The organism is Escherichia sp. B1147, from assembly GCF_001660175.1.
Lineage (GTDB): Bacteria > Pseudomonadota > Gammaproteobacteria > Enterobacterales > Enterobacteriaceae > Escherichia > Escherichia whittamii.
On the sequence record NZ_LFHY01000002.1, the window covers coordinates 173,014 to 222,948 of the forward strand.

General features: G+C 51.0%; 47 protein-coding genes (1 of these 47 only partly in view). 18 read left to right on the plus strand and 29 right to left on the minus strand.

Features of this window, described 5'->3' with window-relative positions; all coding sequences use genetic code 11:
- The 3 genes in view from apaH to A9180_RS01015 are tightly spaced (at most 35 nt apart) and all read left to right on the plus strand, a layout consistent with a single transcriptional unit that may run on beyond the window.
- Positions 1-506: the 3' portion of a bis(5'-nucleosyl)-tetraphosphatase (symmetrical) ApaH gene (gene apaH / locus A9180_RS01005; protein WP_064525282.1), read on the plus strand. Its footprint begins 343 nt before the window's first position; only the last 506 of its 849 coding nucleotides appear in the window; the start codon falls outside the window, past its left edge; its stop codon occupies positions 504-506.
- 24 nt (positions 507-530) lie between these two features.
- Positions 531-1,130 (plus strand): DUF4291 domain-containing protein, encoded by a 600-nt coding sequence (locus tag A9180_RS01010; protein ID WP_064525284.1) that lies wholly within the window; start codon positions 531-533, stop codon positions 1,128-1,130.
- A gap of 35 nt (positions 1,131-1,165) precedes the next feature.
- Positions 1,166-1,633: a hypothetical protein gene (locus tag A9180_RS01015; protein ID WP_064525286.1), complete on the plus strand. Its 468-nt coding sequence runs from the start codon at positions 1,166-1,168 to the stop codon at positions 1,631-1,633.
- 98 nt (positions 1,634-1,731) lie between these two features.
- On the opposite strand, the gene A9180_RS01020 is transcribed toward A9180_RS01015, so the two are convergent.
- The 9 genes from A9180_RS01020 to A9180_RS01060 all read right to left on the minus strand — a co-directional run bounded on the left by A9180_RS01020 (position 1,732) and on the right by A9180_RS01060 (position 9,830).
- Positions 1,732-1,911, minus strand: coding sequence for a type II toxin-antitoxin system CcdA family antitoxin (locus A9180_RS01020; RefSeq protein WP_000998543.1), 180 nt, complete (start codon positions 1,909-1,911; stop codon positions 1,732-1,734).
- Positions 1,912-1,931: 20 nt separating this feature from the next.
- A complete protein-coding gene (gene folA / locus A9180_RS01025; RefSeq protein WP_064525288.1) occupies positions 1,932-2,411 on the minus strand; it encodes a type 3 dihydrofolate reductase in 480 nt (159 codons plus the stop codon).
- A gap of 208 nt (positions 2,412-2,619) precedes the next feature.
- Positions 2,620-4,464, minus strand: coding sequence for a glutathione-regulated potassium-efflux system protein KefC (gene kefC, locus A9180_RS01030; protein WP_064525290.1), 1,845 nt, complete (start codon positions 4,462-4,464; stop codon positions 2,620-2,622).
- The gene (gene kefF, locus A9180_RS01035) at positions 4,457-4,987 is read right to left on the minus strand and encodes a glutathione-regulated potassium-efflux system oxidoreductase KefF (protein ID WP_064525298.1); all 531 of its coding nucleotides are present in this window, start codon (positions 4,985-4,987) and stop codon (positions 4,457-4,459) included. The genes kefC and kefF overlap by 8 nt, the downstream gene beginning before the upstream one ends.
- Before the next feature lie 107 nt (positions 4,988-5,094).
- A complete protein-coding gene (locus A9180_RS01040; RefSeq protein WP_064525301.1) occupies positions 5,095-6,426 on the minus strand; it encodes an MFS transporter in 1,332 nt (443 codons plus the stop codon).
- Between the two features lie 56 nt (positions 6,427-6,482).
- Complete coding sequence (gene fixX, locus A9180_RS01045) at positions 6,483-6,770, minus strand: ferredoxin-like protein FixX (RefSeq protein WP_000203747.1); 288 nt, start codon at positions 6,768-6,770, stop codon at positions 6,483-6,485.
- Positions 6,767-8,053 carry an FAD-dependent oxidoreductase gene (locus A9180_RS01050; RefSeq protein ID WP_064525305.1) on the minus strand — a complete coding sequence of 429 codons (1,287 nt, stop codon included), beginning with the start codon at positions 8,051-8,053 and terminating at the stop codon, positions 6,767-6,769. The genes fixX and A9180_RS01050 overlap by 4 nt, the downstream gene beginning before the upstream one ends.
- Positions 8,054-8,103: 50 nt before the next feature.
- Entirely contained in the window at positions 8,104-9,045 is a 942-nt protein-coding gene (locus A9180_RS01055; protein WP_064525308.1) for an electron transfer flavoprotein subunit alpha/FixB family protein, read from the minus strand.
- A gap of 14 nt (positions 9,046-9,059) precedes the next feature.
- Complete coding sequence (locus tag A9180_RS01060) at positions 9,060-9,830, minus strand: electron transfer flavoprotein FixA (protein ID WP_064525310.1); 771 nt, start codon at positions 9,828-9,830, stop codon at positions 9,060-9,062.
- A 472-nt stretch (positions 9,831-10,302) separates the two neighbouring features.
- Between A9180_RS01060 and caiT the strand changes: the two genes are divergently transcribed.
- The 6 genes from caiT to caiE all read left to right on the plus strand — a co-directional run bounded on the left by caiT (position 10,303) and on the right by caiE (position 17,719).
- The gene (gene caiT, locus A9180_RS01065) at positions 10,303-11,817 is read left to right on the plus strand and encodes an L-carnitine/gamma-butyrobetaine antiporter (protein WP_064525315.1); all 1,515 of its coding nucleotides are present in this window, start codon (positions 10,303-10,305) and stop codon (positions 11,815-11,817) included.
- A gap of 30 nt (positions 11,818-11,847) precedes the next feature.
- Entirely contained in the window at positions 11,848-12,990 is a 1,143-nt protein-coding gene (caiA, locus tag A9180_RS01070; RefSeq protein ID WP_000347117.1) for a crotonobetainyl-CoA dehydrogenase, read from the plus strand.
- Between the two features lie 394 nt (positions 12,991-13,384).
- Positions 13,385-14,602: an L-carnitine CoA-transferase gene (gene caiB / locus A9180_RS01075; protein ID WP_064525318.1), complete on the plus strand. Its 1,218-nt coding sequence runs from the start codon at positions 13,385-13,387 to the stop codon at positions 14,600-14,602.
- A 72-nt stretch (positions 14,603-14,674) separates the two neighbouring features.
- On the plus strand, positions 14,675-16,228 hold the full coding sequence (gene caiC, locus A9180_RS01080) for a crotonobetaine/carnitine-CoA ligase (protein WP_064525321.1): 1,554 nt from the start codon (positions 14,675-14,677) through the stop codon (positions 16,226-16,228).
- A 109-nt stretch (positions 16,229-16,337) separates the two neighbouring features.
- Positions 16,338-17,123, plus strand: coding sequence for a crotonobetainyl-CoA hydratase (gene caiD, locus A9180_RS01085; RefSeq protein ID WP_064525324.1), 786 nt, complete (start codon positions 16,338-16,340; stop codon positions 17,121-17,123).
- A gap of 5 nt (positions 17,124-17,128) precedes the next feature.
- A complete protein-coding gene (gene caiE, locus A9180_RS01090; protein ID WP_064525328.1) occupies positions 17,129-17,719 on the plus strand; it encodes a carnitine operon protein CaiE in 591 nt (196 codons plus the stop codon).
- Between the two features lie 117 nt (positions 17,720-17,836).
- Here caiE and caiF read toward each other — a convergent pair whose 3' ends face one another.
- The 5 genes from caiF to A9180_RS01125 form a co-directional block, all read right to left on the minus strand.
- Entirely contained in the window at positions 17,837-18,232 is a 396-nt protein-coding gene (gene caiF / locus A9180_RS01095; protein WP_064525331.1) for a carnitine metabolism transcriptional regulator CaiF, read from the minus strand.
- Between the two features lie 260 nt (positions 18,233-18,492).
- On the minus strand, positions 18,493-21,711 hold the full coding sequence (carB, locus tag A9180_RS01105; RefSeq protein ID WP_064525334.1) for a carbamoyl-phosphate synthase large subunit: 3,219 nt from the start codon (positions 21,709-21,711) through the stop codon (positions 18,493-18,495).
- 17 nt (positions 21,712-21,728) lie between these two features.
- The gene (gene carA / locus A9180_RS01110) at positions 21,729-22,877 is read right to left on the minus strand and encodes a glutamine-hydrolyzing carbamoyl-phosphate synthase small subunit (RefSeq protein WP_064525337.1); all 1,149 of its coding nucleotides are present in this window, start codon (positions 22,875-22,877) and stop codon (positions 21,729-21,731) included.
- A gap of 456 nt (positions 22,878-23,333) precedes the next feature.
- Positions 23,334-24,155: a 4-hydroxy-tetrahydrodipicolinate reductase gene (gene dapB, locus A9180_RS01120; RefSeq protein ID WP_064525342.1), complete on the minus strand. Its 822-nt coding sequence runs from the start codon at positions 24,153-24,155 to the stop codon at positions 23,334-23,336.
- A 131-nt stretch (positions 24,156-24,286) separates the two neighbouring features.
- Positions 24,287-25,294 (minus strand): LacI family DNA-binding transcriptional regulator, encoded by a 1,008-nt coding sequence (locus tag A9180_RS01125; RefSeq protein ID WP_064525345.1) that lies wholly within the window; start codon positions 25,292-25,294, stop codon positions 24,287-24,289.
- Between the two features lie 187 nt (positions 25,295-25,481).
- On the opposite strand from A9180_RS01125, the gene A9180_RS01130 reads away from it, so the two are divergent.
- Genes A9180_RS01130 through A9180_RS01150 form a run of 5 tightly spaced genes read left to right on the plus strand, consistent with a single transcriptional unit; the run spans position 25,482 to position 29,792 of the window.
- Positions 25,482-27,227 (plus strand): class I mannose-6-phosphate isomerase, encoded by a 1,746-nt coding sequence (locus tag A9180_RS01130; RefSeq protein WP_064525348.1) that lies wholly within the window; start codon positions 25,482-25,484, stop codon positions 27,225-27,227.
- Between the two features lie 4 nt (positions 27,228-27,231).
- The gene (locus tag A9180_RS01135) at positions 27,232-27,660 is read left to right on the plus strand and encodes a PTS sugar transporter subunit IIA (protein ID WP_064525351.1); all 429 of its coding nucleotides are present in this window, start codon (positions 27,232-27,234) and stop codon (positions 27,658-27,660) included.
- Between the two features lie 11 nt (positions 27,661-27,671).
- Complete coding sequence (locus A9180_RS01140; RefSeq protein ID WP_064525353.1) at positions 27,672-28,166, plus strand: PTS system mannose/fructose/N-acetylgalactosamine-transporter subunit IIB; 495 nt, start codon at positions 27,672-27,674, stop codon at positions 28,164-28,166.
- A gap of 10 nt (positions 28,167-28,176) precedes the next feature.
- Positions 28,177-28,974 carry a PTS mannose/fructose/sorbose/N-acetylgalactosamine transporter subunit IIC gene (locus A9180_RS01145; protein WP_064525356.1) on the plus strand — a complete coding sequence of 266 codons (798 nt, stop codon included), beginning with the start codon at positions 28,177-28,179 and terminating at the stop codon, positions 28,972-28,974.
- Positions 28,974-29,792 (plus strand): PTS system mannose/fructose/sorbose family transporter subunit IID, encoded by an 819-nt coding sequence (locus tag A9180_RS01150; RefSeq protein ID WP_064525359.1) that lies wholly within the window; start codon positions 28,974-28,976, stop codon positions 29,790-29,792. The genes A9180_RS01145 and A9180_RS01150 overlap by 1 nt, the downstream gene beginning before the upstream one ends.
- 40 nt (positions 29,793-29,832) lie before the next feature.
- Here the strand turns inward: A9180_RS01150 and A9180_RS01155 are convergent, their stop codons facing one another.
- From A9180_RS01155 to A9180_RS01200, 10 genes are all read right to left on the minus strand, one after another.
- Positions 29,833-30,615: a glucose-6-phosphate isomerase family protein gene (locus A9180_RS01155; RefSeq protein WP_064525363.1), complete on the minus strand. Its 783-nt coding sequence runs from the start codon at positions 30,613-30,615 to the stop codon at positions 29,833-29,835.
- The gene (locus tag A9180_RS01160; protein ID WP_064525365.1) at positions 30,608-31,171 is read right to left on the minus strand and encodes a glucose-6-phosphate isomerase family protein; all 564 of its coding nucleotides are present in this window, start codon (positions 31,169-31,171) and stop codon (positions 30,608-30,610) included. The genes A9180_RS01155 and A9180_RS01160 overlap by 8 nt, the downstream gene beginning before the upstream one ends.
- Before the next feature lie 158 nt (positions 31,172-31,329).
- Entirely contained in the window at positions 31,330-31,695 is a 366-nt protein-coding gene (locus tag A9180_RS01165; protein ID WP_064525367.1) for a DUF805 domain-containing protein, read from the minus strand.
- A gap of 22 nt (positions 31,696-31,717) precedes the next feature.
- On the minus strand, positions 31,718-32,632 hold the full coding sequence (gene rihC, locus A9180_RS01170) for a ribonucleoside hydrolase RihC (protein ID WP_064525369.1): 915 nt from the start codon (positions 32,630-32,632) through the stop codon (positions 31,718-31,720).
- 65 nt (positions 32,633-32,697) lie between these two features.
- Positions 32,698-33,648, minus strand: a complete 951-nt coding sequence (gene ispH / locus A9180_RS01175; protein WP_064525371.1) for a 4-hydroxy-3-methylbut-2-enyl diphosphate reductase — start codon at positions 33,646-33,648, stop codon at positions 32,698-32,700.
- Between the two features lies 1 nt (position 33,649).
- Positions 33,650-34,099, minus strand: a complete 450-nt coding sequence (gene fkpB / locus A9180_RS01180) for an FKBP-type peptidyl-prolyl cis-trans isomerase (RefSeq protein WP_000004655.1) — start codon at positions 34,097-34,099, stop codon at positions 33,650-33,652.
- Between the two features lie 87 nt (positions 34,100-34,186).
- On the minus strand, positions 34,187-34,681 hold the full coding sequence (lspA, locus tag A9180_RS01185; RefSeq protein WP_064525374.1) for a signal peptidase II: 495 nt from the start codon (positions 34,679-34,681) through the stop codon (positions 34,187-34,189).
- Positions 34,681-37,497 carry an isoleucine--tRNA ligase gene (gene ileS / locus A9180_RS01190; protein ID WP_064525376.1) on the minus strand — a complete coding sequence of 939 codons (2,817 nt, stop codon included), beginning with the start codon at positions 37,495-37,497 and terminating at the stop codon, positions 34,681-34,683. Before ileS ends, lspA begins: the two co-directional genes overlap by 1 nt.
- 42 nt (positions 37,498-37,539) lie before the next feature.
- Positions 37,540-38,481 carry a bifunctional riboflavin kinase/FAD synthetase gene (gene ribF / locus A9180_RS01195; RefSeq protein WP_064525378.1) on the minus strand — a complete coding sequence of 314 codons (942 nt, stop codon included), beginning with the start codon at positions 38,479-38,481 and terminating at the stop codon, positions 37,540-37,542.
- Positions 38,482-38,488: 7 nt separating this feature from the next.
- Complete coding sequence (locus A9180_RS01200; RefSeq protein WP_064525381.1) at positions 38,489-38,707, minus strand: DUF2575 family protein; 219 nt, start codon at positions 38,705-38,707, stop codon at positions 38,489-38,491.
- 102 nt (positions 38,708-38,809) lie between these two features.
- Between A9180_RS01200 and rpsT the strand changes: the two genes are divergently transcribed.
- The 3 genes from rpsT (at position 38,810) to A9180_RS01215 (ending at position 42,932) form a co-directional block, all read left to right on the plus strand.
- A complete protein-coding gene (gene rpsT, locus A9180_RS01205; RefSeq protein ID WP_001274019.1) occupies positions 38,810-39,073 on the plus strand; it encodes a 30S ribosomal protein S20 in 264 nt (87 codons plus the stop codon).
- A gap of 407 nt (positions 39,074-39,480) precedes the next feature.
- Positions 39,481-40,854, plus strand: a complete 1,374-nt coding sequence (locus A9180_RS01210; protein WP_064525384.1) for an MFS transporter — start codon at positions 39,481-39,483, stop codon at positions 40,852-40,854.
- Between the two features lie 38 nt (positions 40,855-40,892).
- On the plus strand, positions 40,893-42,932 hold the full coding sequence (locus A9180_RS01215; RefSeq protein WP_064525387.1) for a TIM-barrel domain-containing protein: 2,040 nt from the start codon (positions 40,893-40,895) through the stop codon (positions 42,930-42,932).
- A gap of 57 nt (positions 42,933-42,989) precedes the next feature.
- Here the strand turns inward: A9180_RS01215 and nhaR are convergent, their stop codons facing one another.
- The 5 genes from nhaR to A9180_RS01240 form a co-directional block, all read right to left on the minus strand.
- On the minus strand, positions 42,990-43,889 hold the full coding sequence (nhaR, locus tag A9180_RS01220) for a transcriptional activator NhaR (protein WP_064525422.1): 900 nt from the start codon (positions 43,887-43,889) through the stop codon (positions 42,990-42,992).
- A 65-nt stretch (positions 43,890-43,954) separates the two neighbouring features.
- Complete coding sequence (gene nhaA, locus A9180_RS01225; protein WP_064525390.1) at positions 43,955-45,121, minus strand: Na+/H+ antiporter NhaA; 1,167 nt, start codon at positions 45,119-45,121, stop codon at positions 43,955-43,957.
- A gap of 234 nt (positions 45,122-45,355) precedes the next feature.
- Positions 45,356-46,615 (minus strand): hypothetical protein, encoded by a 1,260-nt coding sequence (locus tag A9180_RS01230; protein WP_064525393.1) that lies wholly within the window; start codon positions 46,613-46,615, stop codon positions 45,356-45,358.
- A 128-nt stretch (positions 46,616-46,743) separates the two neighbouring features.
- Entirely contained in the window at positions 46,744-48,237 is a 1,494-nt protein-coding gene (locus A9180_RS01235) for a sulfatase (protein WP_064525398.1), read from the minus strand.
- A gap of 20 nt (positions 48,238-48,257) precedes the next feature.
- Complete coding sequence (locus A9180_RS01240; protein WP_064525401.1) at positions 48,258-49,019, minus strand: outer membrane protein OmpK; 762 nt, start codon at positions 49,017-49,019, stop codon at positions 48,258-48,260.
- Between the two features lie 614 nt (positions 49,020-49,633).
- Between A9180_RS01240 and mokC the strand changes: the two genes are divergently transcribed.
- Complete coding sequence (gene mokC, locus A9180_RS01245) at positions 49,634-49,786, plus strand: type I toxin-antitoxin system toxin MokC (protein ID WP_000809168.1); 153 nt, start codon at positions 49,634-49,636, stop codon at positions 49,784-49,786.
- The last annotated feature ends 149 nt before the right edge of the window (positions 49,787-49,935 follow it).

Below are 49,935 nucleotides of genomic sequence, written 5' to 3' on the forward strand. Positions count from 1 at the left end.
AACTGGTGATGACCCACGCGGGGATCACGCCGCAGTGGGACTTAGAGACTGCCAAAGAGTGTGCTCACGACGTAGAAGCGGTGTTGTCGAGTGACTCCTATCCTTTCTTCCTTGACGCCATGTACGGCGACATGCCGAATAACTGGACGCCAGAGTTACGTGGTCTGGCGCGACTGCGTTTTATCACCAATGCCTTTACCCGTATGCGCTTTTGCTTTCCGAACGGCCAACTGGATATGTACAGCAAAGAGTCGCCGGAAGAAGCCCCTGCCCCACTGAAACCGTGGTTTGCGATTCCTGGCCCTGTCGCTGAAGAATACAGCATCGCCTTTGGTCACTGGGCATCGCTGGAAGGCAAAGGTACGCCGGAAGGTATTTACGCGCTGGATACCGGCTGCTGCTGGGGTGGGTCATTAACCTGCCTGCGCTGGGAAGATAAGCAGTATTTTGTCCAGCCGTCGAACCGACATAAGGATTTGGGTGAGGGAGAGGCGGTCGCGTCTTAACTAATTACCATTCAGGGAGGAATAATGGCTGACTATTTTGAAATATGTGCTGATTACAATCAGCACACCATCACGGTTTATCAGGCTTACAATGATGCAATCGCTGACGTCGCCGTACGTAACGGGCGATTTGGCGCACCTTTTTCATTCAACCGCATGACCTGGATTAAACCCTCTTTTATGTGGATGATGGAGCGTAGCAACTGGGGACTGAAAAAAGATCAACAACGCATTCTCGCAATCCGAATCAAACGCACCTTCTTTGATACATTGCTGGAACAATCGGTGCTAACCACGCCGGAAGCCCATGTCTATCCACATGCAGGAATTTGGGAAACGTTATTTGCACAAGCAAATGTGTATGTTCAGTGGGATCCAGAACGCAGCATAAATGGTAAAAAACTGGAGCACCGATCATTACAGCTTGGTATTTCTCGTAACTTGATCAGTCAATTTAACGAAGACGCGATTGTTGCCATTGATGATCTGACGCCGCTGGTGCGAAAGTGTCATAACCTTTTGATAAACGGCAAAACAACACAGGCGAAATCCTTCCTGCCGCCAGAAAAAATTTACCCTGTTAGTGCAGCTGCGAGAAAGGCTTTGGGAATGAAAAATTCCTGAGACAAATACGCGCCTATTTAGCGGAAAATATCTAAGTGCGAGAAATCAACAGCGGGCTTAATACCAGAGAAATTATTCTGGCAATGATTGACGAAGCAGATGAACCCCCATTTGCTGAGCAGCGGACCTGGCATCGCAGGCGAATCGCTTTTCTATGTGATTGCATCAGCGTTGCAGTCGACTACGGCTTCTTCTGTTCTGTCTCTCAGCAGTCAATAATGAACATAACCAGGATGGCTGACGATGTATGGATAACAGAAAGTAAAACGACCCAACTCATTGATATTTGGCAACAACTTAAGCAACTTTATCCGCCAGAAACTATTCCCTACGCCCAGAAGTTACCCACTAAAGAATTGCTTGAACTGCTACTTTCGAGTCCTGATGATCTTCGAATAATTGAAATTCCTGACATCATCGGTGATGTTTTTGATGACCAAACTTGGATTCGGTTATTCAAAAAACACTTTGCTGATGTTATTCAACTACGATATGATCTGTAACAATCCAAAATACATCGCCAGACGATAGACCAAAAAGTAAGTATTTAGCAGATACTCAACATTCTGACCTCTTTACAGAAATAGCAGAGTTTAAAAACTTAAAACTTCCGGTACTCATCAGAGAAACATCCTGTTTCTTCTGCAAGTTCATTTAATGCCGAGATGGCATCCTCGTTTACTTCATTCCACTGTAGAGTGGCTTGAGGGTTTAGACCTACGCAATGAGCGCGACTCACAAAATCGCGCTCACTGGTAAAATCAAACGTCTTATCGTTCAATTTGTAGTCCTGGCAAAAACTTACCGCCGCTCCAGAATCTCAAAGCAATAACTATGAGAGTTCTGCGCATCGGCGTCGTGGAATTCGCTGAATACCGATTCCCAGTCATCCGGCTCGTAATCCGGGAAATGGGTGTCGCCTTCCACTTCCGCGTCGATATGCGTCAGATACAGTTTTTGCGCTTTCGGCAGGAACTGCTCATAAACGCGACCGCCACCAATCACCATAATTTCCGGAACATCACCGCATGCCGCGATGGCTTCATCAACTGACGTCACCCACGTTACGCGATCGTCCGTCCCCGGCTGGCTGCTAATGACAATATTCTTGCGTCCAGGTAGCGGGCGGCCGATGGATTCCCAGGTATGGCGGCCCATAATCACAGGTTTATTTAAGGTGTTACGTTTAAACCAGGCGAGATCGGCAGGCAGATTCCAGGGCATGGCGTTTTCCATGCCGATAACGCGATCTACCGCTAGCGCCGCAATCAAACTGATCATTGAAATTTCCCGATATAAAAAATTGTCGTCACTATACGTAAAGCGTAAACCTTCGTCGACTGGCGAGAGGATGATGTTGAGGAAAATTTTTATTTTGCTGGCGAGTCCATAATCTGTTCGTGGACTCGCCGCATTACAATGAAATAAAAACAAATAGTTAGCTGTAAAGCGTGATTTACGTCACTCTTTATTAGGATAAGGGTTTAGTTTACGGTTCATCCGCCATATTACCGGTATGTTTCCCTTCTTCGGTTCCCTGCCAGCCATGCCGTTGAATTAATGACAGATGTTCGCGATCCTCAGTGATGATTTCGCTCAACATCGCGCTGGTGCGTTTATAAACCGCCGCGCGGGCTTTGGTGTCGTTTTCGCCCATCGCCATCTCTTCCACCATCTGAATATTAAAGCGGCGGAACACATCCGCACGTTCTCGCGCTTCATATGGCCCCAGCCCTAAACTTTCCAACGCCAGGCGCCCGGTTTTCAACGCGCCTTCAAAGGTTTCACGCTCCGGCTTTTCAACACCAGCCTGGCGCAAACGGATGTAGTGGTCGACATCGCGGGCGCGGGCAATAATCTGCAAATGCGGGAAATGCTCCTTCACCATCTCGGTCAGTTGCAGGTTAGTTTGCGGATCGTCAATGGCGTTAATCAGCACTTCCGCTTTCGCCGCACCCGCAGATTCCAGTAAATCCATCCGCGTGGCATCGCCGTAAAACACTTTCATGCCAAATTTACGCAAGGTTTCTATATGGTCCGGGTCGTGATCGAGTACCACCATTTTCACCCCGCTGGAGAGCAGTAAACGTCCGGTGATCTGCCCAAAACGCCCGAATCCGGCAATGATTACCCGCGGCTGTTCTTCGTCGATCTCATCGGCTTCGCGCTCCTCTTCAGTAGAAGATTGCTCAAGGCGATTGAGGATCACCAGCAGAATCGGTGTTGCCGCCATCGACAGCGCCACCGCCAGAGTCAGTGATTTCGCCCACTCCGGCTCCAGCACATTCGCCATCTGCGCCGCACCAAATACCACAAAGGCAAACTCACTGCCCTGCCCTAACAACACTGCAAACCAGCGACGCTGTTTATTCGGCACCTGCAACGGTCGGGCAATCAGCCACAACATGGCGATTTTGATGATGAGGAAGCCGAGCAAAAGAATCACAATACGCAACGGATTTTCAATCAGCGTACCAAAGTCTATCGACATGCCAACGCCAATGAAAAACAGTCCCAGCAGCAAGCCCTTGAACGGTTCAATATCGCTTTCCAGTGCATGACGATATTCCGAGCTTGCCAGCAATACGCCCGCCAGAAACGCGCCCATCGCCATCGACAGGCCGACCTCTTCCAGCAGCAAACCAAAGCCAAACACGAGGAATAATGCCACGGCACTGAACACTTCCCGCAAGCCAGAGCGCGCGACAAAGCGCAGCGCCGGACGCGTGACATAACGCCCCAGCAATACCACCAGCACCAGCGCGCCCACCACTTTTAATGCCGACAGGGCAAATGCGCCCAGCGTGGTCGAGGCGCTGCTCGCCGCCAGTAGCGGGATCATCGCCACCAGCGGGATCGCGGCGATATCCTGGAACAGCAGCACCGCAAAGGCACTGCGGCCCATCTGTGTTACCGTCAGGTTGCGCTCATTCATCGCCTGCATGGCAATCGCTGTTGAGGAGAGCGCCAGGGTCATGCCAATCAGTTCCGCTATCTGCCAGCGCATGCCGAGGAACATGCAGAACAGCCCCAGCAGGCCACCGCAAATCAGCATCTGCAATGCGCCACCACCGAACACTGCCGCGCGTAACTTCCACAACCTTTGAGGATCGAGTTCGAGGCCGATAATAAACAGCATCAGCACCACGCCGATTTCGGCAAAGTGGAGGATAGATTCGGCATCAGTCACCAGCCGCAGCCCCCACGGGCCAATAATGCAGCCTGCAATCAGGTAGCCAAGTACCGAGCCAAGCCCAAGGCGTACCGCAATGGGTACAATCAGCGCCGCCGAACCGAGATAAATCAGCGCCTGAATCAGCGTATGGCTATCCATGATGTGCCTCCTGCCATTCCAGCAGACGTTGCTTATAGTGGCGCGCCTGCCCTTCGAGGGTTTCGTCGTCACAAATAAAGGTGCAGTGCATGGCAAACGGTGGTAGCCAGTTCAGCCCGCAGTAAATTGCCGTCGCCTGTAGCGGCTGTGACAGCACATCAAAACCTGGATGCGCGCCAATCTCAAAATGGCTTTCCCCACCGCCGGTCGTCACCGCCCACAGCAAATGTTTGCCATGCAGCGCCGTGCCACCGTGACCGTAAGCCCAGCCATGCGAGAAAACTTTATCGATCCACAATTTGAGGAGCGGTGGAATGCTGTACCACTGCATCGGGTGCTGCCAGACAATCAGATCGGCGCGAGACAGCGCCGCCTGCTCGGCGGCAATATCGATATTGAAGTCAGGATAGAGTTGATAAAGAGAGCGAATTTCGACGCCTTCCAGCGTCCTTGCCTGTTCAAGCATCCGTTTATTCGCATGGGAATGATGCGGATACGGATGCGCATAAATTATTAAGATCATAGTTAGCCTGCGCAATTACGCCTTTGTTTTCCCACAAAGTGTAGTCACATATTCACGCGGCTTATAGTCAATAATATTGATTCAGAAAAGAGAGAAATCTGAATAAATTACCCCGCTCGCTGCCTGCGAATCGTCATATTGCTGGTCTGCGCCAGTGACATCCCACGCGTTTCCGGGGCAAATGCTATAGAAATCAGCAGGCCAAATAGCGAGATACCCGCGCCCATCAGCATCGTGTTACTGATGCCGTAATTATTGATAAAGATCGGCAGTGCCCAGGTCGAAACAATGGTGCCAATACGACTTAAGGACATAATCACGCCCACGGCAGAGGCGCGGATATCCGTCGGGAAGAGTTCATTAGGATAGAGCCACTGCAAATTACCCGGCCCGCCAGAGAAAAAGGCATACACCGCAAAGGCCATCACTACCAGCCAGATCCCCATATCCGGGATCAGCCCCAAAACCGCCAGCGCCAGCGTCATCATGGCAAAGCTGCCAATCAACAATGGACGCCGTCCGGCAGTGTTTAACCACAGCATCGGTGGAATACAGCCGAGCATAAAGAACAGGCTAATCACCACATTCCCTAGTGCCGCGTTTTTGCCAACCCCCAATCCCAACAAACCAACGATTTGCGGGCCAAAGGTGTAGATGGCGAACATCGGGATCACCTGGCAAGTCCAGATGGCGGCAACAAACAGAACAAAAGGAAAATGGCGGCGATTGAACAGATCGCGAAAACGGGTTTGCTGCGGCTGCTCTTCATCGAAAGCCACCGGTTCGCCAAACAGTTTGATCATCATCTCTTCGCACTCTTTTACTCGCCCTTTGCGTAACAACCAGCGGGGAGATTCAGGCAGTTCGAATCGACCAATCAAAATCAACAAACAGGGGATCGCTGCGCTACCCAGCATCCAGCGCCAGCCGCCTTCCACATCATACAGCCAGTAACCGACCAGATCGGCGCAGGTCGCGCCGACATACCACATGGCGGCGATAAAGCTGATGGAAAACGCCCGCTGACGGGTACTGGAGAATTCGGTGATCATTGAGGTGGCGATGGGATAATCCGCACCGATAACAATGCCGATGAGTACCCGCATCACCAGCAGTTCGACGGGGGATGAGACAAACATCGTCGCTACAGAAATCACCCCAATGGCGATGATATCGATGAGAAACATTTTGCGCCGTCCGACTTTATCGGAGATATAGCCAAACAGCGATGTGCCGACGAACAGCCCGGCGAGCGTTCCCGCGCCCAGCAAGCCAATCCAGTCAGCGTCCAGTTTCAGCGCCGGAGTCAGTTGCTCCAGCGCCACGCCAATCATTACCAGTACATAACCATCCAGAAACGGACCACCGCTTCCCCACAGCAAAATGCGGCGGTGAATAGAGGAGAATTTGAGATCGTCAAAGTTTCTGGACGGTTGCATGGGTTATTCCTGTTTTTGCAATGAGAGTCAGTACGGCGTTACTTATCAAACCAACATCAGCCGTAACGAAACTCCACACCAAAGGTGCCGCGCGGGTATTCCCACTGCTCCAGCGCTGACCCCAGTCCCAGAATGCGACAGGTGCCGCACTCCAGACATCCGGCGTAATCGAAGCGCACACTGCCGTCATCCTGCTTCTTGTACAGACCTGCGGGGCACGCTTTCACCAGCAGCTCCAGCACCTGTTTATCGGCATCGGCCTTCACAACAATGTGCGGATGCTCTTCATCGACATTGAATTTATTGACGCCCAGTTTGACGTCCACATTGACGGGAGAAGTCATAAAACGGTCACTCCTTTCATGCCATCCTTGAGCAGATTGATGAAACCTACTTTCTTGCCGTGACGGAGGATTTTCTTGCGCATCAGTTCCGGCGCACTGCCGTCAATGGTGAACAGGTCACGCGCCACGCCCACCGCCAGTTCCGGGTAGCCGCTAAACATGCGTGGGTTATCAAGGAACGCCGGTAGTTTTTGGTACATGCGCATATCGCGCAGCGGGCCACTCTCCAGATGCTGACGATATTCCGCCAGTTTCTGCTTACTGAAATCGTCGCTTTTCATCGCTGAAAGCACGGTTTTTGCTGCCGCTTCCCCGGCAGCAATCGCCAGATCCATACCGCGAATGGTAAAACCGAGATTCATACACATTCCGGCGGCATCACCGGCAATCAATACGCCGTCACCGACCAGTTCCGGCAGCATGTTGATGCCTGCTTCCGGCACGACATGAGCGGAATATTCCACCAGCTTGCCGCCCGCGATCAGCGGTGCAACTGCCGGATGCTGTTTGAAATCTTCCAGCATTTGCGGCACCGATTTTTTCGCGTCATGCAGATGATGCAGACCACAAACCAGCCCCAGCGACAGGGTATTTTCATTGGTATAAAGGAAGCCACCGCCCATCAGGCCATCGGTGGGAGAACCCGCAAACAGGCAAGCCGCGCCCTGATTACCCTGCAACTGAAAACGGTCTTCGATAACTGACTTCGGTAACTCAATCAACTCCTTCACGCCAACCGCCACATCCGTCGGTTTAACGCGTTTTGCCATCCCCAGCTTTTCGGCAAGGATGGAGTTCACCCCATCGGCAAGGATCACCGTTTTCGCTTCAATCACATCGCCATCGGCTTCTACGCCGACAACTTTGCCATCACGCTGCACGAGGTTATCGACGCGAATCCCGGTAATTAACTGCGCGCCCGCTTCTTCGGCCTGCTCCATCAGCCAGCAATCAAATTTACTGCGCAAAACAGAGTAAGAACGCTGGGATGGTGAGGTTTCGTCGCCATTGCAGTAGTCCATGGTCATCGCTGACTTTTCTGTCATAAACGCGAGTTTTTCATGAGTGATCAGGCGTTCAACAGGCGCGCTTTCGGCGAAACCAGGAATAATGTGTTCCAGACTGTGGGCATAGAGACGCCCGCCAGTAACGTTCTTGGCACCTGCGGAATTGCCTCGCTCGATAACTAACACTTGCGCCCCTTCGCGGGCGAGCACCAGTGCGGCAACCGAACCGGCAAGCCCAGCACCGACGATGATGGCGTCAAAGATATCTTCGGACATAAGAGCTCCCTGTCAGCAGCAGGGCCGAAATACAGCCCTGCCAGAGTGGATCAACGCGCTAAAGCTGCGGTCAGCGCCGGAAGGATCTTCACGGCGTCGCCAACAATGCCGTAATCCGCGTACTGGAAGATCGGCGCATTTTTATCTTTATTGATGGCGAAAATGGTTTGCGACGCGTTAGCGCCCACCATGTGCTGGATCTGCCCGGAGATCCCCACCGCCAGGTACAGTTCAGGTTTCAACATCAGGTTGGAGATACCGACATAGCGTTCGTGCTCCATCCATTTTTCGTTTTCCGCCACCGGACGAGAACAGGCCAGCTCCGCGCCTATCGCCTGGCAAAGTTGCTCTGCCAGCGCAATGTTTTCTTTGCAGCCAATACCGCGACCGACGCTGACCACCAGACGGGCTTTGTCGAGATCGACACTGTTGCTCTGGCGCGCCTGTGTTGCCGTGCGGGTAACCGCCACCGCCGGAGCCTGCCACTCAACGGTGTGCGTTTCGCCAGTACGTGATGCATCCGGCTGAGTCGCATCGAACGTGCCGCTACTAATGGTCAGTACCGCATACGGTGTGGCAATCCGCTCTTCGCCAATCGCCAGACCGCCGTAAACCATGTGTTTCACCGTCGCTTTACCATCCTGCACACTGACGGTGCTGGCATCGTTAGAAACCGCCGCTTTAAGGCGATAACCCAGTTTCGCCGCCAGTAATTTGCCACGACGAGTGTTCGGTAGCAGCACCAGGCCGTCCGCGCCGTTCTGGCGAATGGTGTCCGCCATCACTCCTGCGTAATCTTCGATCATCCGATCGTCCGGCTTACCGCTTAATTTCCAGACATGATTAGCGCCGAGCTGGATTGCCAGTGCGCCGTCGGCATCACTCAGGACAAAAGTATTGATTTGATTAGCTAAAGCCTGCGCACCGTTCATCAGTTCCGGCAGACGAAAAGGGGTATCGCTGAATACCCAGACTTGAGAAAACGTGTTCATAGCATCCCCTGTAATTAAATGACTTTGCGAAGATTTTCAGCAAATGCGGCGATCTGTTCTTCGCCGTCGCCTTCAATCACGATGCGCTGACGCTCGCGCTGTTTCGGTGCGGCAACCTGTTGTTCTGACCAGGCTGCCTGCGCGTTAAAACCGATATCCGCCGCCGACCACACCTGGACTGGCTTTTTCGCCGCACCGAGAATGGCTTTCATCGAAGGAATTTGTGGGGAGTTGATATCAGTGGAAACAGCAACAACCGCAGGCAGCGGAATGCTTAAAGTTTCTGTTTCATCTTCCAGTTCGCGCTCAACGGTGAGGGTATCTGCCGTCAGGGCGAGAATTTTGCTGACACCGTTAACTGCTGGAATGTTGAGGATTTCGCCCACCAGCAAACTAACCTGCTGGGCATAAAGGTCAGAAGAACCATCGCCGCAGAGGATCAGATCAAAGCCTGCTTTCTGGGCAGCCGCAGCCAGTGCGGTCGCAGTTTGTTGCGGCAGTGCCTGCTCGAACTGATCATCAATCACTACAATCAGTTCATCCGGGCCGCGCGACAACACATCTTTACGCCCTTTGGCGTTGGTCAGAGCTTTACCGCCCACACTTAAGGCCGTCACCTGCGCCTCTGCCGCCTGCTGTTTTAACTGGCAAGCCGCTTCAATAGCGTTCAGATCGTATTGGCTTATTTTCGCATCGGCTTTGCTGAAGTCTAATGAACCATCAGCATTATTGATCGCAATATCCTGTTCATCAGGCACGCACTTATAGCAAGTAATAATCTTCATTGCATCTCCAGAAATCATGAAGGAAACGTCGTTCATATCGGTGGTGTTAATTACAGATATCACGTCCTTTAATTCGGGAATAAAACTTTAATCACCAATATTGAAAATGTCACACGCAGATAAATTCAACTTTCAATATTGTTAAGTTCCTCACCAATATTGAAAACACGACGTAGCCAAAAGAAATTTTCAATATTGTTTTATGGATCACCAATATTGAAAGTCAGATGCTATTTTTTTACTCAAAAATAGCGATATGCAATTGATTAATAATGAATATTCACATCGATATTCGCTATTTTCAGCCAATAACAAAACGTGATAGGCATCACAGAACACAGCCAACTGAATACCCATTATGAGTTAGCCATTAACGCGTCAACGAGGTTAATAATAATTATATTAAATGTTAACAAAAATAAAACAAACGGGAACGCAAAATAAATATTCGTTTTCACAGTGGAATTAACTCATGAAGAATGAAAAGAGAAAAACGGGAATAGAACCGAAGGTATTCTTTCCGCCGTTAATAATTGTTGGCATACTCTGTTGGCTTACAGTCAGAGATCTGGATGCGGCTAATGTCGTTATTAATGCCGTATTCAGTTACGTCACCAATGTATGGGGATGGGCGTTTGAATGGTATATGGTGGTGATGCTTTTCGGCTGGTTCTGGCTGGTGTTTGGCCCGTATGCCAAAAAGCGTTTAGGTAACGAACCACCCGAGTTCAGCACCGCCAGTTGGATCTTTATGATGTTCGCCTCCTGTACGTCAGCCGCCGTACTGTTCTGGGGATCAATTGAAATCTACTACTACATTTCCACGCCGCCATTTGCTTTAGAACCAAACTCTACTGGTGCAAAAGAACTGGGGCTGGCTTACAGCTTGTTCCACTGGGGACCTCTGCCGTGGGCCACTTACAGCTTCCTTTCAGTCGCCTTCGCTTACTTCTTCTTTGTCCGCAAAATGGATGTGATTCGCCCCAGCTCTACCCTCGTACCACTGGTTGGCGAAAAACACGCCAAAGGGCTGTTTGGTACTATCGTCGATAACTTCTATCTGGTGGCGCTGATCTTCGCAATGGGTACCAGCCTGGGTCTTGCCACACCGCTGGTAACCGAGTGTATGCAGTATCTGTTTGGTATTCCGCATACTCTGCAACTGGACGCCATCATCATTACCTGCTGGATCATCCTCAACGCTATCTGCGTAGCCTGTGGTCTGCAAAAAGGGGTAAAAATCGCCAGCGACGTGCGCAGCTATCTGAGTTTCCTGATGCTCGGCTGGGTATTCATCGTCAGCGGTGCCAGCTTCATCATGAACTACTTCACCGACTCGGTGGGGATGTTGCTGATGTATCTGCCGCGCATGTTGTTCTATACCGATGCCGTTGGCAAAGGTGGCTTCCCGCAGGGTTGGACCGTGTTCTACTGGGCGTGGTGGGTAATTTACGCCATCCAGATGAGTATTTTCCTGGCCCGTATTTCCCGTGGACGTACCGTGCGTGAACTGTGCTTTGGTATGGTGATGGGCCTGACAGCATCCACCTGGATCCTGTGGACCGTGCTCGGCAGTAACACTCTGCTGTTGATGGATAAAAACATCATCAACATTCCAAACCTGATCGAACAGTACGGTGTGGCGCGCGCCATCATCGAAACCTGGGCCGCTCTTCCACTCAGCACCGCCACCATGTGGGGCTTCTTTATTCTCTGCTTTATTGCCACCGTTACCCTGATTAACGCCTGCTCTTACACCCTGGCGATGTCTACCTGTCGCGAAGTGCGCGACGGTGAAGAACCGCCGCTGCTGGTGCGTATCGGCTGGTCAATTCTGGTAGGCATTATCGGCATTGTTCTACTGGCGCTCGGCGGCCTGAAACCGATTCAAACCGCCATTATCGCCGGAGGATGCCCGCTGTTCTTCGTCAACATTATGGTGACGCTCTCCTTTATTAAAGACGCGAAACAGAACTGGAAAGATTAATTAACCCCCAAAATATCAAGAGGTTGAAAGATGGATTTTAATTTGAATGATGAGCAGGAACTGTTTGTCGCCGGTATCCGCGAACTGATGGCCAGCGAAAACTGGGAGGCCTATTTTGCCGAGTGCGACCGTGACAGCGTCTACCCCGAACGTTTTGTCAAAGCACTGGCAGATATGGGTATCGATAGCCTGCTGATCCCGGAAGAGCACGGTGGTCTGGATGCGGGATTCGTCACTCTTGCCGCTGTGTGGATGGAACTGGGTCGTTTGGGGGCGCCAACCTACGTGCTGTACCAGCTGCCGGGCGGGTTTAACACCTTCCTGCGTGAAGGCACCCAAGAGCAGATCGACAAGATTATGGCGTTTCGCGGCACCGGTAAGCAGATGTGGAACTCAGCGATTACCGAACCGGGCGCGGGCTCCGACGTGGGTAGCCTGAAAACGACTTATACCCGTAGAAATGGTAAGATTTACCTCAATGGTAGTAAGTGTTTTATTACCAGTAGCGCCTACACCCCGTACATCGTGGTGATGGCGCGCGACGGGGCTTCTCCGGACAAACCTGTCTACACCGAATGGTTTGTTGATATGAGCAAACCGGGCATCAAAGTGACCAAACTTGAGAAGCTCGGCCTGCGTATGGATAGCTGCTGTGAAATCACCTTTGACGACGTGGAACTGGACGAGAAAGACATGTTCGGTCGGGAAGGTAATGGCTTTAACCGCGTCAAAGAAGAGTTCGACCACGAACGTTTCCTGGTAGCCCTCACCAACTACGGTACTGCGATGTGCGCCTTTGAAGATGCGGCGCGCTACGCCAACCAGCGTGTGCAGTTTGGCGAGGCTATTGGCCGTTTCCAGTTGATTCAGGAAAAATTCGCCCATATGGCGATCAAATTAAACTCCATGAAAAACATGCTGTATGAAGCAGCGTGGAAAGCAGACAACGGCACCATCACCTCTGGCGATGCGGCGATGTGTAAATACTTCTGCGCCAATGCGGCGTTTGAAGTGGTGGACAGCGCAATGCAGGTGTTGGGCGGTGTCGGGATTGCGGGCAACCACCGCATCAGCCGCTTCTGGCGTGACCTGCGTGTAGACCGCGTCTCCGGGGGATCTGACGAAATGCAGATCCTGACGTTGGGTCGCGCGGTGCTGAAGCAATACCGCTAAGTCCGTGCGCTGCCTGATGCGACGCTTGCCGCGTCTTATCAGGCCTACAGGACCATGCGTATTTTCACGCAAGGTGCGGTGTTCGTAGGCCGGATAAGGTGTTTATACCGCATCCGGCAACCGTGCGCCGCTGCCTGATGCGACGCATGCCGCGTCTTATCAGGTCTACAGGACCATGCGTATTTTCACGCAAGGTGCGGTGTTCGTAGGCCGGATAAGGTGTTTATACCGCATCCGGCAACCGTGCGCCGCTGCCTGATGCGACGCTTGCCGCGTCTTATCAGGCCTACAGGGCCATGCGTATTTTCACGCAAGGTGCGGTGTTCGTAGGCCGGATAAGGCGTTTACGCCGCATCCGGCAATCATGCGCTACATAAATTTTTCAGGAGCTAATATGGATCATCTACCGATGCCGAAATTCGGACCGCTGGCTGGATTACGGGTTGTCTTCTCCGGTATTGAAATCGCCGGGCCGTTCGCCGGGCAAATGTTCGCGGAATGGGGCGCGGAAGTTATCTGGATCGAAAACGTCGCCTGGGCCGACACCATTCGTGTTCAACCGAACTACCCGCAGCTCTCCCGCCGCAATTTGCACGCACTGTCGTTAAATATCTTCAAAGATGAAGGCCGCGAAGCGTTTCTGAAACTTATGGAAACCACCGATATCTTCATCGAAGCCAGTAAAGGTCCGGCCTTTGCCCGTCGTGGCATTACCGATGAAGTCCTGTGGCAGCACAACCCGAAACTGGTTATTGCTCACCTGTCCGGTTTTGGTCAGTACGGCACCGAGGAGTACACCAATCTTCCGGCCTATAACACCATCGCCCAGGCCTTTAGTGGTTACCTGATTCAGAACGGTGATGTTGATCAGCCAATGCCAGCTTTCCCGTATACCGCCGATTACTTTTCTGGCCTGACCGCTACCACTGCGGCGCTGGCAGCACTGCATAAAGTGCGTGAAACCGGTAAAGGCGAAAGTATCGACATCGCCATGTACGAAGTGATGTTGCGTATGGGTCAGTACTTCATGATGGATTACTTCAACGGCGGCGAAATGTGTCCGCGCATGACCAAAGGTAAAGATCCCTACTATGCAGGTTGCGGTCTGTACAAATGTGCCGACGGCTACATCGTAATGGAACTGGTGGGCATTACTCAGATTGCAGAGTGCTTTAAAGATATTGGCCTCGCGCATCTGCTTGGTACGCCAGAAATCCCGGAAGGCACCCAGCTTATCCACCGTATCGAATGCCCTTACGGCCCACTGGTAGAAGAGAAACTCGATGCCTGGCTGGCGGTACATACCATCGCAGAAGTAAAAGAACGCTTTGCCGAGCTGAATATCGCCTGCGCCAAAGTGTTGACCGTACCGGAACTGGAAAACAATCCACAGTATGTGGCCCGTGAATCAATCACCCAGTGGCAAACGATGGATGGTCGCACCTGCAAAGGCCCGAACGTGATGCCGAAATTCAAAAATAACCCTGGCCAAATCTGGCGCGGAATGCCGTCGCACGGCATGGACACGGCGGCCATTTTGAAAACCATCGGCTACAGCGAAAACGACATTCAGGAGTTGGTCAGCAAAGGTCTGGCCAAAGTTGAGGACTAAACGCGTGGCGCCAGTCGGCTTGCCTGACTAGCGCCCGCCCAATTACAAACGAACAAAATGGATAGAGGTGCAATGGATATCATTGGCGGACAACATCTACGTCAAATGTGGGACGATCTGGCGGACGTTTACGGTCATAAAACGGCGCTGATTTGTGAATCCAGCGGTGGAGTCGTTAACCAGTACAGTTATCTTGAGCTAAATCAGGAAATTAACCGTACCGCAAACCTGTTTTATGCGCTGGGGATCCGCAAAGGCGACAAGGTCGCGCTACATCTCGACAACTGCCCGGAATTTATCTTTTGCTGGTTCGGGCTGGCGAAAATTGGCGCGATTATGGTGCCGATTAACGCCCGCCTGCTGCGCGAAGAGAGCGCGTGGATCCTGCAAAATAGCCAGGCGTGCCTGCTGGTAACCAGTGCGCAATTTTATTCTATGTATCGACAGATTCAGCAGGAAGATGTCACGCAGCTGCGACATATTTGCCTGACAGATGTGGCGCTTCCCGCTGAAGATGGCACGAGTTCGTTTATTCAACTAAAAGATCAACAACCTGCCACTTTGTGCTATGCACCGCCGCTATCAACCGACGATACGGCGGAAATCCTCTTTACCTCCGGCACCACCTCCCGACCGAAAGGAGTGGTGATTACCCATTACAACCTACGCTTCGCTGGATACTACTCAGCCTGGCAGTGCGCCCTGCGTGACGATGACGTCTACCTGACGGTGATGCCTGCGTTTCATATCGATTGCCAGTGTACCGCGGCGATGGCGGCGTTTTCTGCCGGAGCCACCTTTGTGCTGGTCGAGAAATACAGCGCCCGCGCCTTCTGGGGACAGGTACAGAAGTACCGTGCCACCGTCACCGAATGTATTCCGATGATGATCCGTACGTTGATGGTGCAGCCGCCTTCTGCGAATGATCGACAACACTGCCTGCGGGAAGTGATGTTTTATCTCAACCTGTCGGAGCAGGAAAAAGACGCCTTTTGTGAACGCTTCGGCGTTCGCTTGCTGACATCTTATGGGATGACGGAAACCATTGTGGGCATTATCGGCGATCGCCCCGGCGATAAGCGTCGCTGGCCGTCAATTGGTCGTGCAGGTTTTTGCTACGAAGCGGAGATCCGCGACGATCACAATCGTCCGCTCCCGGCGGGAGAGATCGGCGAAATCTGCATTAAAGGCGAACCAGGGAAAACCATCTTCAAAGAGTACTTTCTCAACCCGCAAGCCACAGCCAGAGTCCTGGAAGCCGATGGCTGGCTGCATACTGGCGATACAGGATACCGCGACGAAGAGGGCTTTTTTTACTTCGTCGATCGTCGCTGCAATATGATTAAACGCGGTGGGGAGAATGTCTCCTGCGTGGAGCTGGAAAATATTATCTCCGCCCATCCGAAAATTCAGGACATTGTGGTTGTTGGTATTAAAGATTCTATTCGCGATGAAGCTATAAAGGCCTTTGTGGTGCTGAATGAAGGTGAAACATTGAGTGAGGAAGAATTTTTCTGCTTCTGTGAACAAAATATGGCGAAATTTAAAGTGCCATCTTATCTGGAGATCAGAAAAGATCTGCCACGTAATTGCTCGGGGAAAATAATCAGAAAGAATCTGAAATAAACATAATGGCAGGGAATTATCCTGTCAGACAATAATCACGCTCTAAAATAATATGCATTTTTTTGCAGGGATGTCGTCGTCCCTGAAAAAGTAAAAATGGAGAAAAGGAATGAGTGAATCATTACATCTGACCCGCAATGGATCAATTCTGGAAATTACCCTTGATCGCCCAAAAGCGAATGCTATTGATGCAAAAACCAGCTTTGAGATGGGCGAAGTATTTCTTAATTTCCGTGACGATCCGCAACTGCGTGTCGCTATTATTACCGGAGCCGGAGAGAAATTCTTCTCTGCCGGCTGGGATTTAAAAGCGGCAGCAGAAGGCGAAGCGCCGGATGCTGACTTTGGGCCTGGCGGTTTTGCAGGATTAACCGAAATTTTCAATCTGGATAAACCAGTCATCGCTGCCGTGAACGGCTACGCCTTTGGCGGCGGCTTTGAACTGGCGCTGGCGGCAGATTTTATTGTCTGTGCGGAGAACGCCAGCTTCGCCCTGCCGGAAGCCAAACTGGGTATTGTCCCGGACAGCGGCGGCGTGCTGCGCCTGCCGAAGATCCTGCCGCCTGCCATTGTCAATGAAATGGTGATGACCGGCAGACGGATGAGCGCAGAAGAGGCGCTGCGCTGGGGGGTAGTCAACCGCGTGGTTAGCCAGGCGGAACTGATGGACAACGCCCGTGAACTGGCGCAGCAGCTGGTTGACAGCGCGCCACTGGCGATCGCGGCGCTGAAAGAGATCTACCGCACCACCAGTGAAATGCCAGTAGAGGAAGCATATCGCTATATTCGCAGCGGCGTGTTGAAACACTATCCATCAGTTCTGCATTCGGAAGATGCCATTGAAGGGCCGCTGGCGTTTGCCGAGAAGCGTAATCCGGTGTGGAAAGGACGTTAATAACCGTGAGCTATTACGCCTTTGAGGGATTAATTCCGGTGGTTCACCCGACGGCGTTTGTCCATCCCAGCGCGGTGTTAATTGGCGATGTGATTGTGGGAGCCGGTGTTTACATCGGTCCCCTCGCCTCACTGCGCGGTGATTACGGACGGTTGATTGTGCAAGCGGGAGCCAATATTCAGGACGGCTGCATCATGCACGGCTACTGCGCCACAGACACCATTGTGGGGGAAAACGGTCATATCGGTCATGGTGCAATCCTGCATGGCTGCGTGATTGGTCGTGATGCATTGGTCGGGATGAACAGCGTGATTATGGATGGCGCGGTCATTGGCGAAGAGAGCATTGTTGCCGCCATGAGCTTTGTCAAAGCGGGCTTTAGTGGCGAGAAACGCCAGTTGTTGATGGGTACGCCAGCCCGCGCGGTGCGCAGTGTTAGTGACGACGAGCTACACTGGAAACGGTTGAATACCAAAGAGTATCAGGATCTAGTTGGGCGCTGCCATACAGCGTTACATGAAACGCAGCCATTGAGGCAAATGGAGGAAAATCGCCCCCGTTTGCAGGGGACGACGGATGTGACGCCAAAGCGATAGCTGTCGGATGCGGCGTAAACGCCTTATCCAACCTGGCTGGAAAACACCCCGTAGGCCGGATAAGATGCGCCAGCATCGCATCCGGCGAACTGGCCGCGCGGTATCAAGGAGATTAAATTAACGACGCATGCTCTTCGACAACATCATCTGCCACTTCTGCTCGCGGTTAAGTTCCGTGAGCGGAACAGCTGGAATACGCGGCGTCTTTCTTACACCGACTAATTTTTCCCGACTGTTATTGCGCAGGCGCGCGTAAATTTGCTCATCGATATCGACCACTTTTACCAGTCGCTGACACTGGCATCCCCGTCCTTCCAGCTTATTAGGGATCATCTTAACTTCGCAGCTTATTTCTGTGACTTCCGACAGAATATAAGTCAGGGTATTAATCGCCTTGCTGTGTTCAATATCGAAATGAATAGAGATCTCTCTTGCTATCACCCAACGATTTTCAGCCATCATCCATTCGGCGATTAACAAATAGAGTGGTTTTTCAACACATCCTTCACACATACGAACTCCAGTTTCACAAATTAAAAGACTGGCTATGACTCGTTTTGAAGCAATTAAACAAAGCCATATTAAAATTGTGGATATATCGATAGTATGCAACCTAACGAAGGATTAGTGTGAGCAAAATCCTGCTTACGCCATCAAAAATATGAATTCCAACAAAGTTTTGCTTTACAGGTAAAAAAAACGGTCCTCTTTCGAGAACCGTATTAGTTATTCGATCAAAATGGCGGATAAAACATATCCGCCATGACACGCTATTATTTGATCTGTGCGTGCATTTCCTGCACCGAAATAACTTTTTCGGTCGCATCGGCATTCAGCGCCATCGCGGTGGCGAAACCGCCGTTCAGGGTGGTGTCGTAATGCACTTTATATTGCAGCGCACTGCGACGAATCACGCGGGAGTCTTCTATCGCGCGGCGACCTGAAGTGGTGTTGATGATGTAGGTGTATTCGCCATTCTTAATACGGTCCTGAATGTGCGGACGACCTTCATGCACTTTGTTTACCAGACGCGGATTGATACCCGCTTCGCCCAGCACAATCGCCGTACCGTGGGTTGCATCCAGCTCGAAGCCCTGTTTCAACAGTTTTGCTGCCAGGTCCACCACGCGCTCTTTGTCGCCTTCACGCACAGAGAGCAGCGCACGGCCCTGTTTCTTCATGGTGGAGTTGCTGCCCAGCTGCGCTTTGGCAAACGCTTCAGCGAAGGTGCGACCGACGCCCATCACTTCCCCGGTGGAGCGCATTTCTGGCCCTAACAGCGGGTCAACGCCCGGGAATTTGTTGAACGGCAGCACCACTTCTTTCACCGAGTAATACGGCGGGATGACTTCTTTGGTCACGCCCTGCTCGGCCAGCGTTTTGCCTGCCATTACGCGCGCTGCCACTTTCGCCAGCGGTACGCCGGTGGCTTTGGAGACGAACGGAACGGTACGCGCCGCACGCGGGTTAACTTCAATCAGGTAGACTTCGTTGTTTTTCACCGCAAACTGCACGTTCATCAGGCCGCGCACCTGCAATTCGAAGGCCAGTTTCTGCACCTGTTGGCGCATCACATCCTGAATTTCCTGACTTAAGGTGTAGGCTGGCAGAGAACATGCAGAGTCACCGGAGTGCACTCCCGCCTGCTCGATGTGTTCCATTATGCCGCCAATCAACACCATTTCGCCGTCGCAGATGGCGTCCACGTCCACTTCTACCGCGTCATCAAGGAAGTGGTCCAGCAGTACCGGAGCATCGTTAGACACGCTCACCGCCGTCTGGAAGTAGCGACGCAGGTCGGCTTCATCGTAGACGATTTCCATCGCCCGACCGCCGAGAACGTAAGACGGGCGCACCACCAGCGGGTAGCCAATCTCTTTCGCCTTCTCTACTGCCATCTCAATAGCGGTAACGGTAGCGTTAGCTGGTTGCTTCAGTTTCAGACGGTCAACCGCATGCTGGAAGCGTTCACGGTCTTCTGCACGGTCGATAGCATCCGGGCTGGTGCCAATAACCGGCACGCCAGCGGCTTCCAGCGCGCGTGCCAGTTTCAGCGGGGTCTGACCGCCGTACTGGACGATAACGCCTTTCGGCTTCTCGATACGCACGATTTCCAGCACATCTTCCAGGGTTACCGGCTCGAAGTAGAGACGGTCTGAAGTGTCGTAGTCGGTAGAAACGGTTTCCGGGTTACAGTTAACCATAATGGTTTCGTAACCGTCTTCACGCAGCGCCAGCGAGGCGTGTACGCAGCAGTAGTCGAATTCGATACCCTGACCGATACGGTTCGGGCCGCCGCCAAGGACCATGATTTTGTCACGGGTGGACGGGTTGGATTCGCACTCATCTTCGTACGTGGAGTACATGTATGCCGTGTCGGTGGCGAATTCTGCCGCACAGGTATCCACACGTTTGTAGACCGGGTGCAGGTTGTACTGGTCACGAAGCTTGCGGATTTCCGCTTCGCGCACGCCCGCCAGTTTAGCCAGACGCGCATCGGCAAAGCCTTTGCGTTTCAACTGACGCAGGAAGTCCGCGTCGAGGCCGTTGATACCAACTTCCGCCACTTTCTCTTCCAGGCGCACCAGTTCTTCAATTTGTACCAGGAACCAGCGGTCAATGTTGGTCAGGTTAAAGACGCCATCGACAGACAGGCCCGCGCGGAAAGCATCGGCGATGTACCAGATACGCTCTGCGCCTGCATCTTTCAGTTCGCGGCGGATTTTGGTCAGGGCTTCCGGATCATCAAGGCTCACTTTCGGATCGAAACCAGTCGCACCGACTTCCAGACCGCGCAGGGCTTTTTGCAGGGATTCCTGTTGCGTGCGACCAATCGCCATCACTTCACCAACCGATTTCATCTGGGTGGTCAGACGGTCGTTCGCACCTGCGAATTTCTCGAAGTTGAAGCGAGGAATTTTGGTCACCACGTAGTCGATGGACGGCTCGAAGGAGGCCGGAGTACGCCCGCCAGTGATGTCGTTCATCAGCTCGTCAAGAGTGTAACCAACCGCCAGTTTCGCCGCCACTTTGGCAATCGGGAAGCCGGTCGCTTTTGAAGCCAGCGCCGAAGAACGCGACACACGCGGGTTCATTTCGATAACAATCAGACGACCGTTTTTCGGGTTAACCGCAAACTGGACGTTGGACCCGCCAGTTTCAACGCCGATTTCACGCAGCACCGCCATCGAGGCGTTACGCATGATTTGATATTCTTTGTCGGTCAGCGTTTGCGCTGGTGCGACAGTGATGGAGTCACCGGTGTGGATGCCCATCGCATCGAAGTTTTCGATAGAGCAGACGATGATGCAGTTATCGTTTTTATCACGCACAACTTCCATCTCGTACTCTTTCCAGCCGATCAGCGACTCATCAATCAGCAGCTCTTTGGTTGGGGAGAGATCCAGACCGCGGGCGCAAATTTCTTCAAATTCTTCGCGGTTATAGGCGATACCGCCACCGCTACCGCCCATGGTAAAGGATGGGCGAATAATGCACGGGAAGCCAACGTCAGCGGCAACCGCCAGGGCTTCTTCCATGGTGTGTGCGATACCAGAACGCGCGGTTTCGAGGCCGATTTTCTTCATCGCAACATCGAAACGGCGGCGATCTTCTGCTTTATCAATCGCGTCGGCGGTAGCACCAATCATGGTGACGCCGAACTCTTCCAGCACCCCCTGACGCTCAAGTTCCAGCGCACAGTTCAGCGCCGTTTGGCCGCCCATCGTCGGCAGCACCGCGTCCGGACGCTCTTTTTCAATAATCTTGCGTACCACTTCCCAGTGAATCGGCTCGATGTAGGTCGCATCGGCCATTTCCGGGTCGGTCATGATGGTCGCAGGGTTGGAGTTCACCAGAATGACGCGGTACCCCTCTTCGCGCAGGGCTTTACATGCTTGTGCGCCAGAGTAGTCAAACTCACACGCCTGACCGATAACAATCGGGCCCGCACCCAGAATCAGGATACTTTTTATATCTGTACGTTTTGGCATGGCTCTTTTACTCCTGATTACTTAGCGGTTTTACGGTACTGCTCAATTAACTCGATAAAGTGGTCGAACAACGGCGCTGCGTCGTGCGGCCCCGGGCTGGCTTCAGGGTGGCCCTGGAAGCTGAACGCCGGTTTATCGGTGCGATGAATCCCCTGTAACGTACCGTCGAACAGGGATTTATGCGTAACACGCAGGTTTGTAGGTAATGTTGCTTCGTCCACCGCAAAACCGTGGTTCTGGGCGGTAATCATCACCACGTTTTTCTCCACATCTTTAACCGGATGGTTGCCGCCGTGGTGACCAAATTTCATTTTGATGGTCTTCGCACCGCTCGCCAGCGCCAGCAGCTGATGACCGAGGCAAATGCCAAATACCGGAATATCGGTTTCGAGGAATTTCTGGATGGCGGTAATAGCGTAATCGCACGGGGCCGGGTCCCCAGGACCGTTGGAGAGGAAGATGCCGTCCGGATTCATTTTCAGCACATCTTCGGCAGAAGTTTGCGCCGGAACGATGGTCAGGCGACAGCCTCTGTCCACCAGCATCCGCAGGATGTTGCGTTTGGCGCCGAAATCATAAGCCACGACGTGGAACGGCAGCTCGTCTTCTTTTTTTGCTTCTGGCAGGCCGCCGGTCAGCGTCCAGCTCCCTTGTGTCCAGCTATAGGTTTCTGCGGTGGTCACTTCTTTTGCCAGATCCATGCCGTTCAGACCTGGGAACGCGCGGGCTTTTTCTAACGCCAGCGCCGCATCCGGGTTATCGCCCGCGATAATGCAGCCATTCTGTGCACCTTTCTCGCGCAGTAAACGCGTCAGCTTACGGGTATCGATATCGGCAATCGCCACGATGTTATGGCGTTTCAGGTAAGAAGAGAGGTCTTCGGTATTACGGAAGTTGCTGGCAATCAGCGGCAGGTCGCGAATCACCAGACCTTGTGCATGTACCTGAGAAGATTCTTCATCAGCGTCATTAGTGCCGACATTGCCAATATGGGGATAAGTAAGAGTAACGATTTGACGAGAATAGGAAGGATCAGTGAGGATTTCTTGATAACCGGTCATTGAAGTATTGAAAACGACTTCCCCAACCGCCGAACCTGTTGCCCCTATGGCCCGACCGTGAAACTGGGTTCCGTCTTCCAGAACCAATAGCGCTGACTTAATCAAAACACCCTCCAGAGAATATTCACTCACTTTATTTGCATATTAATTCACAGTGATGACGTAAATCAATGCAAATCTGCTTACCGACGAATTTCTGGCAAACGGCGGCATTCTGGATATAAGTGCGCTAAAAGTCAACTTAATGGCGGGATTTTTTATGTTATTTTATGGCTCATGCATGTTTTAATCGCATTAACCGACAAAAAGATCAGCTAACTCTGTCTGGAAAACGCTTGCGCAGTGAGAAGAATGTATTCAATAGATGCGGCACGATAAAAAGTGGACCAAATGGTCAAAATTTACATTAAAACAACAAAAACAAACGACAAAATATATATTTTTTACCACTTTTCATTCAAACATGATTAAAACAATCAAAATAAAAGGCCTTAAAAACAAAGGCCTGTAAAATCATAAAATTAAACGAGTTATTTTTGCATCAATAGCAATGTTTAATTGCTACAAATTAGTAAGATTTAGCACATCTCGCATATCAAAAAGACCATTTCGCTTGCCATTCAGCCACAGTGCCGACCTTACTGCGCCGTTAGCAAAGGTCATGCGGCTGGAAGCCTTATGGGTAATCTCCAGCCGTTCGCCAATATCAGCAAACATGGCGGTATGTTCGCCAACGATGTCACCGGCACGGACGGTAGCAAAACCAATGCTGCCTGGCACTCGTTCACCGGTATGGCCTTCACGACTGTAAACGGCGCAATCGTTGAGATCTTTATCCAGCGCATGGGCAATCGCTTCCCCCATCGCCAGCGCGGTGCCTGACGGCGCATCCACTTTATGTCGATGATGTGCTTCGATAATTTCGATGTCAGTGTAGTCACCCATTACCTGAGCGGCTTTCTCCAGCAGCTTAAGCATGACATTGACACCGACGCTAAAGTTAGCGGCAAAGACAATCGCAATATCCTCGGCGGCATCACGAATAGCCTGTTTGCCTGCTTCGTCAAACCCCGTCGTGCCGATCACCATCCCTTTGCCATGCTGGCGACAAAATGCCAGATGATTCAGCGTGCCTTCCGGACGAGTAAAATCGATAAATACGTCGAAATCATCTTTTACCGCATCGAGACTGCTTTGCACGGTAACGCCCGTTTTTCCGACTCCGGCCAGTTCACCGGCGTCGCTGCCCAGTAAAGAAGATCCCTCGCGCTCCAGCGCCGCGCCAAGCTCTACGCCTTCCAGCGCCAGCGCCGCCTGAATCAACTGCCGCCCCATGCGACCACCCGCTCCCGCGATGGCCACGCGAATGTTTGCATTATGCATAGCTATTCTCTCTTGTTAATTTTGCGTAAACCGTTTCAGAGTACCCAGCGTATCGCGACGCTGCCAGCGAAAAACGGCGATAATTAGAATTAAATGTAAAACAGGAGGTGTCATCAGCAAAACCGTTGAAATCAGCGAAAACCGCATGATTCTCTGACCACTAATGCCGGTGGCAAAATGATCCGTTTTGGTGGTTCATCATTACCCTGAATGCGGCTGTAGAGCAGTTCCCCGGCCTTGCGACCAATCTCTTTTGCCGCCACCGAAACGGTGGTAAGCGCTGGCTGTACCAGCGCGGCTTCGGTGATATCGTCAAATCCCACCAGCGCAAAATCCCGCCCTGGTTCCCGCCCCATTTTCCGTAATGCCTGCATGACGCCCAATGCGACAATATCCTGATAGCAAACAGCAGCGGTAATGTGCGGATAGCGCGCCAATAGCGATTCAGCCACTTTTGCACCGTCTGACTGGTTAGCCTGCGCGGCAACAATCCATTGTGGATTAGGTGATATCCCATGTTCCAGTAAGGTGCTGGTAAAACCGCCAATACGTTGCGCACGGCTACCGGAGTGCGGGCTGCCGCCAATAAAGGCAATGTTCTTATGCCCCATTTTCACTAAGTGTGTGGTCGCCATTTGCGTACCGAGAAAATTATCGGTTCCGACAAAGTCAAAATCAGGATCGCTTAACGGGCGCACCACCATAATGGCAGGAATATTGCGCCGCTTTAACGCCTCAAAAAAGGAGGCTGGCGTTTCCCGCGCCGCACACAACACCATGCCACAGGCGTTATTGCGCATCAGAGAATCAACAAACTTTTGCTGCCGCTCGCCAGATTCTTCACTATTCGCCAGAAAGAGCAGCAGATCATGACGCTCCATTTCGTGACTCAGTCCGGCGGTCATTTCGCCGTAAAATGGGTTAGTAATATCGTGCAGCAATAACCCGACCTGATTACTACTGCGATTGCGTAAATTCGCCGCTGTCTGGTTATAGACATAACCGGCATCATCCAGAGCTTTTAATACTCTCTCGCGCGTTGCCTGCGAGATCCGCCCCCGATTACGCAACACCATCGAGACTGTCGCTGTAGAAACTCCCGCTCGCTCTGCAACCTGCGCCAGCGTTACTGTTGTCATCTTTTCTCCTGAACACTATCGAAGGTTAATCGGTTAATCTTTTTGCTCAAATATCCCTGTGACGCTTCTCACATAACAATGCCATTTTCGCTATCTGTTATCGAATATGCCGGGTTAATCGCGTTAACCACGCTGTCATAACAAGGTTAATCGATTAATCTCTGTTTAGAAAACACGGAGGCCGAAAATGCGATCAACCTATAACAAATTCCCGGAAGTTGCCGTTCGGGGATACGACAATCAGGCCTGGAGCGGCTGGGCGTCGATCTGCAACGAAATTAACGACAGGGCTTCGGCATCGGCCAAAACGGTGGTCGTTATTGACTGCTACCCCGGTGTGCAACTGGCTGAACTTGAGCAGCATTTTTTGCCAATACTCAATGCAGTAAAGGTACTGAATGTCGAATCGGCGCGCCGCACGCCGCAGGCGCTGCATGAACTGCTGGCGCGAAATCTTACTGATGATCGCGTGTTCGGCGTGCTTTCCTGCCATCAGCTTGCTGAATTTTATGATGCAGAAAAACTGAAGCAACTGCGCCAGCAAGTTGAAGATATTCAGAACGGCGTAGTCGTTCTCTACGGTTCCGGTGCCGCACTGGCTCATGAAGGCGATGTGTTGATTTATGCCGATATGCCGCGTTGGGAAATTCAGCAACGAATGCGTCACGACGGGCTGGGAAACTGGGGAGCAGAAAACCCGGATGAAGACCTGCTGCGCCGCTATAAACGAGCATTTTTTATTGAGTGGCGCGTGTTCGATAAACACAAAGCCCCACTTCTGAAACGCGCTGATTATCTGCTGGATACCACCATAAAAGCGTCTCCCGCGATGGTTAGCGGTGAAGCGCTACGTTGTGCGTTACAGCACACCACCACGCGACCGTTTCGCGTCGTGCCATTCTTTGATCCCGGCGTGTGGGGCGGTCAATGGATGAAACAACAATTCGATCTCGATCCCTCCGCGCCAAATTACGCATGGTGTTTTGATTGCGTGCCCGAGGAAAACAGCCTGTTACTGCGTTTTGGCAACGTGCGGATCGAGATCCCCTCACAGGATCTGGTGCTTCTCTACCCGCGCCCTTTGCTGGGTGAAAAAGTCCACGCCCGCTTTGGCGCGGAGTTTCCGATTCGTTTTGACTTTCTCGATACCATTGGCGGGCAGAACCTGAGTTTTCAGGTGCATCCGGTGACGGAATACATTCAGCAGCAGTTCGGGATGCACTACACCCAGGATGAAAGTTACTACATTCTGGAAGCAGAACCTGACGCGGTGGTTTATTTAGGAACCAAAACCGGTACACAGCCACAAGAGATGCTGGCCGATCTTCAGGCGGCAGAATGTGGCGAAAAAGCCTTTGATGATGCCCGCTTTGTGAATCAGATCCCGGCATGTAAACACGACCACTTTTTGATTCCCGCCGGAACTGTGCACTGCTCTGGTGCGGGTACGATGGTGCTGGAGATCAGCGCAACGCCCTATATTTTCACCTTCAAGTTGTGGGATTGGGGACGTCTGGGGCTCGATGGATTACCGCGCCCTGTCCATCTGGAACACGGCGAGCAGGTAATTGACTGGCAGCGCGATACGCAGTGGGTGCATGAAAATCTGGTGAATCGGATTGAACCACTCGCCGAAGGTAACGGCTGGCGAGAAGAGCGTACCGGAATGCATGAACGGGAGTTTATCGAAACCCGCCGCCACTGGTTTACCGCGCCAGTGATGCATCACACCTACGGCTGCGTCAACGTGCTGAATCTGGTGGAAGGTGCCGAAGCTATCGTTGAAAGCCCCACCGACGCCTTCGAATCGTTCGTTATCCACTATGCCGAGACGTTTATTATCCCTGCCGCGGTCGGGGAATATCGCATCGCCCCCTTTGGCAAAGGCATCGGGCAACAACTGGCGACCATGAAAGCCTGGGTCAGAGGATAAGCTGATGATTAACCTTATTGTTGCGACCCACGGCCCACTTGCCGGAGCGTTACTGACCAGTAGCCGGATGGTCTACGGTGAGCTACTCCACGTTTTTACCGTCACCTTAAGTGAAGAAGCGGGCATAGAAGGTTTTAAACGTGATTTCGCCCTGACGCTGGAGCACGCCGGACAAGATAGCGACGGCGTTCTGGTGCTGTGTGACCTACAAAGCGGCACACCGTGGAATGTGGCCTGCCAACATGCTTTTTCACCCTCAACCAAACCGCCTGTCGCCGTAGTCGCGGGCGTCAATTTCCCTATGCTCTTACTTAGTGAAGAGATCCGCCATTTAACCGATGTTCACGCCGCCGCCATAGAACTGTTGGCATTGACCGCACCGACGCTTGTCAAAGCCGCCCCGGTGTTATCCGTTCAGCCAGATGATTTTTAAAGGAATATGTTATGAGCATTTCGTTTGTACGCATTGACGATCGCGTGATCCACGGACAACTGGTAACACGCTGGGCAAAAGAACTTCCCTGCGATGGCATTGTTGCCATTGATGATGCCGTTGCCGCCGATGCATTGCTTTCGTCGGTGATGAAAGGCGCAGTTCAGGATACGAAAGTCTGGTTGTTCGATACCGCCACGGCAATTGAAAAACTGCCGAAAGTGATTGCCAGTGAGAAGCGTTATTTCGTGATAGGTAAATCCCCCGTCACCCTGAAACGCATTGAAGAAGCAGGGATCAGCCTGCAAAACGCCAATGGAAAAATTAACGTTGGTCCGATGAGCGCCCGCGCCGACACCACCACCATTGGCCCAAACCAGTCAGTGAATGCCGATGAAATCGCCGCTTTTGACTGGCTGACACAACACGGGCATCTGGTTGAGTTTCGCCTCGTACCGGATGCCAGTTGTTATAGCTGGCAGGATGCACGCCAGAAGCTGAAATAAGGAGCACACCATGATTTTTGAAGCTGCATTGATTGGCATTCTATGTTACCTGGGCGCCCTCAGTAGCCCATGGCTTTTGGGGCTAACGGGCGGATGGTATCTGATCACACGTCCGCTCGTTTCCGGGATGTTAGTTGGGCTGATTCTTGGCGATGTGAAAACAGGGATCATGATTGGTGTCGCCGTGCAGGCCGTGTATATCGCCATGGTCACTCCCGGCGGCTCTATGCCGGCCGATCTGAACTTCGTGGCCTATCCGGCGATTGCTTTAGGCATTCTCTCTGGCCAGGGGCCGGAAGTGGCCGTGGCGCTGGCGGCGACGATTGGTATTGCCGGAACAGTATTATTCAACGCCATGATGGTATTGAACTCTTTCTGGAACCATCGCGCCGATGTGGCGTTAGAGCTCGGTGATGAACGCGGCATATACCTGAATACGGCTATCTGGCCGCAAGTAACTAATTTTATTTTACGTTTTGTACCCACGTTTATTGCTGTCTATTTTGGCGCACAGTACATCAGCGGATTTATGGATAGCCTGCCGAAAATCGTGCTATCGACGATGAACGTGCTGGGCGGGATTTTACCTGCCGTGGGGATCGCTATTCTGCTCAAGCAGATCATCAAAAATTACACCATGTTGATTTATTTCCTTGTTGGCTTTGTTTGCATCGTTTTTCTGAAACTGAACATGGTGGCGTTGGTGATTGTCGGGGCGCTGCTGGCGCTCATTCACTACAACTACAAACCGGAAGCGCCGCAGCCAGCGGCTGCCAGTCGGGCCATTGATGACGAGGATGAATTCTGATGGAAGCGCGTAAACTCGACCGAAAAGATCTACGCCGCTGCTGGCGGGCGTGGATGATGCATAACTTGTCTTCAATGAGCTTTGAGCGACTGCAATCATTTGGCTTCTGTCTGAGTATGCTGCCAGTGGCGAAAAAGCTCTATCCTGACGCCGTACAACGAACCGAAATGCTGCGCCGCCATGCTTCTTTTTATAATACGGAACCTCAGATTGGGGCGATTGTTAATGGCATGGCTCTGGGTCTGGAAGAGAAGAAAGCCAACGGCGAACCGATCGACGGTGAAACCATCAATACCCTGAAAGTGGGTCTGATGGGACCGATTGCCGGTATCGGTGATTCGATGATCCCAGGCATGTTGATCCCTATCCTGCTCAGTATCGGGATGGCGCTGGCGGCTGGCGGTAATATTCTTGGCCCGCTGTTTTATACCGTTGCCTGGCTGGCGATCATTATTCCCGGATCGTGGTTTTTGTTCCTGAAAGGCTACAAGATGGGGTCCGGTTCGGTTGAGATGCTGGTGAGCAGTAAATCAACGAAATTACGCGAAGCCTTGTCGCTGTTAGGAGTGTTTGTGATGGGGGGCGTGGCGGCAAGCTACGTGAAGCTGGGAACCGGGCTGGAATTTATCACCAAAGACGGGGTGAATATTCATGTCCAGCAAATGCTGGACGGTATTTTCCCGCAACTGCTACCGCTGGTTGTGGTGCTCGGCACCTGGTATTTAATGGCCAAACGCGGCGTCTCGCCGGTTAAAGCGATGGTGCTGTTGCTTATCCTCGCGGCAATCGGCGTGGCGAGTGGTTTATTTGCCGGTTAAGCAGAATAGAAATACCGGGGGCAGTCTGCCCCCGGCTTTTTCATGGATGGAAGTTTTGCCACAGTTCAGCGGCTTTTTCTGGTCGCGAAATAAACTGAAAGCGTGCCGGATCGTCAATAAATTGTTGATAAACCGGCGCATCGGTAATGCCAAATTCTGGATATTCCCGCGCCGTGACCACCTGTAAGCGCCCCGGTATATAGCTTGAGTTGTGCTGCCAGATAATATTGTTGCCCTGCAACAACGGATACCACGCCAGACCTTTATGCGCCCGTACCGCCTCATACTCAAAACCATATTCCCGATCGCACCAGGCGCCGAAGGTTAACGGAGTATTGGGATCTGCCGAAATGGTCGCGTGTCCCCAGCCTGGCGGCACTAACACCTTTTCTCCTGGACCTGCAATCACTGCAAAACAGCGGCCTGGGTCGTCGTCAACATACTCCTGCATGTAGATAATCGCTTTGCCCTGCCAAATCTCATAAAGCTCCGGCGGCGACCAGCCGCTGTGCTGGCTGATACGGTGAATATGCCCCTGACTGCGAACAGGTTCCTCTCCCAGTCTGCCCGCCGCGTAGGTGACAACGCCAAACAGCAACATGCGCTTATTCAGTTCTTCGCGATCCTGCATCCGCGCCACATCCATCGCAATGGCATAAACGTCTTCTGGCCCATCACAGTCAGGATCACGCAGAGAAGCACGGATGTCGTTGAGATGACGAATTTCCGGCATCGGCCCGGTAACATCTTCACCATAGCTAAACCCCAGCGGCTGGTGATGAATCGCCATATCCAGGCCGTAGATCTGTCGGGAATCAGCCATTTTGCACCTCTTTCCCCATGATCTCGCCATTTTCCTCAACCACACGTAGCGCAAAGCCCTGCGGTAATGCTGCATAATCATGCCCCGCCACACCTGGCCATACCGCCAGTGCAGAAAGGATTTCATCTCCAGTATTAATTAAGCGATGAGCGGTAAATCCCGGAATAATATGCACTGAACCGGGAAACACCTCTTCCAGACGAGCTTCACCCGCTTCGTTTTGCAATAACAGCAGACCGCGACCGCGCAAGCCAAAGTAAACTTCGCCCTGTTCCCGCCGCGCATGGAAATGGCCTCTGGTCATGAAAAACTCGTTGCCGACTTTTCCCGGATTAAGGTGCGTAACACCGGTATAGAACTCACCTTCAGCGGGAGAGCTATCAATCATTTCAACACAATACACGACCTGGTCGGCAGGTAAGGCATGCCAGGCGCGTTCGTCAGCAAAAATGTCTGGCAGCTCCTGAATACAGGTTGATTTTTGGACAAGAGGAGTCGAGGAAAAAGCGCCGCTTTCCCACAACAACTGCGGTGGTTGGATAAAAGAAGGTTTCATATGTATCTCCGGCCCGAGGAGAACAACACTGAAAGCATAGCAGATTAATCGATTAACCCTATACGATACGACGTTGTTTCGCTGACCTCGTCACAACTTTATGGAACCAATAAATACGTATCGCGTCGCCTGACACGGGCTGACCGTGTCAGGATTAATCAATGAATTTTCTCTGGTTTTGATGGCAAGCAGCAAAGCACAAAAAGAATAATCCCAACATAGGGGAGTAAGACCCCAATAGCAAACCACCAGCCTGGATGCCCGATGTCTTGCATCCGTCTAAAGCCCAATGCCATCGCCGGAACGGCAAAAATCAATGCCAGCAGACCAGAAAGGGGGAGTGCATAAAATATGAAAACACCATAATCACGGTCAATTGTTGTCGCCAACCACCAGCATATAAGCGGCAGCAGGCAGATAGCTGCACTTCCGCTAATAAACGACCAGAACTCAAAACGAGTGGCGACACCTTTATAATCGAAAATGTGTTGCCATCCTTTCAACCACGCCTCTCCATATGTCATTGAGTACATCCCTGTTAAGTCGTTAGTTCGCCAGTGCCAGTACTTCCGCGACCCACTGCTGAAAACCTTTCACATCCAGATCCAGCGCTACCTGCACGTTTGCAGGTTTACTCAGGCAACCATCAATATCAACGACCGTAGTACCTGAAGTAAATTCGCCCTGAGTTTCCACCGCCACAAAACACGGTTTGAGAGTGAACAAGTCCGGACGCACCAGCCAGGCGATGGCACAGAGATCGTGCATACGCAGGCCACTTTGCATACTGCCGCTGCGGTAGTGGCTAAACAAGGCGTGCAGCATTTTTCCGGTACGATTCAACTCCGGCAACGTGGCAAGATAATCAGGAGTTAACACCGCCTGATTGGTGACATCCAGACCGCACATGACGATTTCGATGCCGCTGCGGAAAACACATGCAGCCGCTTCTGGATCGGCAGCAATATTAAACTCGGCGTTTGGCGTGCAGTTGCCGCGCCCGGCAGAACCGCCCATGATCACCAGACGGCGAATATGCGGCTTGCATTCCGGACATTGTGAAAGTAATAACGCAATATTGGTTAAAGGGCCGATGGCTACCAAAGTAACAGGCTCTGGCGCACGCATCAGAGCATCCCGAATAGCCAGAAATGCCGGTTTATCCAGTGGGCTTCTGTTGTGCTCGACAAAGTCGTACCCTGCCATTCCCGATTCACCGTGCACAGATGCCGCATTACGCGGTGCGCGAACCAGTGGCACAGCAGCTCCCTGAGCAAGCGGAATATCGGCATTCCAGAAATGCAGCAGTTGCAGGGCGTTGCGGGTGGTTTTCTCTACCGAGACATTACCTGCAACGGTGGTCATCAGTTGCAGATCGAGTTCGGGGGCAAAAATCGCAGCAGCAATGGCAACGGCATCGTCAATGCCGGGGTCAGTATCGAGGAAAATAGGTAAACGCATGTTTTCTCCATAAAAAATGCCGGTAACAAGACCGGCATTTTCGCATAACTTAGGCTGCTAATGACTTAATCGACTTCACGAATATCGACACGCAGTTCTTTTGGTACTTCAAAAACAATGTTTTCTTCGCGACCTTCCAGCGAGATGGCTTCGCCGCCTCCAAGCTGTTGCAAACGAGCGACGACGTTCTGCACCAGAATATCCGGCGCTGATGCGCCCGCAGTCACACCGACACATTTCGCCTCTTTCACCCACTCTTCCTGGATGTCTGTCGCATCGTCAATTAAAAACGCGCGTTTACCCATACGCTGCGCCAGTTCTGCCAGACGGTTGGAGTTGGAGGAGTTTTTTGACCCGACCACCAGTACGACTTCCGCCTGTTCTGCCAGGGCGCGTACCGCTTCCTGACGGTTGGTGGTGGCGTAACAAATGTCATCTTTGCGCGGACCGACAATTTTCGGGAAGCGTTTACGCAGCGCGTCGATAACATCAGACGTGTCATCCACCGATAGCGTGGTCTGGGTCATAAAGGAGAGTTTCTCTTCATTTTTGACCGTCAGTTTCCACACATCGTCCGGCGATTCGACCAGATACATTCCCCCTTCCGGGTTGCTGTACTGGCCCATCGTGCCTTCCACTTCCGGATGCCCGGCGTGACCGATGAGAATCGACTCTTCGCCACGACGACTGGCGCGGGCGACTTCCATATGCACTTTGGTCACCAGCGGACAGGTCGCGTCGAATACCGTGAGGTCGCGGCTTTTCGCTTCGTTACGTACCGCCTGAGAAACACCATGTGCGGAGAAGATCAGGATCGCGCCGTCTGGCACTTCGCTGATCTGCTCAATAAAAATAGCCCCACGCTCGCGCAGGCTATCGACCACGTAGCGGTTATGCACAACTTCGTGGCGGACATAAATCGGTGCGCCGTAAATGGCCAGCGCGTTTTCAACAATGCTGATAGCGCGGTCTACCCCGGCACAAAAACCACGTGGGTTGGCCAACAGGATCTGCATGTTACGCCTCCAGTGCCGGATCGATTTCCAGCACTTCTATATCAAAATGAACGGTCTGCCCGGCCAGCGGATGGTTGAAATCAACGGTAATCGAATCACCGTTAATTTCGCGGATCACACCAGGCATCTCACTGCCATCCATTGCGGTAAAAAGCATTATTGCGCCAATTTCTGGCTCGCCTGCATCCATAAACTCACGGCGGGAGAAGTACTGAATCAGGTCCGGTGACGGCACGCCAAACGCCGCATCTGGCTCCAGCGAGAAGGTGGTTTTGTCGCCCACTTTCAGCCCGAGCAGGTGTTGCTCCAGCCCTTCTGACAGGGAAGCATCGCCCAGGCGGAACAGCGCCGGTTTACCGTTGTTGCGAGTGGACTCGGCGGTGGTGCCATCGTCGAGTTTTAGCGTGAAGTGCACCAGGACGGCGCTATTGCTCTGTACAGATTCAGACATGCAGGTTTGCTCTTGTATTTTGAGGATTTTTGCCGGATGCGGCCTACGATTTCGCAGTAATCAGTAGGCCGCATCCGGCAGGGTTTATTATTGTTTTTTCGCTTTAGAAGGCAAAAAACCTTCCAGCACAATCAATGCCGCACCGACACAGATAGCAGTATCGGCAAGGTTGAAGGTGGCAAAGTGCCAGTCGCCGACGTAGAAGTCGATCATATCGACAACGAAGCCGTGCCACAGGCGGTCGAACAGGTTGCCCAGCGCACCGCCAATAATCAGCGCGTAAGCGATATTGTTTAGCTTTTGCGAGGCCTTCGAGCGATACATCATCACCACAAGGATCACGCTAATACCAATCGCAATACCGGCAAAGAACCAACGCTGCCAGCCGCCGCTATCGGCAAGGAAACTAAACGCTGCGCCATAGTTACGCGCATAATGCAGATTAAGCGACGGGAACAGCGGTACCGTATCCCCCAGAGCAAAGTTCTGGAGGATCAGGTATTTGCTGCCCAGATCGATAATCAGCACGACTACCACCAGCCACAGCCAGCGTAGCCCTGTTGAACAGATCGATTGACTCATCAGGCAAACTTACGTTTTTCACCGTCACCGGCGACGTTGCTGACACAGCGGCCGCAGATTTCTGCGTGTTCCGCCACCTTGCCGACGTCCTGGGTGTAGTGCCAGCAGCGTGGACACTTCTCACCTTCGGCTTTACTCAACGCGACTTTCAGCCCTTTGACTACTTCGCTCTGCTGGGCATCAGCAGGTGCGTCGTTATAGTCTGCAACGGTAGCGCCGGAGGTCAACAGGACAAATCGTAATTCATCGCCCAGCGCGGTCAGTTTCGCCGCCAGTTCCGGTTCTGCATACAGCGTCACTGCAGCTTCCAGCGAGCCGCCCACTTTCTTGTCGGCACGCGCTTGCTCAATGACTTTGTTCACTTCGCCACGCACTTTCAGCAGCTCGTCCCAGAACGCATCATTCATCGCTTCGCTGTCTGCCAGACCAAACAGGCCTTCGTACCATTCGCCAGTGAAGACGTATTTTTCACGTTCGCCCGGCAGGTAGCCCCACACTTCATCAGCGGTGAAGGAGAGGATTGGTGCCATCCAGCGCACCAGCGCTTCTGCGATGTGATACAGCGCCGTCTGGCAGCTACGACGCGCCCGGCTTTCCGCTTTCGCGGTGTACTGACGGTCTTTGATGATGTCGAGGTAGAAGGAGCCCATCTCAACGGAGCAGAAGCGCATCAGACGCTGTACCACTTCGTGGAAATCGTACGCTTCGTAAGCCTTGAGGATGTCTTCCTGTGCCGCTTTCGCACAACCTACGGCCCAGCGGTCCAGTACCACCATCTCTTCCGGTTTCACCATATCTTTTGCCGGATCGAAACCATTCAGGTTTGCCAGCAGGAAGCGCGCGGTGTTACGGATACGACGATAGCTGTCAGCAGCACGTTTCAGGATCTCGTCAGAAACGGCCATTTCACCGGTGTAGTCGGTTGATGCCACCCACAGACGCAGAATATCCGCGCCAAGTTTGTTCATCACATCCTGCGGCGAAACGGTGTTGCCGATGGATTTAGACATCTTGCGGCCCTGACCATCTACGGTAAAGCCGTGGGTCAGTACCTGACGATACGGCGCTTTGCCTTTCATCGCGGTGGAGATCATCAGAGAAGACATGAACCAGCCACGGTGCTGGTCAGAACCTTCCAGATACATGTCCGCAGCGTGACCGGCAAATTCCGGGCGCACATCAACAACAGAAGAGTGGGTAGAGCCGGAGTCAAACCATACATCCAGCGTATCCGGCACTTTCACGTACTGGTCAGCTTCGTCGCCGAGGAGCTCTTTCGCATCGAGATCCCACCACGCCTGGATACCGTCAACTTCAACGCGTTTTGCCACTTCTTCCATCAGTTCAAGGGTACGCGGATGCAGCTCTTCCGTGTCTTTGTGCACGAACAGTGACATCGGTACGCCCCAGGTGCGCTGACGGGAGATACACCAGTCTGGACGGTTAGCAACCATCGATTCGATACGCGCCTGACCCCAGTCCGGGATCCACTGCACGCCTTTGATCTCTTTCAGCGACTGCGCGCGCAGACCTTTCTGATCCATGCTGACGAACCACTGCGGCGTTGCGCGGAAGATGATCGGCGTTTTGTGACGCCAGCAGCACGGATAGCTGTGCTGCATTTTCTCAACGTGCAGCAGCGCGCCTTTTTCCTGTAGCAGCGCAACGACGATGTCGTTCGCTTTGAAGACGTTAACGCCATCCAGCGTCGGGTAAGTACCCGGCAGATAAGTGCCGTCCGGGCCAACCGGGTTAGCGGTTTCCAGACCGTATTTCTGACCGATCACATAGTCGTCCGGGCCGTGGCCAGGCGCGGTGTGAACGGCACCGGTACCGGCATCCAGCGTAACGTGATCGCCAAGGATTGCCGGGACGTCGAAGCCCATAAACGGATGGGTAAAGCGCAGCAGTTCCAGCTCTGCACCTTTTACCGTGCCGAGGATGGTGTAATCGCTAACGCCGATGCGCTGCATCACGCTTTCAACCAGATCTTTCGCCAGAATCACGGCCTGACCGTCGATCTGTACCAGCGCATAGTCGAAATCAGGTGCAATAGAGATTGCGCGGTTCGCAGGCAGTGTCCACGGCGTGGTAGTCCAGATAACCAGCGAGATTGGGCCGTTAACGTTGCTTACGCCAAATTTCGCTTTCAGCGCATCCTGATCGACCGCCTGGAAAGCGACGTCGATGGACGGAGAAGTTTTGTCGTAATACTCAACTTCCGCTTCTGCCAGTGCAGAACGGCAGTCAACGCACCAGTGCACCGGCTTCGCGCCTTTGTGCAGATGGCCGTTGCCGATGATTTTGCCCAGCGCGCGGATGATGTTGGCTTCAGTTTTGAAGTCCATGGTCAGGTACGGGCGCGACCAGTCGCCCAGCACGCCCAGACGGATAAAGTCTTTGCGCTGGCCGTCAACCTGGGTCGCAGCGTATTCACGGCACTTGGCGCGGAACTCGGCGGCGGTGAATTTCTCACCCGGCTTACCGTATTCTTGCTCTACCTTCAGCTCGATCGGCAGACCGTGGCAGTCCCAGCCAGGCACATACGGCGAGTCATAACCGGAAAGCCCTTTGGACTTCACGATAATGTCTTTCAGAATCTTGTTAACCGAGTGACCAATATGAATGCTGCCATTCGCATAAGGAGGGCCATCATGCAGAATGAAGGTTTTTTTGCCTTTTTTAGCCGCACGAATGATGCCGTACAGGTCATCATCAGTCCAACGCGCCAGCATTCCCGGTTCGCGCTTGGCGAGATCGCCACGCATCGGGAACCCTGTTTCCGGCAAATTCAGGGTTGATTTATAGTCACTCATCAGATTCTCGGTTCCGTATTTCGGTTTGATTACATAACAGGCTTAAGCCGGTTTTGTTAGCCCAAAAAATTCGCGGGCGGTTAATTCATCACGCGCAATCTGCGCTTTCAGTTCGTCCAGCGACGCAAATCGCTGCTCATTGCGTATTTTTTTACGCAGCACTACTTGTATATGGCGACCGTACAGGTCCATTACAACATCTAACAAATGCACTTCCAGCTGCTGGCGAATACCTGCAACCGTTGGGCGTGTTCCGATGTTTGCAACGCCGGGTAACGGCTTTTCACCGAGGCCCAGCACTTCTACCGCATAAACCCCTTTCACCGGGGAAACCTGACGGCGCAGCGGTACATTCGCCGTCGGGAAACCTATAGTGCGCCCTAATTCATCACCGTGGACCACACGCCCGGAGATGGCAAACGGGTGCCCCAGTAAACTTTCTGCCAGAGCCAGATTGTCATCCGCCAGTGCCTGACGCACGGCGGTACTGCTGATACGCACGCCACCTTCGCAAAAAGTTTGCGTACTGGTGATATCGAAGCCGTATTCCGCGCCAGCTTTCTGTAATAACAAGAAATCGCCTTCACGACCAGCGCCAAAGCGGAAATCATCACCCACGGCGAGGAATTTTACCCGCAAATGCTTCACCAGAAGATCACTGATGAAATTTTGCGCGGTTAACGCCGCAAAACGCCTGTCAAAACGCACGCAGAGCACGTAATCTACGCCGCACTCTGCAAGGTAACGCAGTTTTTCCCGCAACCGGGTCAGTCGCGCCGGGGCTTTATCAGTGGCAAACAGTTCCAGCGGTTGAGGCTCGAAAATCATCACCATCACCGGTAAGTTTCGCTTGCGCCCTTCTTCCCGTAAGCCCTGTAACAACGCACGATGACCGCGATGCACGCCGTCGAAATTACCAATAGTCAGCACACACCCTTCTTGCGGGGCCTGGCTGAGATTATGTATGCCGCGTATCAGCTTCATGTCTGGCTCAAAACAGTGAAAATCGTCCGAGTATACCTTGTACAGCGGTCAAGGTTAACCGGCGATTGAGTACCGAAATCAGAAAGAAGTGGCTTTTCATTGCCATGGCGCAAATCACGGGAAGAAACTCACGGCCTGATGCAATTTTTATCGCGGAAAAGCTGTATTCACACCCCGCAAGCTGGTAGAATCCTGCGCCATCACTACGTAACGAGCGCCGGCACATTAACGGCGCTTATTTGCACAAATCCATTGACAAAAGAAGGCTAAAAGGGCATATTCCTCGGCCTTTGAATTGTCCATATAGAACACATTTGGGAGTTGGACCTTGGCTAATATCAAATCAGCTAAGAAGCGCGCCATTCAGTCTGAAAAGGCTCGTAAGCACAACGCAAGCCGTCGCTCTATGATGCGTACTTTCATCAAGAAAGTATACGCAGCTATCGAAGCTGGCGACAAAGCTGCTGCACTGAAAGCATTTAACGAAATGCAACCGATCGTGGACCGTCAGGCTGCTAAAGGTCTGATCCACAAAAACAAAGCTGCACGTCATAAGGCTAACCTGACTGCACAGATCAACAAACTGGCTTAATCGCCTTTTGTTGTCAGCTTTGTAAAAAAGCCCGCGCAAGCGGGTTTTTTTATGCCTGCGCGCCTGAAAGTTTCAAATGAAAGCCATCTCTCTTTTACTTAGTCCTGCCGCCATATATTTCCCCAAGGATAAAACATTTAACATTTCATCATGAAAATGAAAATGTTTTATTCTCTGATAAAACGTGAACTGTATAACAAAATACAGATAAACAAAGCCAAAAACGAATTAACGCAAACTTAAAACGAAAAATTATAATTGTCGCCACCACTCTCCTTAACTAATCTCATCCCCACAACGTTGTTTAAATCATTAATAAATATGCATTAAGGAAAGTCAGTATGTATTTGCTTAGAAAATAAAAGCTGTATTTCTGAGACAGGCATTCTTGTTCTGGAGAGAATATAATGAGTTCCGTCATTGAAACCACTCAATCAACTTCATCCGATTCCTTACCTTTAATACAGCGGATTAGCTACGGCTCACTGGATGTTGCCGGTAATCTGCTCTACTGTTTTGGCTCTACCTACATTCTTTATTTCTACACCGACGTAGCAGGGATTAGCCTGGCGGTTGCAGGCATCATCCTACTGCTGGCGCGTATTGTAGACGGTATCGATGCGCCAGTGTGGGGGATCATTATCGATAAAACCCATTCGCGTTACGGAAAATGCCGTCCATGGTTTTTATGGTTACCATTACCTTTTGCTGTATTTAGTGCGCTTTCTTTCTGGTCGCCCGATATCAGCATGACAGGAAAAGCTGTTTATGCAGCAATATCGTACATGTTAGCCAGCATTCTGTTTACTGGGTTGAATACACCATTAAGCGCCATATTACCGCTGATGACGCTGTCACCAAAAGAACGCCTGGTATTAAACTCATATCGCATGACTGGTGGGCAAATTGGCGTACTATTAATGAATGCGACAGCATTGCCATTGGTCGCATTCCTTGGTAATGGTAACGATAAAGCAGGCTTTATTTATACTGCCATTGTCTTTGCTGTAATATCCTGTGCCTTAACGTTGTTTGCCTTTAAAAATATTCGCGAACTGGATACCGATAAAATACAGCAAGAACCACGACTGCCGATGAAAAAGAGTTTTTCGGCAATGAAAGGGAACTGGCCGTGGATCCTGATGGTAGTGGCGAACCTCATCTTCTGGATTGCCCTACAGCAGCGCAACACCACTATTGTTTACTATTTAACCTACAACCTGGATCGCAAAGACTTAGTCCCGCTGGTCAACAGCCTCGCCACCATTCAGATCCTGTTTATCATTGCCATTCCGTTCTTCAGTCGCTATCTCACCAAAACCTGGATTTGGATTACCGGGCTGCTGGTCGCGATGTCAGGCGGGGGCCTCATGTGGCTGGCCGCCGACAGCATCCCTTTGATGATCGCCGCCTGGGTATTCGCCAATATCGGCAGCGGCATCGCCTGCTCTATGCCTTTCGCGATGCTCGGTTTCGCCGTTGACTTTGGTCGCTGGAAAACCGGCATTAAAGCGACCGGCATTCTGATCGCCTTCGGCAGCACCTTCTGCATCAAGATGGGTAGTGGTATCGGTACAGCTTTCGCTGCCTTGATTATGGACAGCTTTGGTTATATCCCCAACCAACAACAGACGGCTGCGGGGTTGGAAGGTATCAGTCTGGCATTTATCTGGGTCCCCGCACTGCTCTTTGCTCTCGCGGCTGTACCACTGCTCTTCTTTCGCCAGTATGAAGCGATGGAAGGTCGTATCCAACACGATCTGCAAGTCCACAATCGCTGAATTTATCAACATGCCATTTGCTCCTGGGAGGAACAATTATGTCGTTTATTAAGCAAGATCCCCACCGTCTGGTCTGGCAACAAGACGATCGTTATCTCTGGATTGAGGCTTGGGGAGAAAACAGTTTACGCGTGCGAAGCGGCCGCCATTTACCGGTAATGCGCAATGAAAACTGGGCGTTAACTCAGGAGCCTGGCGATGCTGTCGCTCATATCACCTGGGATGAAAAACAGGCAACGCTGAGAAATGGTAAAATCACTGCCATCGTAAATCTTCAGGGGCAGCTCTCTTTCTGGCGTAATGACGATAAATGCCTGCTACAGGAGTTCTGGCGTCTACGTGGCGAAATTGGTGAAGATGAGTCAGCACACGGCCAATATGTGAGCGCTCTTAATCTACAGGCCCGTGAATTCAAGCCTATTCCTGGCGGGAAATTTACGATTAAGGCACGATTTGAAGCCAACGATGGCGAGAAACTGTTTGGCATGGGTCAGTATCAGCAACCAAATCTGGATTTAAAAGGTTGCATGCTGGAACTGGCACAACGTAACTCGCAGGCTTCTGTTCCCTTCCTGCTATCAAATCAGGGTTATGGTTTTCTGTGGAATAACCCAGCAATTGGCCGCGTCACCTTCGCGCAAAACGGCACGGAATGGGTAGCAGAGGTCAGTGAACAACTGGACTACTGGATCACCGCGGGCGATACACCGGCAGAAATCAGTGAAGCCTATGCACGAGTCACCGGTACGCCACCGATGATGCCTGATTACGCAATGGGGTTCTGGCAATGCAAGCTTCGCTATCGTAATCAACAAGAATTGTTAGAGGTCGCACGCGGCTACAAGCAACGCAATCTTCCGATCTCGGTGATTGTCATCGATTTCTTCCATTGGCCTAATCAGGGCGACTGGATGTTCGATCTGCGTGACTGGCCCGATCCCGACGCGATGATCGCCGAATTAAAAGAAATGGGCATCGAACTGATGGTTTCATTCTGGCCTACCGTAGATAACCGTACCGAGAGTTATCGGGAGATGAAAGAAAACGGCTGGCTGGTCCATACCGAGCGTGGTTTGCCGATCAATATGGATTTCCTTGGCAACACCACATTCTTTGATGCGACCCATCCTGGCGCACGGGAATATGTCTGGAACAAAGCCAAACGCAATTATTACGATAAAGGCGTGAAGCTGTTCTGGCTGGATGAAGCCGAGCCGGAGTTCGGTGTTTACGATTACGACAACTATCGTTACTACGCAGGGCCGGTGCTGGAAGTCGGAAATATCTATCCGCGTATGTACGCCAAAACTTTCTTCGATGGCATGCAGGCTGCCGGAGAGAAGCAGGTGATCAACCTGCTACGTTGCGCCTGGGCCGGTAGTCAGAAATATGGTGCTCTGGTGTGGTCAGGCGATATCCACTCCTCCTTCCGATCTCTGCGCAATCAGTTTGCTGCGGGGCTGAACATGGGAATTGCCGGGATCCCGTGGTGGACGACGGATATTGGCGGTTTCCACGGTGGCAACATACATGATCCAAAATTTCATGAACTGCTTATTCGCTGGTTCCAGTGGGGGGTATTCAGCCCAGTAATGCGTTTACATGGCAACCGCGACCCGCAAGTTTTGCCAGAACAAACCTATCGTGATGGCATCGCACAATGTCCGACCGGCGCGCCGAATGAAGTCTGGAGCTACGGTGAAGAAACCGGTGAAATTCTCACTGCCTGCCTGCAGTTGCGTGAGAAGCTGAAACCTTATATCAGTAAAATTATGGCTGAGACGCACGAGAAGAACAGCCCGGTAATGCGCACGATGTTCTTTGAATTTCCTGACCAGGCAGAAAGCTGGAATATTTATGATCAGTACTGCTTTGGCCCGGACCTTCTCATTGCTCCTGTAATGCACGAAGGTGCTCGCTCACGTGATGTCTGGTTGCCAGCCGGAGAAACGTGGATCGATTTTTATACCCATGAACACTACGCGGGTGGGCAAACGCTTCATCAGTGCGCGCCGCTGCACCAGATACCGGTATTCGTTCGTGAGAAAGGGAAATATCGCCAGCTATTACCCGTTTAAAAGACATCGTTTGTTCGTTAGCACGCCCCGTATGTAGCGGGGCGTGGATTCTGATATCTATCGTGAGGCGGGAGAAAACAACGCAGAATAATCCGTATTACAGATACGCTGTACTGCCGGATGCTGAATCATGCGTTCAGCAAAAATGGCATGATACTCTTCCATCACATTCTCAACGCGGCCAATTTCCACGACAGTTTTATCAGCATAAAAATCATATGCATAAAGCGTCGGCGCGACAAAAATAGCATTGTGCATCGCGCCAAAAGCTTTCATCAACGCGGCATCATCAAACTCACCAAGAATCTCGACGTTTAATCCCTGGGAATTAAACCAGTTAAGCAATTTGCGCCCTAACATGGAGCGACGCCCAGGAATCAGTAGCCGCCGTTCTTCCAGACAAGCCGGGAAGGTTTTTTCCGGCGGCGGATTCGTGCACCAGAAGCTCACGCCGCATTCTCCAATCCTCACGGAGAACAGGCCTTCCTGCTGCGTAGAATCTATCGGGCAATCCGAAATAATCATGTCCAGTTTATGCTGACTTAGCTGCTCGAGGAGCATTTCGTGAGTAGACTCAAAGCAACGTAGATGAATCGGCTCCCCTTCTACCACTGCGGCATTCAGTACGCTACTGACCAGACGTTTGGAAAGCGCATCAGCCACGCCAACATCAAACAATAAATTGGACTCTTTGCGATAGTTCACGATATCCAGCATTTCCTGACTTAAAGTGAACATTTTATCGGCATAGCGATAGACCAGTTCACCCAGTTCACTGGGTTCCAGACCACGTCCTTTACGCTTAAATAATTTCCCTTGCAGACGCTCTTCCAGTGCCCTGATCTGCCCGGTAATCGTTTGTGGTGTTAAATAGAGCGCCTCCGCTGCGCCAACCACAGAACCTTCTTTGTAGACATGCCAGAAGTAGTATAAGTGGTTGTAATTGATATGAGACATGCTCATTTCTCTCCCTGATAACAATGAAAAGGGAGCCGTTTATGGCTCCCCGGTAAACCGCCCTGTCAAACTACTGGACGTAAACGAACGCGTAACCAGCTGTATCCAATTACCGCCGAAGAAATTGAACCGACAAGGATGCCTAATTTTGCCCAGTTAATCAGTTCTGGATCTACGCTACCAAACGCCAGGCTGGCAATAAAGATAGACATAGTAAAACCGATACCGCACAGAATACCAACCGCCATAATTTGCTGATAAGTCGTTCCCTCTGGCAAATGCGCCAGTTTCAAACGCAACGCCAACCAGCAGAAAAGACTAATACCCAGTGGCTTGCCAATCAGCAAACCAGCGATGATCCCTAATGGCAGAATGGAGGTCAGGCCATCCAGCGTCACGCCTTGCAGAGATACGCCCGCATTGGCAAACGCAAACAGCGGCAAAATCAGATATGCCACCCACGGATGCAAAACATGCTCCAGACGTTTAGCCGGGGATCGCCCATGCTTCTCTTTTAACGGAATAAAGAAGCCGACAATGACGCCAGCCAGCGTTGCATGGACACCTGATTTCAACACCGCTGTCCACAGCACCACACCAACCAGAATATAAACGCCCGTGCGACGAACTCCACAGATATTCAGTACCGCGAGTACGGCAATCGCTACTGCCGCAACGCCGAGAGAGGCCATCGACAAGTCGTTAGTGTAGAACAAGGCGATGATAATGATGGCTCCAAGGTCATCAATAATAGCCAGAGCCATCAAAAAGATCTTCAGCGCCAAAGGCACACGACTGCCTAACAGGGCCAACACGCCCAGAGCAAACGCAATATCAGTTGCCGCCGGGATCGCCCAGCCTTCGCGAGTGATAGGATCGGCATAGTTAAAAGCCAGATAGAGCAATGCCGGAACAATCATCCCGCCGATTGCGGCAACAACAGGAAATGCCGCCTGGCGCAAACTGGCCAGCGAACCTTGCATCAGCTCGCGTTTAACTTCCAGACCAACCAACAGGAAAAATACCGCCATCAGAGCGTCATTGATCCATAGCAGCATGTTCTTGTTGATCTCAAGTGACCCAACCCGGAGCTGAACCGGTGTCTCAAGAAAGTCGTGATACCATCCACTGGTTGCACCGCTGTTGGCCATAATCATCGCTAATACAGCGGCAATAATGAGAATAATGCCTCCCGAGGCATCACTGCTAAAGAATCGATGCAGATGTTTCACTTTTTATTTCTCTTCAGGTGAATAGATCGTTTTTACGATTTTACCCCGCACGAATCATCGTTAAAATCAGATTATAGTGTAGGAATAGTTCGTTTTTTGCGATCTATTAAAAGAATTGCGCCATCAGCGAGAGATGAGTTTTTGATGCCCGAAAGCGGTGGCTGATGACCTTAAGCCCTATTAATCATAGTCTAAGGTCAAGATTTATGAAGAATTTATTCGGAAAAGTAATAATTAAATCGCTCCATGCTCTAGTGTTTTATTCCACAAATGTTTGAGGATATCTAATGCAGAGACGACATTCGCAGGAGACATTCGGTTCAATGATGCCAGGAAAGGATGGTTCTCCACAAAGTGGATAAAACGCGTCGCACTGTTCAATGTCGCATGCCGCATCTCGCGGACTTTCTTACTGCCAGTGAGATTACATACAGCCATTGAATAATTGCGGTTAGAAAATGCACGCCAGACATTGTTTCGTACCCCACCACTAAGGAATAATCTCGGTGGAAAATCAATCCTGGCTGGTGCCACACCGCGCTCTTTGACAAAGGAAATATGGCATCGGCCTTGATTAATATGCTGCAAATTAGCCATCAGACAGCCGCCCAATATAAAGCATTCGTGATCAAGGTAATGCTGAACGTTGATGGAATGCTCATCGGTCAGTATTCTGACCAGTTCAAAATGACGATATGCCGGAAGAACCGGTTTCACCAGCATTCCTGGATCGTTTTGATGTAAAACTGCCGGGCCGTAATCAATATCAAATAAGGTATCCCGCCGCATAGTGAGTAACTCTTTGCGCTGGACATGATGTGCCAGCGTCCCTGGAGACATACGCTCTTCATAGCTTGATGTGTATTGATAATGTTGCTCTACGGCAGATGGGGAGTAATTGGTTGAGATGGCAACCACCCTACCGCTTTGTTCTTCTGCGGTAACAAGGGCATAAAGATAGTTATTGCTACCATTATACTTGACGCGAAAAGCACGGGTACTCAGAGTAATATCAGTGGCAGAGAAACGCTGTCGGCTTTCTTTATAATTTGCTTCACGCGCTAATTTTAACAGTTCACGGCTAAGTCCAGTGCTGTTAAGAAGTAACGACTTTCTGATATCCGCAAGTGCCTCCCCTTGTTCAATCATCAATGCTAACTGGGCTCCTCGTGGTGTGGTATTTACATGTTCCAGAGTGATAAATGTTTTCTCACAATGATGGCAATACATTCTTCTCTGGCCTTGTGCTGAGTATCCATATTTTTTGAGAGATGTACTTCCGCAAGTTGAACATTGGCAAATTAAACCTCTCCAGGAGTGATTAACAATATTACGATAAATATTGAGCGACTGTTCAGAGATCACTGGAAACAAATAACCACATTCACGGCATAAAATATTTTTCCCCTGAGCAACATAATCCTGGCTATTCAGCAACCCCAGGTTTTTACATCCTGGTGTTTTGCAACAATCAACATTTACGTTGGTAAACATATCCACTCCCTGCGAATAGCCGTATCTTGATATTGTTCAGCGTAAAAAGAACCTGATTCAATGCGTAGCACTGAATCAGGCGGGCATAGCCCTGAATGGCATACATTACATTTATTATGATTATCAGGTTAGCCCCAGGTCACTGCTTCTGGTTTATCGCCTCTGGCTTTCATTAGAGAATCATTATCAATATCAGTTTTATATTTTAAAAACTTACCATACATCTGTTTTTCAATATCTGGTTTTTTACCGATCAGATTAAATGTTTCAAAACGATCAGATTTAAGATTGTAGAGATATTTCGGTTTATTATTGCGATCGATAATCATCTTCCAGTCACCATCACGTATCGCCCATTCGTCGGTTGGATCATCCTGGAATGGCATATCAATCCCGAAAATTAATGGTTTTTCACGCTTCAATGCTTTTTGCTCAAGAACAGGAACCAGCGATTCACCATCGAAAGTACGATCTGTAGGTAATTTGAAATTCATCATTTTCGCCAAAGTAGGCATCCAGTCCAGACCATAAACGGGTGTATCTGAAACCATTCCCTGTGGTAGATGTTTACCATATTTAATAATGGCTGGAACACGAATTCCGCCTTCCCAAAGATTATCCTTGCGACCGCGTAATCCGTCCGTTTCCCCTGCCAGATTCAGCTCATACACTTTGCGCGCTTCACGCGTTACCGGACCGTTATCACTGGTAAAAATAACGATGGTGTTATCTTCTTCACCCATCATTTTGATTTTATCCAGCACTTTTCCAACCTGTGCATCCAGATAGCTGATATTGGCATAATATTCCCCTACACCACGCCAGGGTTTGTCCGCCCAGTCGCCATAAAATAAATCAGGATGCTGCTTCTGATACGCGCTCATATATTGTGAGTACATGTCGAGATATTTTTTGGGCGAAGCCAGGGGGCTATGCACTTCGGTAAAAGCGACATAAAGGAAGAAAGGCTTACTGTCCTTTTTGTGATCCAGCCAGTTGACGACTTCCGAACTGACATACTCACCGCTCATTTTATCGGCTCGCGGAGTGGGTTGCCCGTTACGTAGCCAGCCTGTTGGGTAAACCATGCCATAACGCGGGCGTTCTTTAGCGTTATCCAGCGTGGCGTCGGTAACAAAGCCCGCCGTATTAACCAGTGAATAATCAAAGCCCATATCTTGTGCCTGTGGCTGATCGGTGCGATCGCCGCCTGCATTCAGATGCAGCTTACCCATCATTGCCGTGTCGTACCCTTGCGCTTTGAGTAGATTAGCAATCGTGAGTTCGTTACGCCCTAAGGCAACATCTTTGCCCGAGGGGATCCATGAGCGAATTCCAGTACGAAATGGCATCCGGCCTGTTAATAGCCCAGCGCGTGAAGGTGAACTTAAGGGGGCGGGAGCATAGTAGTCAGTAAATTTGACACCTTCCTGGGCAAGCCTGTCGATATTAGGTGTTTTAACGATCTGATGACCATATGTTGCCAAATCACCATAGCCTAAATCATCAGCCATAATAATGACTAAATTAGGTTGTTTAGTCTCTGCGGCTAAGGCAGGAATAAAAGCATTCCCTGTGCAAACTGCAAGGCCGATCAAACTGGCCATTAATGTTTTCTGCATAATTATTTCCTGATAAAAAATTAGAAATCATAACCAAGCATATAAATCATCTGATCGCCAAAACCATCGTAGCCCAACTTATTATCGAAATAACGCCACGTCACACTGGCTTTCCAGCGAGGATAGAACTTCCAGGCAATAGTTAAACCACCATTTAACCCGTTCCGGCCAAATTGCTGCTCCGCGTAAGCATCGTTCCTGTCCAGTTCTATTTCATTCCAGTTAGATAAAACAAATTTTTCATCGAATAACGTAAATGGCAATACTGCAGTCCAGCCAACAACATAACCATTCCAGCCATTCGCTTGACCATATTTAGCAGATACGTAGTCGCCAGATTGATTATGCAATCCAATATACGGTTTAAAAAAGCCCCACTCACCATTCCAGCCGAGGTAACCGAATCCATAAAACATGTCCAGATCGTCACCCCATGAGTTATCCCATTGGCCATAAATTTTGCCAAAGAATGTCATATCAGAGTCAAAGAGTCTGACATGCGTCATTGCTGAAACCGTATGATTTCGCCCTGCTACAGCATGATTGAGTACATTACTTTCATAAAATGAGTAAAACTCTGCTTCTTTAAAATTTACCCCAAAGTCCGCAGTCACTTTCCATACTTCACCACGGTGAGTGTTTACAAATCCGCTATTCCAGTCAGCATAACCCGCATTTATTGAACCAAAGGATCCTTTATATTCTAATGAAGAATATGCAGGGAAATGATAGATAGCTGTTATCAGGGTACACGCAATAAGAAGTCGTCTTTTGGCAGACATATAATATGTTCTCCATTCATTGTTTTTATGATTCCATCGGAATTAATACACCAGACAATTCATTTTTATTAAGAATGACCAGGCCAGTATATTTAAAGATGACTATCGAAGCGTGATGAAGATCGCAGATTACTTTTGCAAACAGCCGGAGGGATATCGTGTTTCAGAAAATGTGTCTGTTTTAAATATCACCCTTTGATTTATAGGCATTTTTCATGATGAACTTAGCATTGGCTGCTGAACGTATTTCTTTGTCTCTCTATAGTATTACACTAACCTTTAATAATTAATTTCCTTTAGCTATTCACTTTTGATAGAGGAAAACACCTTTTTTTGTGAATCTTTGGATGTATTTAAGTTAAATAAATTGATGTATTGAAATATTATTCCGCAAAAATGCGAGACGTCTTCAGAAAAAGAATTGATAAAACAGAAGTGAATTAAAAGCGCAGTATAATAACGGCGGGTGCTTGAGGCTATCTGTCTCAGGCATTAGCTAGATGGCAGATAGAGAAAAGCCCCGAGTGATATTTTACCATCAACCCGAGGCCCCCCTATATGCAGACTCATGTAGAGTGCCTCTTACTGACCGTAAGGTCAAGGAGAAGAGAGCAATGAAGCAGCATAAGGCGATGATTGTCGCCCTGATCGTCATCTGTATCACCGCCGTAGTGGCGGCACTGGTAACGAGAAAAGACCTCTGTGAGGTTCACATCCGAACTGGCCAGACGGAGGTTGCTGTTTTCACGGCTTACGAATCCGAGTAAGAGCAACGGCGGGGGGGGGTCCCCCCCCCCTTTCAAGGGCTTTCATATCTTCAACGCACCCCATTTTTTCCCTCGCCCGCCCCCCGGCAGGCTTTTTAGGGCGTTAGCGAGTCCGGTCGTCCAAAAACTTCTTCCCCCCCTCCAAGAAA

Excerpts from the sequence above, each read along its gene's own strand:
- A9180_RS01010 (WP_064525284.1), top strand. The coding sequence starts at position 531 with ATGGCTGACTATTTTGAAATATGTGCTGATTACAATCAGCACACCATC.
- folA (WP_064525288.1), bottom strand. The coding sequence starts at position 2,411 with ATGATCAGTTTGATTGCGGCGCTAGCGGTAGATCGCGTTATCGGCATG.
- kefC (WP_064525290.1), bottom strand. The coding sequence starts at position 4,464 with ATGGATAGCCATACGCTGATTCAGGCGCTGATTTATCTCGGTTCGGCG.
- kefF (WP_064525298.1), bottom strand. The coding sequence starts at position 4,987 with ATGATCTTAATAATTTATGCGCATCCGTATCCGCATCATTCCCATGCG.
- A9180_RS01040 (WP_064525301.1), bottom strand. The coding sequence starts at position 6,426 with ATGCAACCGTCCAGAAACTTTGACGATCTCAAATTCTCCTCTATTCAC.
- fixX (WP_000203747.1), bottom strand. The coding sequence starts at position 6,770 with ATGACTTCTCCCGTCAATGTGGACGTCAAACTGGGCGTCAATAAATTC.
- A9180_RS01050 (WP_064525305.1), bottom strand. The coding sequence starts at position 8,053 with ATGTCCGAAGATATCTTTGACGCCATCATCGTCGGTGCTGGGCTTGCC.
- A9180_RS01055 (WP_064525308.1), bottom strand. The coding sequence starts at position 9,045 with ATGAACACGTTTTCTCAAGTCTGGGTATTCAGCGATACCCCTTTTCGT.
- A9180_RS01060 (WP_064525310.1), bottom strand. The coding sequence starts at position 9,830 with ATGAAGATTATTACTTGCTATAAGTGCGTGCCTGATGAACAGGATATT.
- caiT (WP_064525315.1), top strand. The coding sequence starts at position 10,303 with ATGAAGAATGAAAAGAGAAAAACGGGAATAGAACCGAAGGTATTCTTT.
- caiA (WP_000347117.1), top strand. The coding sequence starts at position 11,848 with ATGGATTTTAATTTGAATGATGAGCAGGAACTGTTTGTCGCCGGTATC.
- caiB (WP_064525318.1), top strand. The coding sequence starts at position 13,385 with ATGGATCATCTACCGATGCCGAAATTCGGACCGCTGGCTGGATTACGG.
- caiC (WP_064525321.1), top strand. The coding sequence starts at position 14,675 with ATGGATATCATTGGCGGACAACATCTACGTCAAATGTGGGACGATCTG.
- caiD (WP_064525324.1), top strand. The coding sequence starts at position 16,338 with ATGAGTGAATCATTACATCTGACCCGCAATGGATCAATTCTGGAAATT.
- caiF (WP_064525331.1), bottom strand. The coding sequence starts at position 18,232 with ATGTGTGAAGGATGTGTTGAAAAACCACTCTATTTGTTAATCGCCGAA.
- carB (WP_064525334.1), bottom strand. The coding sequence starts at position 21,711 with ATGCCAAAACGTACAGATATAAAAAGTATCCTGATTCTGGGTGCGGGC.
- dapB (WP_064525342.1), bottom strand. The coding sequence starts at position 24,155 with ATGCATAATGCAAACATTCGCGTGGCCATCGCGGGAGCGGGTGGTCGC.
- A9180_RS01125 (WP_064525345.1), bottom strand. The coding sequence starts at position 25,294 with ATGACAACAGTAACGCTGGCGCAGGTTGCAGAGCGAGCGGGAGTTTCT.
- A9180_RS01130 (WP_064525348.1), top strand. The coding sequence starts at position 25,482 with ATGCGATCAACCTATAACAAATTCCCGGAAGTTGCCGTTCGGGGATAC.
- A9180_RS01135 (WP_064525351.1), top strand. The coding sequence starts at position 27,232 with ATGATTAACCTTATTGTTGCGACCCACGGCCCACTTGCCGGAGCGTTA.
- A9180_RS01140 (WP_064525353.1), top strand. The coding sequence starts at position 27,672 with ATGAGCATTTCGTTTGTACGCATTGACGATCGCGTGATCCACGGACAA.
- A9180_RS01145 (WP_064525356.1), top strand. The coding sequence starts at position 28,177 with ATGATTTTTGAAGCTGCATTGATTGGCATTCTATGTTACCTGGGCGCC.
- A9180_RS01150 (WP_064525359.1), top strand. The coding sequence starts at position 28,974 with ATGGAAGCGCGTAAACTCGACCGAAAAGATCTACGCCGCTGCTGGCGG.
- A9180_RS01155 (WP_064525363.1), bottom strand. The coding sequence starts at position 30,615 with ATGGCTGATTCCCGACAGATCTACGGCCTGGATATGGCGATTCATCAC.
- A9180_RS01160 (WP_064525365.1), bottom strand. The coding sequence starts at position 31,171 with ATGAAACCTTCTTTTATCCAACCACCGCAGTTGTTGTGGGAAAGCGGC.
- A9180_RS01165 (WP_064525367.1), bottom strand. The coding sequence starts at position 31,695 with ATGACATATGGAGAGGCGTGGTTGAAAGGATGGCAACACATTTTCGAT.
- rihC (WP_064525369.1), bottom strand. The coding sequence starts at position 32,632 with ATGCGTTTACCTATTTTCCTCGATACTGACCCCGGCATTGACGATGCC.
- ispH (WP_064525371.1), bottom strand. The coding sequence starts at position 33,648 with ATGCAGATCCTGTTGGCCAACCCACGTGGTTTTTGTGCCGGGGTAGAC.
- fkpB (WP_000004655.1), bottom strand. The coding sequence starts at position 34,099 with ATGTCTGAATCTGTACAGAGCAATAGCGCCGTCCTGGTGCACTTCACG.
- lspA (WP_064525374.1), bottom strand. The coding sequence starts at position 34,681 with ATGAGTCAATCGATCTGTTCAACAGGGCTACGCTGGCTGTGGCTGGTG.
- ileS (WP_064525376.1), bottom strand. The coding sequence starts at position 37,497 with ATGAGTGACTATAAATCAACCCTGAATTTGCCGGAAACAGGGTTCCCG.
- ribF (WP_064525378.1), bottom strand. The coding sequence starts at position 38,481 with ATGAAGCTGATACGCGGCATACATAATCTCAGCCAGGCCCCGCAAGAA.
- A9180_RS01200 (WP_064525381.1), bottom strand. The coding sequence starts at position 38,707 with ATGTGCCGGCGCTCGTTACGTAGTGATGGCGCAGGATTCTACCAGCTT.
- A9180_RS01210 (WP_064525384.1), top strand. The coding sequence starts at position 39,481 with ATGAGTTCCGTCATTGAAACCACTCAATCAACTTCATCCGATTCCTTA.
- A9180_RS01215 (WP_064525387.1), top strand. The coding sequence starts at position 40,893 with ATGTCGTTTATTAAGCAAGATCCCCACCGTCTGGTCTGGCAACAAGAC.
- nhaR (WP_064525422.1), bottom strand. The coding sequence starts at position 43,889 with ATGTCTCATATCAATTACAACCACTTATACTACTTCTGGCATGTCTAC.
- A9180_RS01230 (WP_064525393.1), bottom strand. The coding sequence starts at position 46,615 with ATGTTTACCAACGTAAATGTTGATTGTTGCAAAACACCAGGATGTAAA.
- A9180_RS01235 (WP_064525398.1), bottom strand. The coding sequence starts at position 48,237 with ATGCAGAAAACATTAATGGCCAGTTTGATCGGCCTTGCAGTTTGCACA.
- A9180_RS01240 (WP_064525401.1), bottom strand. The coding sequence starts at position 49,019 with ATGTCTGCCAAAAGACGACTTCTTATTGCGTGTACCCTGATAACAGCT.
- mokC (WP_000809168.1), top strand. The coding sequence starts at position 49,634 with ATGAAGCAGCATAAGGCGATGATTGTCGCCCTGATCGTCATCTGTATC.